At 50.9% G+C, this 57,671-nt stretch carries 58 protein-coding genes and 2 pseudogenes (1 of these 60 running past the window's edge); 5 read left to right on the top strand and 55 right to left on the bottom strand.

The features are described from left to right. The 8 genes and pseudogenes from WMO29_RS05695 to WMO29_RS05730 form a co-directional block, all read right to left on the bottom strand. Positions 1-3,262: InlB B-repeat-containing protein (locus WMO29_RS05695; RefSeq protein ID WP_349164141.1), on the bottom strand; the 3,262-nt coding region annotated here is incomplete at its 3' end. Continuing rightward, positions 3,259-3,612 carry a glycosyltransferase gene (locus WMO29_RS05700; protein ID WP_349164142.1) on the bottom strand — a complete coding sequence of 118 codons (354 nt, stop codon included), beginning with the start codon at positions 3,610-3,612 and terminating at the stop codon, positions 3,259-3,261. The genes WMO29_RS05695 and WMO29_RS05700, both read right to left, overlap by 4 nt. Positions 3,613-3,770: 158 nt before the next feature. Beyond that, entirely contained in the window at positions 3,771-4,400 is a 630-nt protein-coding gene (locus WMO29_RS05705; protein ID WP_238298036.1) for a PrsW family glutamic-type intramembrane protease, read from the bottom strand. After that, complete coding sequence (locus WMO29_RS05710; RefSeq protein WP_227572938.1) at positions 4,397-5,023, bottom strand: histidine kinase; 627 nt, start codon at positions 5,021-5,023, stop codon at positions 4,397-4,399. Before WMO29_RS05710 ends, WMO29_RS05705 begins: the two co-directional genes overlap by 4 nt. Next, entirely contained in the window at positions 5,010-5,372 is a 363-nt protein-coding gene (locus WMO29_RS05715; protein ID WP_117781704.1) for a DUF4179 domain-containing protein, read from the bottom strand. Before WMO29_RS05715 ends, WMO29_RS05710 begins: the two co-directional genes overlap by 14 nt. Then, a complete protein-coding gene (locus tag WMO29_RS05720) occupies positions 5,359-5,907 on the bottom strand; it encodes an RNA polymerase sigma factor (RefSeq protein ID WP_227572937.1) in 549 nt (182 codons plus the stop codon). The genes WMO29_RS05715 and WMO29_RS05720 overlap by 14 nt, the downstream gene beginning before the upstream one ends. A gap of 48 nt (positions 5,908-5,955) precedes the next feature. After that, entirely contained in the window at positions 5,956-6,180 is a 225-nt protein-coding gene (locus WMO29_RS05725) for a helix-turn-helix domain-containing protein (RefSeq protein WP_349164143.1), read from the bottom strand. A 96-nt stretch (positions 6,181-6,276) separates the two neighbouring features. Further along, a pseudogene (locus WMO29_RS05730) lies at positions 6,277-6,585 on the bottom strand (DUF6674 family protein); the annotation flags it as partial. A gap of 440 nt (positions 6,586-7,025) precedes the next feature. Here WMO29_RS05730 and WMO29_RS05735 point away from each other — a divergent pair. From WMO29_RS05735 to WMO29_RS05745, 3 genes are read left to right on the top strand one after another with little or no spacing between them, the layout of a single operon-like run. Continuing rightward, on the top strand, positions 7,026-7,595 hold the full coding sequence (locus WMO29_RS05735) for a DUF1177 family protein (protein WP_349164144.1): 570 nt from the start codon (positions 7,026-7,028) through the stop codon (positions 7,593-7,595). A gap of 18 nt (positions 7,596-7,613) precedes the next feature. Next, entirely contained in the window at positions 7,614-9,014 is a 1,401-nt protein-coding gene (locus WMO29_RS05740; RefSeq protein ID WP_349164145.1) for a YfcC family protein, read from the top strand. Between the two features lie 15 nt (positions 9,015-9,029). Further along, positions 9,030-10,190 (top strand): M20 family metallopeptidase, encoded by a 1,161-nt coding sequence (locus WMO29_RS05745; protein WP_158362354.1) that lies wholly within the window; start codon positions 9,030-9,032, stop codon positions 10,188-10,190. Between the two features lie 212 nt (positions 10,191-10,402). Here the strand turns inward: WMO29_RS05745 and WMO29_RS05750 are convergent, their stop codons facing one another. From WMO29_RS05750 to mtaB, 10 genes are all read right to left on the bottom strand, one after another. Beyond that, complete coding sequence (locus tag WMO29_RS05750) at positions 10,403-10,651, bottom strand: hypothetical protein (RefSeq protein ID WP_262670637.1); 249 nt, start codon at positions 10,649-10,651, stop codon at positions 10,403-10,405. Positions 10,652-10,780: 129 nt separating this feature from the next. After that, positions 10,781-12,016, bottom strand: coding sequence for a peptidase U32 family protein (locus tag WMO29_RS05755; protein WP_349164146.1), 1,236 nt, complete (start codon positions 12,014-12,016; stop codon positions 10,781-10,783). Between the two features lie 38 nt (positions 12,017-12,054). Further along, positions 12,055-12,711 (bottom strand): O-methyltransferase, encoded by a 657-nt coding sequence (locus WMO29_RS05760; protein WP_435391113.1) that lies wholly within the window; start codon positions 12,709-12,711, stop codon positions 12,055-12,057. Further along, the gene (locus tag WMO29_RS05765; RefSeq protein ID WP_178040217.1) at positions 12,712-13,110 is read right to left on the bottom strand and encodes an endolytic transglycosylase MltG; all 399 of its coding nucleotides are present in this window, start codon (positions 13,108-13,110) and stop codon (positions 12,712-12,714) included. It lies immediately after the preceding gene. Between the two features lie 27 nt (positions 13,111-13,137). Further along, a complete protein-coding gene (locus WMO29_RS05770) occupies positions 13,138-14,802 on the bottom strand; it encodes a ribonuclease J (protein WP_349164147.1) in 1,665 nt (554 codons plus the stop codon). Between the two features lie 27 nt (positions 14,803-14,829). After that, on the bottom strand, positions 14,830-15,285 hold the full coding sequence (locus tag WMO29_RS05775) for a transcriptional repressor (RefSeq protein WP_178040215.1): 456 nt from the start codon (positions 15,283-15,285) through the stop codon (positions 14,830-14,832). 27 nt (positions 15,286-15,312) lie between these two features. Then, positions 15,313-15,573, bottom strand: coding sequence for a DUF1292 domain-containing protein (locus WMO29_RS05780; RefSeq protein ID WP_178040214.1), 261 nt, complete (start codon positions 15,571-15,573; stop codon positions 15,313-15,315). 5 nt (positions 15,574-15,578) lie between these two features. Then, positions 15,579-16,043 (bottom strand): Holliday junction resolvase RuvX, encoded by a 465-nt coding sequence (gene ruvX / locus WMO29_RS05785; RefSeq protein WP_349164148.1) that lies wholly within the window; start codon positions 16,041-16,043, stop codon positions 15,579-15,581. A 13-nt stretch (positions 16,044-16,056) separates the two neighbouring features. Further along, positions 16,057-16,314: an IreB family regulatory phosphoprotein gene (locus WMO29_RS05790; protein ID WP_158362340.1), complete on the bottom strand. Its 258-nt coding sequence runs from the start codon at positions 16,312-16,314 to the stop codon at positions 16,057-16,059. Positions 16,315-16,377: 63 nt separating this feature from the next. Beyond that, positions 16,378-17,691, bottom strand: coding sequence for a tRNA (N(6)-L-threonylcarbamoyladenosine(37)-C(2))-methylthiotransferase MtaB (gene mtaB, locus WMO29_RS05795; RefSeq protein WP_349164150.1), 1,314 nt, complete (start codon positions 17,689-17,691; stop codon positions 16,378-16,380). A gap of 101 nt (positions 17,692-17,792) precedes the next feature. On the opposite strand from mtaB, the gene WMO29_RS05800 reads away from it, so the two are divergent. Beyond that, positions 17,793-18,029 (top strand): HPr family phosphocarrier protein, encoded by a 237-nt coding sequence (locus tag WMO29_RS05800; RefSeq protein ID WP_158362331.1) that lies wholly within the window; start codon positions 17,793-17,795, stop codon positions 18,027-18,029. Between the two features lie 116 nt (positions 18,030-18,145). On the opposite strand, the gene WMO29_RS05805 is transcribed toward WMO29_RS05800, so the two are convergent. From WMO29_RS05805 to WMO29_RS05940, 28 genes and pseudogenes are all read right to left on the bottom strand, one after another. Further along, positions 18,146-18,505, bottom strand: coding sequence for a helix-turn-helix transcriptional regulator (locus WMO29_RS05805; protein ID WP_349164151.1), 360 nt, complete (start codon positions 18,503-18,505; stop codon positions 18,146-18,148). A 69-nt stretch (positions 18,506-18,574) separates the two neighbouring features. Beyond that, positions 18,575-18,982 (bottom strand): HI0074 family nucleotidyltransferase substrate-binding subunit, encoded by a 408-nt coding sequence (locus tag WMO29_RS05810; RefSeq protein WP_349164152.1) that lies wholly within the window; start codon positions 18,980-18,982, stop codon positions 18,575-18,577. After that, positions 18,966-19,235: a nucleotidyltransferase family protein gene (locus tag WMO29_RS05815; RefSeq protein WP_349164153.1), complete on the bottom strand. Its 270-nt coding sequence runs from the start codon at positions 19,233-19,235 to the stop codon at positions 18,966-18,968. Before WMO29_RS05815 ends, WMO29_RS05810 begins: the two co-directional genes overlap by 17 nt. A 37-nt stretch (positions 19,236-19,272) precedes the next feature. Next, a complete protein-coding gene (gene thiI, locus WMO29_RS05820) occupies positions 19,273-20,457 on the bottom strand; it encodes a tRNA uracil 4-sulfurtransferase ThiI (RefSeq protein WP_349164154.1) in 1,185 nt (394 codons plus the stop codon). A 50-nt stretch (positions 20,458-20,507) separates the two neighbouring features. Next, on the bottom strand, positions 20,508-21,662 hold the full coding sequence (locus tag WMO29_RS05825; RefSeq protein ID WP_349164155.1) for a cysteine desulfurase family protein: 1,155 nt from the start codon (positions 21,660-21,662) through the stop codon (positions 20,508-20,510). A gap of 3 nt (positions 21,663-21,665) precedes the next feature. After that, the gene (locus WMO29_RS05830) at positions 21,666-22,403 is read right to left on the bottom strand and encodes a 16S rRNA (uracil(1498)-N(3))-methyltransferase (protein ID WP_349164156.1); all 738 of its coding nucleotides are present in this window, start codon (positions 22,401-22,403) and stop codon (positions 21,666-21,668) included. A 192-nt stretch (positions 22,404-22,595) separates the two neighbouring features. Continuing rightward, on the bottom strand, positions 22,596-23,759 hold the full coding sequence (locus tag WMO29_RS05835; protein ID WP_349164157.1) for an RNA-guided endonuclease InsQ/TnpB family protein: 1,164 nt from the start codon (positions 23,757-23,759) through the stop codon (positions 22,596-22,598). Positions 23,760-23,830: 71 nt separating this feature from the next. Beyond that, positions 23,831-23,950: pseudogene (locus WMO29_RS16750) on the bottom strand (MerR family DNA-binding transcriptional regulator); the annotation flags it as partial. Between the two features lie 71 nt (positions 23,951-24,021). Further along, positions 24,022-24,993 (bottom strand): 50S ribosomal protein L11 methyltransferase, encoded by a 972-nt coding sequence (gene prmA, locus WMO29_RS05845; RefSeq protein ID WP_349164158.1) that lies wholly within the window; start codon positions 24,991-24,993, stop codon positions 24,022-24,024. Positions 24,994-25,213: 220 nt separating this feature from the next. Beyond that, on the bottom strand, positions 25,214-26,053 hold the full coding sequence (locus WMO29_RS05850; protein ID WP_349164159.1) for a PRD domain-containing protein: 840 nt from the start codon (positions 26,051-26,053) through the stop codon (positions 25,214-25,216). Between the two features lie 28 nt (positions 26,054-26,081). Then, positions 26,082-27,494 (bottom strand): glycoside hydrolase family 1 protein, encoded by a 1,413-nt coding sequence (locus tag WMO29_RS05855; protein WP_349164160.1) that lies wholly within the window; start codon positions 27,492-27,494, stop codon positions 26,082-26,084. Positions 27,495-27,509: 15 nt separating this feature from the next. Further along, entirely contained in the window at positions 27,510-29,366 is a 1,857-nt protein-coding gene (locus tag WMO29_RS05860) for a beta-glucoside-specific PTS transporter subunit IIABC (protein ID WP_349164161.1), read from the bottom strand. A 241-nt stretch (positions 29,367-29,607) separates the two neighbouring features. After that, complete coding sequence (locus WMO29_RS05865) at positions 29,608-30,537, bottom strand: AEC family transporter (protein ID WP_349164162.1); 930 nt, start codon at positions 30,535-30,537, stop codon at positions 29,608-29,610. A 38-nt stretch (positions 30,538-30,575) separates the two neighbouring features. Next, positions 30,576-31,529 carry an NAD(P)H-hydrate dehydratase gene (locus tag WMO29_RS05870; protein WP_349164163.1) on the bottom strand — a complete coding sequence of 318 codons (954 nt, stop codon included), beginning with the start codon at positions 31,527-31,529 and terminating at the stop codon, positions 30,576-30,578. A gap of 249 nt (positions 31,530-31,778) precedes the next feature. Further along, positions 31,779-34,976, bottom strand: coding sequence for a carbamoyl-phosphate synthase large subunit (carB, locus tag WMO29_RS05875; protein ID WP_349164164.1), 3,198 nt, complete (start codon positions 34,974-34,976; stop codon positions 31,779-31,781). Beyond that, entirely contained in the window at positions 34,969-36,048 is a 1,080-nt protein-coding gene (locus WMO29_RS05880; RefSeq protein ID WP_178038717.1) for a carbamoyl phosphate synthase small subunit, read from the bottom strand. The genes carB and WMO29_RS05880 overlap by 8 nt, the downstream gene beginning before the upstream one ends. A gap of 237 nt (positions 36,049-36,285) precedes the next feature. Next, positions 36,286-37,944: an ASKHA domain-containing protein gene (locus WMO29_RS05885; protein WP_178038716.1), complete on the bottom strand. Its 1,659-nt coding sequence runs from the start codon at positions 37,942-37,944 to the stop codon at positions 36,286-36,288. 7 nt (positions 37,945-37,951) lie between these two features. Then, positions 37,952-39,007, bottom strand: coding sequence for a ketol-acid reductoisomerase (gene ilvC / locus WMO29_RS05890; protein ID WP_349164300.1), 1,056 nt, complete (start codon positions 39,005-39,007; stop codon positions 37,952-37,954). A 74-nt stretch (positions 39,008-39,081) separates the two neighbouring features. Further along, positions 39,082-39,615: an acetolactate synthase small subunit gene (gene ilvN / locus WMO29_RS05895; protein ID WP_178038714.1), complete on the bottom strand. Its 534-nt coding sequence runs from the start codon at positions 39,613-39,615 to the stop codon at positions 39,082-39,084. A 137-nt stretch (positions 39,616-39,752) separates the two neighbouring features. Continuing rightward, entirely contained in the window at positions 39,753-40,550 is a 798-nt protein-coding gene (locus WMO29_RS05900; protein WP_349164165.1) for an ABC transporter ATP-binding protein, read from the bottom strand. Beyond that, on the bottom strand, positions 40,543-41,472 hold the full coding sequence (locus WMO29_RS05905; protein ID WP_349164166.1) for an ABC transporter permease: 930 nt from the start codon (positions 41,470-41,472) through the stop codon (positions 40,543-40,545). The genes WMO29_RS05900 and WMO29_RS05905 overlap by 8 nt, the downstream gene beginning before the upstream one ends. Before the next feature lie 129 nt (positions 41,473-41,601). After that, positions 41,602-42,630, bottom strand: a complete 1,029-nt coding sequence (locus WMO29_RS05910) for an ABC transporter substrate-binding protein (RefSeq protein WP_178038711.1) — start codon at positions 42,628-42,630, stop codon at positions 41,602-41,604. Positions 42,631-42,923: 293 nt separating this feature from the next. Beyond that, complete coding sequence (locus WMO29_RS05915; protein ID WP_349164167.1) at positions 42,924-43,466, bottom strand: hypothetical protein; 543 nt, start codon at positions 43,464-43,466, stop codon at positions 42,924-42,926. Further along, complete coding sequence (locus tag WMO29_RS05920; RefSeq protein ID WP_349164168.1) at positions 43,456-44,517, bottom strand: hypothetical protein; 1,062 nt, start codon at positions 44,515-44,517, stop codon at positions 43,456-43,458. The genes WMO29_RS05915 and WMO29_RS05920 overlap by 11 nt, the downstream gene beginning before the upstream one ends. A gap of 15 nt (positions 44,518-44,532) precedes the next feature. Further along, complete coding sequence (locus tag WMO29_RS05925) at positions 44,533-45,543, bottom strand: NAD(P)H-dependent glycerol-3-phosphate dehydrogenase (RefSeq protein WP_349164170.1); 1,011 nt, start codon at positions 45,541-45,543, stop codon at positions 44,533-44,535. A 12-nt stretch (positions 45,544-45,555) separates the two neighbouring features. Continuing rightward, positions 45,556-46,200 (bottom strand): glycerol-3-phosphate 1-O-acyltransferase PlsY, encoded by a 645-nt coding sequence (gene plsY, locus WMO29_RS05930; protein ID WP_349164171.1) that lies wholly within the window; start codon positions 46,198-46,200, stop codon positions 45,556-45,558. Then, positions 46,200-47,525, bottom strand: coding sequence for a ribosome biogenesis GTPase Der (gene der, locus WMO29_RS05935; RefSeq protein ID WP_178038705.1), 1,326 nt, complete (start codon positions 47,523-47,525; stop codon positions 46,200-46,202). Before der ends, plsY begins: the two co-directional genes overlap by 1 nt. Positions 47,526-47,560: 35 nt before the next feature. Continuing rightward, entirely contained in the window at positions 47,561-48,886 is a 1,326-nt protein-coding gene (locus WMO29_RS05940; RefSeq protein ID WP_178038704.1) for a DUF512 domain-containing protein, read from the bottom strand. Between the two features lie 160 nt (positions 48,887-49,046). On the opposite strand from WMO29_RS05940, the gene WMO29_RS05945 reads away from it, so the two are divergent. Further along, positions 49,047-50,231 carry a ribose-phosphate pyrophosphokinase gene (locus WMO29_RS05945; RefSeq protein ID WP_349164172.1) on the top strand — a complete coding sequence of 395 codons (1,185 nt, stop codon included), beginning with the start codon at positions 49,047-49,049 and terminating at the stop codon, positions 50,229-50,231. Between the two features lie 90 nt (positions 50,232-50,321). Here the strand turns inward: WMO29_RS05945 and pgeF are convergent, their stop codons facing one another. The 9 genes from pgeF to WMO29_RS05990 all read right to left on the bottom strand — a co-directional run. Beyond that, positions 50,322-51,221, bottom strand: coding sequence for a peptidoglycan editing factor PgeF (pgeF, locus tag WMO29_RS05950; RefSeq protein WP_349164173.1), 900 nt, complete (start codon positions 51,219-51,221; stop codon positions 50,322-50,324). A 93-nt stretch (positions 51,222-51,314) separates the two neighbouring features. After that, positions 51,315-51,674 (bottom strand): YraN family protein, encoded by a 360-nt coding sequence (locus tag WMO29_RS05955; protein WP_349164174.1) that lies wholly within the window; start codon positions 51,672-51,674, stop codon positions 51,315-51,317. A gap of 9 nt (positions 51,675-51,683) precedes the next feature. Next, positions 51,684-52,352: a ribonuclease HII gene (gene rnhB / locus WMO29_RS05960; protein ID WP_349164175.1), complete on the bottom strand. Its 669-nt coding sequence runs from the start codon at positions 52,350-52,352 to the stop codon at positions 51,684-51,686. Positions 52,353-52,362: 10 nt separating this feature from the next. After that, entirely contained in the window at positions 52,363-52,941 is a 579-nt protein-coding gene (lepB, locus tag WMO29_RS05965; protein ID WP_178038700.1) for a signal peptidase I, read from the bottom strand. Positions 52,942-52,943: 2 nt separating this feature from the next. Then, positions 52,944-53,801 carry a ribosome biogenesis GTPase YlqF gene (gene ylqF, locus WMO29_RS05970; RefSeq protein ID WP_178038699.1) on the bottom strand — a complete coding sequence of 286 codons (858 nt, stop codon included), beginning with the start codon at positions 53,799-53,801 and terminating at the stop codon, positions 52,944-52,946. Between the two features lie 21 nt (positions 53,802-53,822). After that, a complete protein-coding gene (gene lepB, locus WMO29_RS05975; RefSeq protein ID WP_349164176.1) occupies positions 53,823-54,401 on the bottom strand; it encodes a signal peptidase I in 579 nt (192 codons plus the stop codon). Between the two features lie 143 nt (positions 54,402-54,544). Then, positions 54,545-54,892, bottom strand: a complete 348-nt coding sequence (gene rplS, locus WMO29_RS05980) for a 50S ribosomal protein L19 (protein ID WP_178038697.1) — start codon at positions 54,890-54,892, stop codon at positions 54,545-54,547. A 253-nt stretch (positions 54,893-55,145) separates the two neighbouring features. Further along, positions 55,146-56,546 carry an MATE family efflux transporter gene (locus WMO29_RS05985; protein ID WP_349164177.1) on the bottom strand — a complete coding sequence of 467 codons (1,401 nt, stop codon included), beginning with the start codon at positions 56,544-56,546 and terminating at the stop codon, positions 55,146-55,148. A gap of 76 nt (positions 56,547-56,622) precedes the next feature. Next, positions 56,623-57,671, bottom strand: the 3' portion of a protein-coding gene (locus WMO29_RS05990; protein WP_178038695.1) for a solute carrier family 23 protein. Its footprint extends 334 nt past the window's final position; only the last 1,049 of its 1,383 coding nucleotides appear in the window; its start codon lies beyond the right edge, outside the window; it ends in the stop codon at positions 56,623-56,625.

Here is a 57,671-nt window from a genome sequence, read left to right on the forward strand (position 1 = left end):
TCTTCCACTCGCTGCCGTAGCTGTGAGTATGCTCACCGCCGCCGGTTGCCGGGATGGTTTCGGTTGCCATCGTATAACCGCAGACGGTGCATTCCTTATGCTTTGAGCCGCTTGTGGTAGCTGTTGCCGGAGTGTCGATAATCCATTCACCGGCGGTATGCGCCGCCTTGCTGCCCTCGATGATCACGCCGCAGCCGACAACGGTGCACTCTTTCCAGTGATCGGTATTATCGGACTTCCAGTCGGAAGCGCTATGACCTGTTGCCGCAAGGATTACGCTTGTCTTGTCGGTAATTTCGGATGCACCGGTTGCATCCTCAAACCACTTGTCACAGCCGTCGCAGGTGTAATATGCCGTGTTGCCTTTCTCCGTGCAAGTAGGAGCCTTTGCGGGAACGAGGGTCAGATTGTGCGTATGCGGTACGGTCTTGTCATATCCGCAGGTGTCGCAGATGTTATCGCTACCGTAATCGTGAGCCGCCTCGTCCTTCTTTTCGTGGCAGCGAGAGCATTCTTTCCAATGATTGTCTGTGTCCTTGCTCCAATCGCTTGCCCATGCGTGCCCGAGCTGTGTACCTGCTGCTGTAAAGGTTTCTGTTGTGCTGATCTCTCCGCAGGAGCAGCTCTTGAAATATACTGCATCGTTGGTGCAGTCGGCAGCCGACTTGAGGGTTTCCGGCTTCTGAATTTCCTGATCGTAGGTATGGGTATGGGGAATTGTGTAGGTCGCTTTCACGCTGACTTCACTGTCAGGCATTATGAAAGTAGTGGTTTCACTGTTCGCATCTTCAAGAGTAGTGTTGCCGCTTTCTACTACCCACTTATCAAACACCTTACCGTCAGGAGCCGCATTTGCGGTCAGAGTAATGGTTGTGCCTTGCGCCGCTTTACTGATTTCGCTTCCTGCACCGATTGTCGCTTTGCCGTCCGTTACGATGATGGAATACTCTTTACTCTCCCAGATTGCATAGAAGATAGTATCCGAGCTTACTTCATAGGTCGTGCCGGAAATAACCGAACCGTCGGCACTGGTTGACCAGCCCTTGAATTGCTTGCCTTCCGGTTCAGTAAAACCGCAGGCGGGCAGGGTGTAGCTGCCGGAAACGCCGGTGACATCTGCCATTGTGCCGCCGCCACCGTTGGCATTGAATTTGACGGTATGCTCGGTAGGGGCGGTAGGCGCGTCCTCCTCGAAGATAGCTTTGACCTCCACATTGCTGTCCGGCATGGTGAACTTGTTGTTGGTGATTACAAGCCCTGCCGGAGATACGACCTGCCACTCCTTGAAGCGGTAGCCGTCTTTGGGCGTTGCGGTCAGGGTGATTTCCGTACCAGCCACGGCCTTGTCAGGAGATGCGGAAGCCGTTCCGTTGCCGTCCGGGCTGATGACCTTCACGTGGTGCCACCTGTATGTTCTGACTGTCGCCGTAGTTTCGTTTCCCGCGTTGTCAGTCGCGATCACGGTATATTCCGCTCCCGCGTCATTGTTGCCGCCATCCGGCGCGGGGAGACGATAGGTGGGGCCGTCTTGTGGCTCGCCGTTGATGGTCACCGACTTGATGCCGGAGGACGTCTCTCCCGATGCAGCCGGGTCGCTCACGGTGAAGGTGTACGCGCCGGGATTTCCATCGATGGTATCCTCGACGGTGTAGCTCTCACCGTCATTCAAACCCTCCAGCACCGGCGCCTTCGTGTCCGTTCCCATCACATGGCCGCACACAGTGCAGAGCTGCTTCTGATTGCCCCAGTCGCCGGGAATGTGTTTGGCGTTTTGTTTGGACATTTCCGCAGCGGGGTCTCGCGCGCCGCATTTCACACAGGCCCAGATGTGGCAGCCGTCCCGGTCCGTCCAACCCAGTTCATGGCTGCATGTGCTTTCCTCGCAGCGCAGCTCCAGCTTGCTGATCACTCTGCCGTAATTGTAGGCATATGGCAGGCTCAGCCGCTGCAGGTCCACGCGCCCATTTTCGTTGGGGATAAGAAGCTCCGTTGTGGTGCCCCAGTACTTCTTATACGGTTCCTGGTTGTGGCGCCACTGCCACCCTGTCGCGCTCAGCCACACGGACTTCCCATCCGAGGCTCCGATTTTGATGTTCTCTTCTATAATCATTGCAAATTCCTGATCTTGCATCACTGCCATGTAGTACGCCCGGTTCGAGCCTCTTCCGACCGCGGATGCAGACAGCTCTGTATAACCGTAGTCCTGATAAAGCGGAAAGGCCAGCGCAGTCAGCGTTGTGTCCTTGATCAGAATGTTCCCGCTGTTGCCGTTCATGCCGCCGCCGATGCCCGCGCCCAAGTAGCCCTGCGCCCTCACCACGCCGCCAGTGATGGAAATGTCATAGCCCGAACCGCCTCTTCCGCCACCGATTCCTGCGCCGGCATAGTTACTCCAAGCTTCGACCGTTCCACCGGAAATCTCGATATGATGCGCATCTTCCGACTTGTTCTGTCCGTCTTGATCGCCGCTGCCTATTCCTGCTCCGCCTGACTCGCTGCCGGCATTCACCGTGCCGCCCTTGATATAAATAAAGCGTCCGGGGCCGCCCTGACCGCCACCGATCCCTGCGCCTTCCGAAACGGACCGCACCGTCAGCTTGCCGGAATACACATAAATCTGCTCGCCGACGCCGCCCTGACCGCCGCCGATACCCGCACCGTATACGCCGCTGGTCGCAAGAATCTCACCGCCATAGATACCCGTCGCCAGAGAGCCGAAATGAAGGTTCATGCCGTGTCCCTGCGAGAAGTTCTTGATTCCGACCTTTGAGCCTCCGATGCCAGCGCCATACCTGCCGCCTTCACACGTGAGCTTTGTCCCCGTCTGCACTAGAACCCGGAGATAACCATCGGTTTTGTTTTTCTGCAGCGCAGCGAAGTTCTCCGCGCCGATCAGCTCGCTGTCCCCGCCGATAAAGTACAGGCAGGCGGAGGCGCCGCCGTAAAGCTCGATGGCAGGGCCGTCCTCGGGTGCCTGAAGGCGGACGCCGTCCAGAAAGATGTGCGGTGTATTGTTCTTGCCATCAATTTTGATCCGGTACTGAAAATACCAGTTCGGATCTGTGGAGCCCTTGATCAGATAGGTCTTGCTGTCCTTGATTTTCAATTCTTTGTTCTGCTCCGTAAGGTCCACTATCTTGTCAAACGCCGTTGGGACGGAAAGTTTGACATCCGGTAGCTCACCCGCAGCAAAGACCGCTGTCGGCAGCAGCGTCAGCACCATGCAGCATAGAAGTATGATACTGAGTATTCGTTTCTTCATTGGCTTTTCTCCTCCTTTTCGTGTTGGTTCGGCTTATCCGTCCCGTCTTTTCTCCGGTTTTCCTTGCTTCTGAGCCGGAAGCACAGCGCGGTGATGACCACCGCCGCTGCAAAGGAGACGACGGCCACCAGCACATAGCCGCCCGCGTCCTGCCGCAGCAGCATCGAGCCGAACACGCCCCATGCTTCCGGTTGCCCCGGCCCGACGACCATGCCCGCTGTCTGCATCAGCGCCGCGCACAGCAGCATACACGCTGCGGAGAGACTTATTACCTCGCGCCGCTGCCTCCGGCGGTTGTTTTCCCGCACCCGCTGCTTGACGAATGCGACCCGTCTTGCGGTATCGTACATATCGTTTGAACCCCCTTTCCGGTTTGTCTGGAACTGTGATAAAAACCCTTTCACTTATATAGGTACAAAAAATCGAAAAAACTCTCACCCAAAACGCAAAATTTTTCAAAAAAATTTGAGAGCCGCCAAAAGGCAGCTCTCAGGGAGTAAATGTTCGGTTATTTCCTCTGCGATAAGCGGAAAGCGGACCATCTTCCCGCCGCTACCAGCAGCACCGGCAGGACATAGGCCACATACTGCGCCGCGCCGCCGTAAGCAATGAGCAGATTATAGATGGCGTGGAGGGTGATGGCCGCGCCCAGCAGCCCGCACGTACCGGCTATTTTAAGCCACGTCCGCCGCCACGCATAGGCAAGCCCGCCGCCCACGATCAGGCCGCAGAGGACGTGCATGGCTCCCGTGCCGAAGCCCCGGAAGAAGATGAAGGAGAAGCGGTCCGCGCCGTTCTGGATGAGATAGCACACGTTTTCAAAGGTGGCGAAGCTCAGGGCGAGCGTGATGGCGGCGGGCTTAATTCTCTCGCTCTCCGGCTCAAACACCAGAAGATAGAACACCAGCGGCAGCAGCTTCATCATTTCCTCCACCACCGGCGCAATCTCCGCCGTGGCGGCAAGGGCGTCCGCCTGACACACCGCCGCGAGGAAGGTGTTGATATAGGCCGAAAGCAGGCACATCCCCATCCCGGCAATGCAGAACAGGAAGAAGCGGAGCTGCCGCCTGCCCATGCACAAAGCGGCCACCAGCAGGGGAGATACCATGCAGAGGAAGATGTTTTCGATGTAGGTCATGCGTCCACCGCCTTTCTCGTGGCGGGCAGCAGGCCGAGAATGGCGAGCGTCAGCAGCATATCGCACCAGAAGGTGGGGCTTGCCAGAGAGGTATCCGGCCAAAAGCAGCCCACCGTCCAAAGCAGATACTCCGCAAACGCAAAGCACAGCACGCCGATGTGGTAGTACCGCATATTCCGCGCCGTGCCTGTCTGCCCATTGGCGTAGACCAGTCCACGGATGGCGCAGAAGGAGAGCCAAATCATCATGCCGCACCAGATCAGGTTGGAGAGAATATCCCCGAAGGTGCAGTAGAACGCCAGCAGCGGTACGCCGATCAGCGGCGAAAGCCATGCAGAGCGGCTGCGGAAGCTGCGCTCGTCCTGAGTGGTGAGCGTGGCCTGCAAAATGCGCAGGAAAATTACGCTGGCCACCCAGCCGAACTCCGAGACATAGAAAACGCGCGGTGTGGTATCGAACAGCAGCAGATACAGCGTCCAGTAGAGCGCGCCGAGGGCAAAGCAGCCGTAGAAGCACAGCAGCAGGAAATACGTCTGCCGCCCACTTTTTCGGTAGGCGATACCCGAAAGCAGTGCGCCGACGAACGTGGTCAGCAGTTGCAGCAGGTTCTCAATCAGCTCCATGCGCATCCTCGCTTTCCCTGTCCTGCCCGTCCTCTCGGCTCATCTGACGCAGCCGGAAACACAGAACGGTCACGCACACGCCGAGTAAAAAAGCCAGCAGCCCGATGACGATGTATCCCAAGGCAGCGCCGCCGTGAAAGATGCTTGCCGCCGTTTCAAAGCCGGAGTAGTCGCCTGTCTGGATGCTCGCGGCAATGCCGGGCATGGCGAGGGACGCGCCGATGAGCAACGCAAGGCACGCCGCCACGGCGGAAGCCATGGTGACCGTATTGCGTCGCCGCCGTTTCTCCCGCTCAATTTTGGCGATGCGCCGCTTTGTCTCCGCGACGCGCTCCTCATGACTCCGCATCTGTGATCCCCTCCCGTTCTAAGAGCCTTCGCAGGCTCTTTTTTCCGCGATACACCATGTTGGTGATCTGTTTTACTGTTTTTCCCGTGACCTCCGCCGCCTGCGCGTAGCTCATATCCTCAAAATAGGTGAGATAGAGGACTTCCCGATAGTCTGGGTTTATTTCGCTCATGCAGCAATGCAGGACGCGGTTGCGCTCCTCCGTCCGGATGACCTCCTCCGCCAGCAGCCGTCCGTCCGGCTCGCCGGTCAGCGTATCGAGGCTGAACAGGGGCTTCCGTTTGCTCTTATGGCGCAGCGCCATGTGCCGCGCCGCCTTATAGAGATACGCCTTGAAGCCGCCGTCCCGTATCTTCGGCTTTTTGGTGAACAGATAGGCGAAAACGTCCAGCATCAGCTCCTCCGCCTCGTGAACGTCGTGCAGATAGCCGTCGATATACAGGGTCAGTGGGTCGCCGTATTTTTTCATCAGGGCATTGAGCCCTTCGTCGTCGCCGTTCAGATATTGGCGGTACAAGCTCTCGTCGCAGGCCATAGCGTTCACCTCCTTTTTGCGGATGCTTCCCATGCAGAGGGGGATCCGTCAGGTGCTTGTCCTGCCGGAATCGCGGTGCTGTCCTTGAAAGCGCGGGTCGGACGGTTTCTCCGCATTTTCCGGGATCGCCCATGAACGCCCGAACCGGGACGCGCCGGGGATCCGCCCTTCGGCGCAGTATTGGTTGACCTGCCGCTCTGACACGCCCCAACGGTAAGACGCCTCCTGAATGGAGATATAGCCCTTGATCCCGTTCATATCGCACCTCCGCATGGATAATACTCAACACGATACATTATATACGAATATCCGAATAAAAACAAGCCCACACGGACATTGGGACGCAGAATCTCTCCCACGTCCTCATATCTATCTGGCTTTATCTTCTCTTACCTTTGATACTTCCTTATGTGACGCTTCCTGCTTCACCTCATCCGCACCTCTAGCCTCAAATGCATCTGCATTATACTGATACTCCTGTGGTTCAGCGACCATCGGCGAATTTACAATCTCTGCTTCTACTCGCTCAGCTTCTGCCCTCTCCGGCTCTGTCTGTTTCAGATTCTTCGTATTCTCTATACGCTTTTCCTTATCTATCTGCACATTCATCGCCAGATTATCCAGCTTATCAATCGAAGCGTCCAGATGCAGCTCCATTAACACAAGCATCTTTTTCACTATTATCCCTGTATTCGCTCATTGTTTTATTCTGTTTTTACAAAGGAAAAGCAGCCACAATGGGGTCATCCAAATCAACCCCTGGTGGCTTATTGAGAACAACCAAAAAGTCATTACATTATTCTTTCTATCCTGTACACTGAAGGTGTAACCAATACCTCAGAGAAAGGACCAAGAATGAAAGATTTAACTTGTAATGACTCTGTGAAGTCGCAGCAGGGAGATAACTTTTTAAATAAATTTGTGCAAAAAGCACAAAAGTAACGATGCTATTCGGATTTTTCGAATATTGACTTAAATGAAAGAAATATCTAAAATTTAAGTAACAAAAAAACAGGGAGGAAAATGATGGTGAAAAAGTGAAGGCATATCTGCTGTCTGTTAATCCGCAGGCAGATGTAACAGTGTATCCTTTACATGCTCCGAAAGGAAAAACTGATATGATACGGATTAAGATTCCGGGAACAAGAGGAAAGAGTAAAGGAATGGATGCGCCGGTGGAAATGGCACAAGTGAATGCAGAAGAAGTGTCTGACGAGTTGGATGCGATTGTATCGGTGGATACTACAAAAGGAAATCGGATTATCAATCATCGCGGTGTCGCAGTTTCAAATACTGTAAAAGAAGGGTATATTTTAAGATGTAGTGAAGATTTGCTGGATATTATGGAAAGAGTAACCGGCAGATTGCCGCAGGTATTCTCTTTGAGCACACAGGATATTACGCCTTATGCAAATAATTTGTACCATCTGAACAGTATTCTGCAGCCATGTACGGCAACTGCAGCACCTACGGTGGGACTGGCAATTGTGACAGAAAGCGCTGTTGCAGGGTGTGCAACAGGAGCCACACAGTTTGCTGATATGGAGGCTGCCGCAAGATTTCTTGTGGAAACGGCAAAAGACTTCGGAAGAGGTGTGTGCAGTTTTTATGACAAGGAAGAATATGCAGAACTTTTGCGCCGTTATGGCAGCTTAGCACATTTGCAGACAACAAGATGCGAAAATTAATTTAGGAAGGAACAAGAAATGAAAGAGAAGCAAAAGAAACCTTTTAAAATCCCGCATACTTATGTTATTCTGGGTATTATTATTGTAATTATGGCAGTCCTGACCTGGATTGTTCCTGCAGGTGAATTTGACAGAGTTGTAGATGAGGCATCAGGCAGAACACTGGTTGTACCGGGATCCTATCACGAAGTGGAGGGAAATCCGGTGGGACTGTTCAGACTTCTGACCCTTGTACAGGAGGCAATGATTGACTCCTCCGGTATTATTTTCTTTATTTTCTTCGCATATGCTTTTGTGTATATGCAGATGAAATGCGGAGCGTTTGATGCTGCTGTCGGTGCGATGCTGAGAAAACTGCACGAACATAAAATGTTTATTATTCCGCTGTTTATGTTGATTTTCGGGCTTTGCGGCTCCACTTTCGGTATGACCGAAGAAACTTTCGGATTTATCCCGGTATTTATGGGAATTGCCGTGGCATTACGATATGATGCTCTGGTTGGCGGGGCTATGGTATATGTCGGTGTTATTACAGGTTTTGCAGCTGCGACAGTTAATCCATTTACAATAGGCGTAGCTCATACCATTGCGGAACTTCCGATGTTTTCAGGACTTTGGTTCAGATGTATCGTATTTGCAGTATTTATGTGTGTATCCATGTGGTATGTGATGCGTTATGCGAAAAAGGTGCAGAAAGAGCCGAGACTGAGTATTGTAAAAGATGTGGAACTCAGTGCAGAAGGTTTATCCGAAGAAGAACTGATGAAAACCAAGTTCACAGTTAAACACAAAATCAGCATGCTGCTGTTTATGATCACTGTAATTTTAATTATGTTCGGTGCAATCAAGCTGGGCTGGTACATCAATGAAATTGCCGGTCTTTTCATCGGTATGATGATACTGGTCGGACTGATTCAGGGATATAATTTCAGTGAAATTGCGCAGATTTTTATTGAAGCCTGCCGTGATATCATGTTCGGTGCGCTGGTATGCGGTGTTGCGAAGACCATTCTTCTGGTAATGCAGGACGGTATGATTATGGATACCTTTACCAATGCTATTGTAGGCATTGCGGATACCAACAACAAGTATCTGTCTGCCTTTATGATGCTGATTACGCAGAATCTGCTGAACTTCTTCATTCCGTCCGGAAGCGGACAGGCTGTAACCAGTATGCCTATTATGGTTCCGATTGCAGATATGGTAGAGCTTCCGAGACAGGTTGCAGTTCTTGCTTATCAGTTCGGAGACGGCTTCTCCAATATGATTTGGCCGACTTCTGTTGCAACATGGTGCGGTATGATGAAACTGCCGATGGACAAATGGTATAAATTTGTACTGCCGCTGGGAGGAATCCTTTTTGCGTTGGAGACTGTATTTATTATGATTGCTACAGCAATCAACTACGGTCCGTTCTAAACAAGGAGAAAAGTTATGAATTGTGTTGATGACAAATTAAAAGAAGAGCTTTTGGAGCTGAGCCGATATATTTATGACAACCCGGAGCTTGGATATGAGGAGTACAAGGCTTCTGCGGCGCATGCGGCACTTTTGGAAAAGCATGGATTTCAGGTGCAGCGCGGTTATTTGGGTATTGAAACAGGCTTTCGCGCAGAATATGTAAAGGGCGAGGGTGCTACAGTTGCGTATCTGTCGGAGTATGATGCGCTTCCGCAGGTAGGACACGGCTGCGGTCATAACATTATGGGAACTCTTTCCACAGGAGCGGCAATTCATCTGAAGGAGCATATGGGAGATTCCCATGGCCGGATTGTTGTAATCGGCACACCTGCGGAAGAAACTGACGGTGCAAAAGTGAAATATTCTAAAGACGGTGCTTTCGATGATGTGGACGTAGCACTGATTTCTCATCCTTTCTGTGCAAATGTAAAGAGCGGCATCTCTTTTGCACTGAAAGCACTCCGTTTTGAGTTTTTCGGAAGGGCTGCTCATGCGGCGGCTGCACCGGAAAAGGGAATCAATGCTTTGGATGCGTGTATCTCAACCTTTGTGAATATAGGTCTTCTGAGGCAGCAGATTGTGCCGACTGCAAGAATTCACGGAATTATAAAGGACGGAGGCACTGCCGCAAATACGATTCCGGAATACGCATGTGCAGAATTCTATGTGCGCGCGACAAGTAAATCTTATCTGGAAAATCTGGCGGAGAGAGTCTGCGCCTGCGCAAGGTCCGGTGCCGAAGCTTCCGGAGCAGAGCTTAAAATTACTGAGTTTGAAACAGGAAATGACAATCTGCTGACAAACCGGGCGCTGCAGGAGTGTCTGTGCAGAAATCTTGCAAAAGTAGGCATTACAGATATCGAAGAGGCGGGAGAAGCCAATGGTTCTACCGATGTAGGAAATGTGAGCCATGTCTGCCCGACTATTCATCCTTCCTGGAACATTATGGCGCCGGGTGAAGTGTATTCTACTCATACGGTGGAATTCAGAGAAGCGACACTGCGGCAGCCGGCAAAGGACGCACTGATGGTAAATGTCTGTGCGATGGCTATGGCAGGAAAAGAAATCCTGGATGATCCGGAACTTCTTGCAGAAATCAAAAGAGAATTTGCAGAAGCAGTTGCAAACGACTGATACAGAAGAGATTTTGTATTAAAATCCATATAAACCTAAAAGAGGGTATCGCAAAACCACCAGATTAGATGATTTTGAGCGATATCCTCTCTTCTATTTTCTTTTCTGAGTCGGGTTTGTCAAGTAAAATGTGTAAGTTTTAGAAAAATATTTTGGGGGAGGTAAACCTCCCCGTTCCTATACTAGAATACTTTTTAGCGTTAATTCATTATCTAGAAGCTATCACATGCCAAAAGCTCATCCTCAATAGACGAAAATACTTTCTTTCCTGCTTTATGATTATTGGATACAAATTCTGGTCTATATATATTGTTTGAAACAACGGAACCGTCGATGTATGCTGTTTCAAATCCTAATCGTACTTCATCAATTTTCCCCATATCTCTTTCTCCATTATTTTTCTTCAATCCCCTGCTACTAGTATATTCTTTTCTCCACTCACTTTCAAAGGTTTTTATCATAACAACCCTTTTTGATTCGGTATCTTCTTCGGAAAAAGTAAGGGAACAGGCCAGCTAGACTTGTTCCCTTACTTTTTATGCAACATTCAGTTTTAAAATCAGGGCAATAGATACCTTGCTGCCGCTTTTCTACTCTTCTTTCCGTCTCAGAATATCGCAGGCGTCCGCTTTGCCGCTTAATCTCACGCGCAGCTTCTGCTGGGGATGTGGCGCGCTCTCCATGGCTTCGCCTTCTTCATTCAGGATAGCTTCTACCCTGACAGCCAGATTTTCTCCGTCCGGCTTCATGATCTCAATCATTTCTCCCACAGAAAACTTATTCCGCTGCTCCAGGTGGATATAGTTTTCCGCGTCCACGTCTCCAACAATTCCCAGATAAGTGTAGCCCTTCTGATAGGTATTATTATCGTAAATCTGAGAACTCTCATCCGGCTTTCCATAGAAAAATCCGGTGGTGAACTCCCGGTAGGTGCAGGCCGCAATCTGCTCTTTGTACCAGGGCAGGTTTTTCTCGTAGAGCTCCCGGGACTGCAGGCAGTCGTCAATGGCCTTTCGATAGGTTCTCGCTACCGTCGCCACGTAAAGGGCCGTCTTCATCCGCCCCTCAATCTTGAAGCTGTCAATACCGGATTCCAGAAGCTCCGGAATATGCTCGATCATGCAGAGATCCTTGGAATTGAAAATATAGGTTCCCCGCTCATTTTCATAGACCGGCAGATACTCGCCCGGGCGGCTCTCCTCCATCACTGCGTATTTCCAGCGGCAAGGATGGGTGCAGGCGCCCTGATTAGCGTCCCGACCGGTGAAATAATTACTTAAGAGGCAGCGGCCGGAATAAGAGATACACATGGCCCCGTGTACAAAGGTCTCTATCTCCAGATCATCCGGAATATGCGCCCGCAGCTCCCGCAGTTCTTCCATGGAAAGCTCTCTGGCGGACACCACTCGTTTCGCGCCCTGCTGATACCAGAACTGATAGGTCAGGTAATTGGTATTGTTGGCCTGGGTGCTGATGTGTCGCTCGATCTCCGGGCAAATCTCCTTTGCCAGCATAAAGACGCCCGGATCCGCGATAATCAATGCATCCGGTTTGATCTCTTTCAGCTCTTCAAAATAAGCCCTTACTCCTTCCAGATCCCGGTTATGGGCCAGAATATTTGCTGTCACATAGACCTTCACCCCATGGGCATGGGCGAAGGCAATTCCCTCTTTCATGTCTTCCATGGAGAAATTTTTAGCCTTGGCGCGCAGACCAAAGGCCTCCCCGCCAATATACACCGCATCTGCGCCAAATACTACAGCAGTCTTCAGTACCTCCAAGCTGCTGGCCGGAATCAAAAGCTCCGGTTTTCTCTCTGTACTCATACTTGCTCCTTTTTTATAACCATTCCTTATCAAAACAGTTACACTGAATCATTTCCTTGCTTCACGCTTACAGTTACACCATCCCCCAACGGTAACACCGATGTGGTCAACTCCGGATGGTGAGTCAGAGTATACAGATATTCCCGCATTCGGCTGTGAATGGTCCGATCCCGGCGCTCCACCGCGAAGCGGGACTCGATGATATCGCCGTCCTGCAATACATTGTCAGAAAGTAAAATGCCGCCCGGTGCCAAAAGCCGGAACACATCTGGCAGAAAATGAATATACTGACCCTTGGCCGCATCCATGAAAATAAAATCATAGCTTCCGGTAAGCCCTTTCAGGATCTCCGCAGCGTCACCCTCCAGAAGGGTGATCTGATCCTCCCGTCCGGCCCGCCGGAAATTCTCTTTGGCAATGGGAATCCGCTTTTCATACTTTTCAATGGTAGTAATGCGCGTGTCCGACGGACTGTATTCTGCCATTAGAAGCGCAGAAAAGCCTATGGCCGTTCCTACCTCCAGGATGACTTTCGGCTTCTGTACTGCAAGCAGCGTCTTCAGAAAGCTCTGCGTCTCCCGGCGTATGATCGGCACATAGGTCTCCAGTGCTTCTTTTTCTATTTGGTTTAAAAGCTCTGTATTGCCCATATCAAGGGAATTGATATAGGCCGTGGTTCTCTCTCCTGCTATCACTTACGATTCTTCCTCTTGTCCCCAGTCAAACTCCACATCCTCCCCGGATAGTACCGCCATCAGCTGACGGGGCTTCATGGCCGTCGAAAGGGTGTAGGTACCGGGCTTCATGGTCTTAGAATATTTGGAACAGAGAACCTGAATATAGAACAGCTTCCAGTCCTCTACCAATCCCTTTTTCTCCAGCAATCTGGCTATGTCCATCTTGGACACGCCATCAGGTACTGTCACGGAAATGGTTCTTCCGGGCATGGGATCCACAGCCTCTTCCTGAAATACGGAATGTCCATAAGAAAACGCCATGCTGCCAAGCCGGAAAATCCCCAGCGCAACCACTGCGATAATCACAATCTTCAAGGTAATCGATAGTACTGTCAAAGCTGCTTTTTTTGTATTCATTCCAGGTCCTCTTATACGTATCAGTTACTATACTTCCATAATAATCGGCAGAATCATCGGACTTCTCTTCGTCTTCTTCCAAATGAAGTCGTTCAGGGCATCCTTGATGACATTCTTCAGCTTGCCCCAGTCAGAAATACCTCTGCCGAGACAATCATTCACGGCATCATTTACCACATTTCTGGCTTCTTCCATCAGATCCTCAGACTCACGCACATAGACGAAACCACGGGATACGATGTCCGGTCCGGCAAGCAGCTGATTGCTGTATTTCTCCAGAGTCATAACGACAATCATGATACCATCTTCTGCCAGATGCTGGCGGTCACGCAGTACGATATTGCCTACGTCGCCAATACCGAGACCGTCTACCAGAATCGCTCCTGTATGCACATGATCTACAATCTTTGCGCTCTCATCACACAGCTCCAGCACATCGCCGGAGGTCATTACAAAAATATTTTCCTTCGGAATCCCCAGGCTCTGTGCAACATCAGCCTGAGCCTTCAGATGGCGGTATTCACCGTGTACCGGAATCGCATATTTCGGACGCACCAGAGAGTAAATCAGCTTAATCTCCTCCTGGCATGCATGACCGGACACATGGGCATCCTGGAAAATGACATCGGCCCCCTTCATGGACAGTTCATTGATAACGCGGGAAACCGCCTTTTCATTACCCGGAATCGCTTTGGAACTGAATACGACGGTATCCCCCGGCTTAATCTGGACTTTTTTATGGATATTTGCCGCCATACGGGACAGAGCCGCCATGGACTCGCCCTGACTTCCTGTGGTAATCAGGACTACCTGATTATCCGGATAATTCTTCATCTGTTCAATGTCAATCAGCGTCTTATCCGGAATACTCAGGTAACCCAGCTCCGATGCTGTAGAAATGACATTGACCATACTACGCCCCTCGATAACTACCTTACGTCCATACTTGTAAGCAGAGTTGATGATCTGCTGTACGCGGTCTACATTGGACGCAAAGGTTGCAATGATAATACGGGAATCCTGATGATCGGACATAATACCATCGAACACCTTGCCGACCGTACGCTCGGACATGGTGAAGCCCGGACGCTCCGCATTGGTACTGTCGCACATCAGGGCCAAAACGCCCTTCTTTCCAATCTCGCCGAAACGCTGCAGGTCGATAGCATCGCCAAATACCGGCGTGTAGTCTACCTTGAAGTCTCCGGTATGCACGACGATGCCTGCCGGAGAGTAAATCGCCAGCGCAGACGCGTCCACGATACTGTGGTTTGTCTTGATAAACTCAATCCGGAACGCGCCCAGATTGATAGACTGACCATGCTGAATGACTTTGCGTTTCACATGATTCAACATATTATGCTCTTTCAGCTTGTGATCAATCAGACCAATAGTCAGCTTAGTTGCGTAGATCGGTACATTGATCTCCTTCAGGACATAGGGAATGGCTCCGATATGATCCTCGTGTCCATGGGTGATCACAAAGCCCTTCACCTTCTGAATATTCTCCTTCAGATAGCTGATATCCGGAATAACCAGATCGATGCCCAGCATATCATCCTCCGGAAATGCCATTCCGCAGTCCACAACAATAATACTGTCTTCGAATTCAAAGGCAGTAATGTTCATTCCGATCTGCTCCAGTCCGCCGAGGGGAATGATCCGCAATTTTGAATTGTTAATATTTCTCAAACTCTTTCCTCCTGTAAATAATAGCTGTTACTTATGTTCCTTTTCCAAACAGTCTTTACAGTATCCGTAGAGTTTTACCTCATGATCGATCACCTGAAATCCAAGCGCTTCTCTGACCCCCGACTCAAGCGCTTCCAGCATATCATCCTGAAATGCGGACACCTTTCCGCATCTCATACATATTAAATGATGGTATCTGTGATGTTCCTTCTCCTCGATGCTTCCAATCTCATAACGGATAAAGCCGTCATCCAGATTGATCCGATCAATCAGTTCCAGCTCTAACAATAACTGAACTGTTCTATAAACAGTAGCCAATCCGATATCCGGATTTTCTACTTTTACTCGCTCATAAATTTCTTCTGCTGTCAGATGCTGCTCCGGGTTCTCCGCCAGCACCTCCAGCACAACCAGACGCTGTCTGGTCATTTTAAATCCTTTTTCTTTTAATAAATCTTTAAATCTGTCTCTGTCTACTGCCATAGAAATCACCTTCCTTTTTCCTTATTTTTACAAGGTGAGATCCACATCCTCCAAAAGCTGCTCAAAAATGCCCATGACACTTTCCAGCTCCTGATCATCTTCTACGATTTCATAAAGAGCTTCACTGTCTCCATCAGAAGATAAATCCTTTAAAATCAGTGCTTCCCCGTCGTCCTCCTGGGAATCTGTCACCAAAATATAGTCCACCCCGTTCAGGCGTGTCTCCTCCAGGACATAAAAATCCACGGTTTCTCCGGTCTCTTTATGAGTAAACGAAATCTTTTCCATGTAAGTTACTCCTCATCTTCCGCCTGTGCGGTATCAGAATTGTTTGCCGAATTCTTCAAACTATCCAGATAGCCCTGTAAAATCAACGCTGCCGCCATAGAATCCACGAATTCTCCCCGGTTTTCCCGGCGCACACCGCCTTCCATCATAGCCCGGTTGGCTGCTACAGTCGTGAGACGTTCATCCCACATCACAACAGGCAGACCCGTTCTCTTTTCCAGCATTTCTTTAAATGCGAGAGACTTCTCGGCCCGCTCACCCATGGTATTATTCATATTTTTCGGAAGTCCCAGCACGAAGCTCTCGGCCCGGTACTCCTTCGCCAGCTCTTCTATTCTGGCAAGCGTCTGGCGAAGCTTGCTCTCGGATTTTCTCCGGACAATCTCCACTGGCTGGGCCGTAATACCCAGCGGATCGCTGACTGCGACGCCTACTGTCTTGGAACCAAAGTCCAGTCCCAGAATTCTCATATACAACTCCTTGCTACAGCTTTGCCTCGATATAAACTTTCAGAAGTTCTTCCACCAGCTCGTCGCGCTCCACCTTCATAATCAGGCTGCGAGCGTTGTTATGACTGGTAATATAGGTCGGATCTCCGGACATAATATAACCCACGATCTGATTCACCGGATTATATCCCTTTTCTGTCATCGCCTGATATACCTGGTTCAGGATATCCCCTACCCGGTTCTCAGATTCCGGCAATACTTTGAAATTCTGTGTGCTATCCATTTTGCTCATTTTCATCACGCTCCTGACACCACTACAAACTATTGTACTCTATCTTTTGCAAAAATACAAGTCCTAGATCCGATTTAACGGCTTTGCAGCGCACAAACGTTCTTCTATAGTATCTCCAATTACAGCCGTAATAATCTGATTCGTCAGATCTTCATCAGAAATAACCGCTGCGCGAATGTATTCTTTTGTATGGCCCACCTGATATTCTACACCATCTATCACCATATTTTCCTCAATCAGAATCTCCACCTGCTGACCACGGAGTTCCTCCATATACTGTCTGGAATGCGCTGCATCCAGGGCCAGCAGCACATGGCTGCGCTCGGTCTTTATCTGCTCGGGAACCTGATGCTCCATAACAGCCGCACGTGTTCCCTTTCTTCTGGAATATTTAAAAATATGGGTCTCAAATAAATGAATCCGCTTCAGGAATTCCACCGTCTCCGCAAATTCCTCTTCTGTCTCGCCAGGGAATCCCACGATGACGTCCGTGGTCAGGGCCGGATGGGCGAATTTTTCCCGGAGAAGTTCGCAGCTCTTTGCGTATTCTTCCGCGGTATAGCGACGGTTCATCCGCTTCAGGGTGGCGTCGCAGCCGCTCTGAAGGGACAGGTGGAAATGAGGACAGAACTTCGGCATCTTTGCCAGCATTTCCGCGAATTCTTCTGTGATAATCCGGGGCTCCAGGGAGCCCAAACGGATGCGATCAATGCCGTCTATCTCATTTACCGCCTGAATCAAAGTCAGAAGATTCTCTCCTTCCAGATCCACGCCGTAGGAGCTTAAGTGAATGCCGGTCAGAACCACCTCCCGGTAGCCTGCAGCCGCCAGCTCCCGGATTTCCGCGCAGACATCGCTGCTCTCCCGGCTGCGGACTCGTCCTCTGGCATAGGGAATTACACAGTAGCTGCAGAACTGATTACAGCCATCCTGTACCTTCACATAAGCTCTGGTATGCTCTGCGGTTTTCGTGACCGTCATATTTTCATATTCCTTTGTGTGGTTGATGTCGATGATGGTTTCCTCATCTACGCCTTCCTCGTAGGACTGCAGAATCTTCAGCAGATCTTTTTTCCGATTATTTCCAATCAGCAAATCTACTGCCGCGTCCTCCCGGAGCTCCGCCTCCGCCGTCTGTACATAGCAGCCCACCGCTACCACCAGCGCTTCCGGGTTCTGCTTTTTTGCCCGGTGCAGCATCTGCCGGGATTTTCGATCCGCGATATTCGTTACCGAGCAGGTATTGACAATATAGATATCTGCTTTCTCCTCAAAGGGTACAATCTCATAGCCTGCCTGTTCCAGCATCTGCTGCATGCCCTCTGTCTCATATGCGTTTACCTTGCAGCCCAGGTTATGAAGCGCTACTTTTTTCATTTTCCAACCTCTTTCCAAAAATATGTGATTTCCCATTGACTTTTCCTGCACCCGGTATTAAGATCGTAGCTATAGTAAGCGATTATCAGGAGGGTATTGTCATGAAAACAGTCAAAATTTGTCTGAATTCTATCGAGAAAGTGAAATCCTTTGTAAATGATATTACAAAGTTTGATGTAGATTTCGATCTGGTATCCGGACGCTACGTCATCGACGCAAAGTCCATTATGGGTATCTTCAGCCTGGATCTGTCCAAGCCGATTGACTTAAGCATCCACGCGGACGAGGAACTGGATTCCATTCTGAACATTCTGAAGCCGTATCTCATCGAAGAATAATTCACAAAGATTTTCACTCTACATAAAAATCAGCTCGGCGTCGCCGGGCTGATTCTTTTTACTTCCCTTTTCGCAACTTCTTTCAGTATACAGAGTTGCGGAGGATTTTTCAAGGTCTATTCTTCTTTCCTTACTTTCCGCAGTATTTCCTCCGCCGACACCCCGTAAAGCTTCGCAATGGCGATAAGATTCGCGGTGCTGGGATCGGACGCGCCGCTCTCCCATTTGGAGACGGCCTGGCGGCTGACGCCCAGGGCCTCGGCTACGAATTCCTGCGTCATTTTGCACGCAGCCCGATGGGCTTTCAGGATCTCGCCCAGAGTACGGGCAGTCTCTGCCTTTTCTTTGCGGACGGGATCTGCTTTCAGGTATTTTCGCAGGGCTTTTACCAGCAGGACAAAAAGGTAAATCAGTCCACCGACGATCAGCGCGAAAATGAGCAGATTGATGAAAGTGACAATCGTTCCGATTAGCATAAGATGGAATCCTCCTGTTCTGTCTTTGATACCGGAATCATAGCAGATACGGGCAGTTGCCTCCACCAACTATCGCGCAACCGACAGTTTTTTTACGACTGCTTCAAACTCGTAAAATAAATCAATATAAGTTTCCACAATCGTGCCGCAGTGTTCCTTCACAATTTCGCAGTCATAATCATGCATCAGCTCATTTCTCACCTTCAGCATTTCCATCCAGGCGTCATCGGAAATCAAATTTGCCTTGAAAGCCTCCCGAAACACCTCCCGCGGCGAGCCTGCCACAAAACCGGTAATGGCATAATATTGCACCAGGATGTCCTTCATGACTTTCCATGCCAGGTCAAAGGTAATACTGAATTTGGCGCTGGTTCCGCTTAAAACAAAGGAATCGGACAGATCTCTCTGCTTTGCCTCCGCCAGCGCATCCAGGGAATTGCAGAATGATGTAAAACGTTTGTTAAATTTCTCGTCCATATTGCCTGATATCCTCCAATAGCAGCTGATTTTTACAGGTATCCAGATTCAACAGGTCCACACTGTAAAGAGTTGGAAGCTCCTCTATTTTTTCTGCCAACAGTTCAAATTTTTCCACTCCTGTCACGGCAATGTCAATGTCGCTTCTCTCCCGTGCCGTATGCTTTGCCCTGGATCCATATAAAATCACTCTTTGGGCATGAAAGCTTCTGCAAAGCTTTGCTGCTTCCTGTATTACTTCTTCTGCGGTCATCTGCGACACCTTCTTTCTATGAATCCTGCTTATTTCATTACCCTACCACAATCAGTTCTGCCGTCTCGATGGCCTTGTCTACCATCTCGTCGATCTGCTCCATCAGCTTCTGCTCGGAGCGCTTGATCACGTTGATGTTCGGCTTGGTTACTGGGTGCTTTGCCACGAAGATGGTGCAACAGTCCTCAAAGGGCTGAATCGACGTCTCATAAGTATCGATCTGCTTGGAAATCGTTACGATATCTTCCTTATCATACGCAATCAGCGGCCGGAATACGGGCATGGTGCAAACCTCATTGGTGGCTGCCAGACTCTGTACGGTCTGGCTGGCTACCTGGCCGATGCTCTCGCCGGTGATCAGGCCCAGGGAGCCGGTCTTCTCCGCAATCCGCTCCGCGATCCGCATCATATAACGGCGCATGATAATCGTCAGCTCATCGTGGGGACATTTCTCATAGATATATAACTGAATCTCCGTAAAATTCACCACATACAGGTAAATGGGGCCGGTGTAACGGGCCACCTTCGCCGCCAGATCTACCACCTTCTGCTTCGCGCGCTCGCTGGTGTAGGGCGGCGCATGGAAGTATACCGCGTCAATCTTGACGCCGCGCTTGGCTACCATGTAGCCTGCCACCGGGCTGTCAATACCGCCGGATAAAAGCAGCATGGATTTTCCGTTGGTGCCGATGGGCATACCGCCCGGACCCGGGATAATGTCAGAGTACAGATAAATGTGCTCCCGCACTTCCACATGAATCATCAGCTCCGGCTCATGCACATCTACGCGCATACCCGGAAACGCGTCCAGAATCCGTCCGCCCAGCTCCGCGTTCATTTCCATGGAAGCCTTCGGATAGGTCTTGCGGGCACGGCGGGCCTGCACCTTAAAGGTTTTCTCACAATTCTCGCCATAACGGGCCTTTAAGTAAGCCACCACATCATCGCCCAGCTTCTCAAAGCCTTCATCTTCCAGAATCACCACCGGGCAGATACCCACGATACCGAATACCCGGCGCATGGCTGCCACCGCGTCATCGTAATCGTACTCGCCCTCAGTGTGGACATAGATACGTCCCTGATCCTTAGTTACTTTAAAGGTGCCCTCCACATGCTTCAGGGCATGGCGGATCTGCGCCACCAGCGCGTCCTCAAAGAGATACCGGTTCTTTCCCTTGATGCCGATTTCTCCGTATTTAATCAAAAATGCATGAAAAAACATGTTGTTCCCCTTTCTATGTTCAAGCAGGCAGACCTCCGTCTCCCGCCATGTTACCGTCTGGTAAAACGGCGCAGCATCGGCAGTAAGGTCCGAAGCGCCTCCAGTGTGTAATCCAGTTCCTCTTTCGTCGTAAATTCACTGAAGCTGAAACGAATGGTGGAGTCCAGAAGCTCCTTCTTTACGTGAATGGCCTTCAGCGTCTCGCTGACTGCCGGATGGTTGGATGCACAGGCGGAGCCGGAGGACACGTAAATACCCTTATCCTCCAGAGAATGGAGCAGCACCTCGCTTCGCACTCCCGCAAAGCTGACGCTGACGATATGGGGCGCGCCTTCTCTGCTCCGGGGACCGTTCACAGAGGTTCCCTCTATCCTGCCAATCTCTTCGATGAAGTATTCCCGAAGCCCGTACAGACGGTCAATCTTCTCATTGAAATCCGTATAAATCTCCTTCACGGCCTCACCCAGTCCAGCGATGCCCGGTACATTTTCCGTGCCGGAACGCAGGTCCCGCTGCTGTCCGCCGCCGAAGAGAATCGGATGAATTTTCACATACTCGTCCACGTACAGGATGCCCATGCCCTTGGGGCCGTGAATCTTGTGGCCGCTGACGCTCAGCATGTCGATACCCATTTTTTTCGGCAGAATCCGGAACTTTCCGTAGCCCTGTACAGCGTCCACATGGAACAGAATGGGCTTCTCCCTGTTTTTCAGAAGCTTTCCAATCTCCTCGATGGGCTGTACCGCGCCAATCTCATTATTTACATACATAACAGACACCAGAATGGTTTCATCGGTCAGAGCCGCTTCCAGATCCGCGATGCGCACCACGCCCTGTTCATCCACCGGCAGATACGTCACCTGAAAGCCCTGCTTTTCCAGCTCCTTCATGGTATTCAGGATGGCCGGATGCTCAATCCGGGTGGTAATCAGGTGCTTTCCCGCCCGCTGATTGGCATGGGCCGCGCCCATGAGCGCCAGGTTATCACTCTCTGTTCCACCGGAGGTAAAATAGATCTCCTTGGGCTCCACCTTCAGATTCTTCGCAATGATTTCTTTCGCCTCACGGACGTATTTCTCCGCGTCTACCCCCTTCTGATGTAAGGAGGACGGGTTGCCGTAGTCCTCGGTCATGACCTGATACATCAGCCTGGCTGCTTCCGGGAAGCAGCGGGTGGTGGCTGAATTATCTAAATAAACTTCCATTTTTTACTCCTCCAGCAGATATCCCAGCATAGCCATCACCGCCAGCCCTGCCGTCTCAGTCCGCAGAATCCTCTTTCCCAGCGTAATGGCCTGTGCCCCTGCTGCCACAGCTTCCTCCACTTCGCTCTCCTCAAAGCCTCCCTCGGGCCCGATAAAGATACCCACAGACTGTCCGGGCTGAATGCTTCCCATGACCCGCCTGGTTTCGGCCATATTTTCGGCCCGCTCGTAGGGAATCAGAAGCACGTCCAGCTTTTTCGCCTCTTCCAGAGCTTTCCCAAAGGTCATCACTCCGCTCACCTCCGGAATCACGCCACGGCCTGACTGCTTGGCCGCGCTCTCTGAGATGGTATTCCAGCGCTTCAGCCGTGTCTGCTCCTTTTTCGCGTCCAGCTTCACCACAGCACGCTTCGTGGATACCGGAACAATCCGAGCCACTCCCAGCTCCACGCATTTCTGGACGATGAGATCCATCTTATCGCTTTTCGGAAGCCCCTGAAACAGGGTAACGGCTGAGGCAAGCTCCGCATTGCCGTCAAGCTTCCAGAGAATCTGGGCGCGCACCTCATTTTCACCAAGATCGGTAAGCTTACAACGGTACTCCGCGCCCCGGCCGTCGGCGATCAGCACTTCCTCGTCTGCCCGCATACGGAGAACATTCCGGATGTGATTCACATCCGCGCCGGTGATTATGATTTCCTTTTCCCCGATATTACCGGGTTCTGCAAAAAAACGATGCATCCTACTGCTGCCACTCAAAATGTGTGTAAATATACTCACATCGAGATAATGTAAACTCTCACAAGTTTTACTTACTGTTTCGTCGTGTATGCTTTGGATTGACCAAAATCATATCTACTCACAAGTTCTTGTACACTCCACAGTCGTTAATTCCCGTGTAAGCCCACGGTACATACCTACGTTTGCCTTTATTTATGCAACTTCGTAAGTCGTAGCATCTCTCAGATTAAGTGCAGCATTGAAATCTCTGTCTTCGATATAACCACAGTCACATCGGAAGATTCTGTCTGAAAGTTTTAAGTCTTTCCTGATAGCTCCGCAACAATGACAAGTTTTAGATGATGGATACCATCTGTCTACTACACGAAGTTCAATTCCTCTTTCTTTGCATTTAGCTTGAAGTTTTGTTCTAAATGCATAAAACTTCTGCGAAGCAACTGCCTTTGATAGATGTTTGTTCTTCACCATTCCTGATACGTTTAAATCTTCAATCGTTATATAAGATGGTTTGGTTTTCACTATCTCTGCGATTGTTTTGTTGATATAGTCCGTACGGATATTGTCTATTTTATGATGAAGTTTCTGTACCTTGAGTTTTTGTTTCTGTATATTCGCTCTTTGAGTGGACTCTCCTTTCTTTAAATTTTCATACTTTCGAGAAAGACTTCTTTGTTCTCGAATCAGCTGTTTTTCAAGTTTCTTTAATTTTGCAGATTTGTTAATATTCTTATAGGTTTTACCATTAGAAACAATGGCAAATTCCTTTAATCCAAGGTCAATGCCAATTCCTTCCTTTGAATGATTGGCTATTTTGTTATTTGGAATTTCTATAAGAACTGAAACATAGTATCTGTCAGCTTTTATTGAAACATGACCGCTTTTAATCACATACCCGTCTTTGGTAGTAGGAACGTATCCTTTTTCTTTCATACGAACCCAGCCAAGTGATGGAATATTAATTCTGTGTCTTTCACATCGGCAATCCTTTGGATTATTCTTTACGAAATACATCTTCACATCAGAGCTTCCTTTCTTTTTAAAATTAGGAAAACCACTTTGATGTTTGAAAAATCTGGTAAATGCGACAGAACCATTTTCGATTGAACGCTTTACAGATTTTGAACTGACTTCCTTAATCCATAACTTATCTGGATTTTGGGGAAGATACTCATTGTTCAGCCAGACACTAAAACTTTTACCACTCATAAACTTTTCTCCATTGTCATGAAGTTCTTTATTATGGGCGAGATAGAAGTTGTAAATATATCTACAAGTTCCTATTGTCTTACGAATCTTAACTTTCTGTTCCTCTGTCGGATTTATTTCCGTCTTGAAGCTCTTTAGCAATGTCCTCATCCTTTTCTATTTGGTTTTTATACTTACGAAGCCCGTACAACCTACAAGAAAACACATGGAGTATTGAAGCAATAACGCCTATCAGTTGGAGTTCGATTTGCTTTTAGAGTTCCTTCCCTATCCCAGCGTTGCAATGTCTTAACAGACACGCCTAACAATTCAGCAAACTCTTTTGGCTTGTAATTTGTGATATTTGGTGTGTTCATAACAGCTTACTCCTTTGGGCGCATTTAAACACATTTGATCACATTTGTCAATTATTTTAATTTTTTAACATTTCCTCCTTACGAGCTGTTACGCTGACCCACTCGCCCTGATGGGTAACCTCCAATACGGTCAGGCCGCATTTCTTCACGGTCTCCACCACCAGGTCTTCCTTGTCGTCTATAATACCGGAGGTAATGTAGACGCCGCCCGGCTTTAACTGGGACAGAATCACCGGCGTCAGCGGCACCAGCACCTCCGCCAGAATGTTCGCTACTACGATATCATAGCACTCATAGCCAACCCGATCCTGAATTTCTTTTTCTGTGATGATATTGCCAATCATCATTTCAAAGGAAGCCGGATCGATTCCATTGACTTCCATATTTTCCCTTACAGCCTCTACCGCGCAGGGATCCAGATCGGTTCCTACCGCGTGCTTCGCTCCCAGCTTCAGACTGATGATGGACAGGATACCACTGCCGGTTCCCACGTCCAGAAGCTCCGTCTCCGGCGTCAGAAACTTGCGAAGCTGGCGGATACACAGCTGTGTCGTCTCATGCATACCGGTTCCGAAAGCGGTTCCCGGATCGATCTGAATCAGAAGCTTCTCCCGATCCTCCGGCTTTACCTCTTCCCAGGAGGGCTTGATCAGGATATCGTCCACGTAAAACTGATGGAAGAACTCCTTCCAGTTGTTGATCCAGTCCTTATCCTCGGTCTCGGAGGCCTGAATCGTAGCTTCTCCGATCTCCACGCCCCAGCCTGCGATTTCTTTTAAGCCCTCGCGCACCCGCTCCAGCATTTCCTCCTGATCCGCATCCGGCTCCAGATAAAAGCTGATATAGGCCACGCCGTCGTCCGCCGGACCCTCCGGCAGAATATCCACGAACATCTGCTCCTTTTCTCTCTGGGACAGGGGAACCTTGTCCTCGATCTCAATTCCCTCGATTCCCACGTCCTGCATCATACTGCTGATGAGATCCTCGGCCTCTGTCCGGGTCTTCAATGTGTATTTATTCCATTTCATATAAAAGCACCTCTCATTTTCGTGTTTCCTGCATCACTTTTCTGCATCTTTCCCCGCAAATGCTCCGGGCTGACCCAAACAGTGACTATATCACAACAAAAGGGGCACCTTTCCAAGCGCCCACACTCTATATTAACATAACATAAAAGGAACGCCCCGACAAGTACTGTCGGAACGTTTCTTTTAATTTACTTTTACTTTTAATTTTCCATGAATTTCTTTATGGATTTATCCGTGCCAGATGTACAATCAGATAGGTCTGCTCTTCCCGGGTGATTTCTTTTTTTAACAGGTTGAAGATATATTTCTGAATCTGCGCCACACAGTCCACTGCCTGCTTCTGCTCCCGGGCAACAGAATCATAAAGGGACAGGACTCCATCCTCCAGCATGTGATCCTCCAATACGCGTTGTAAAAAGAACTGCATGTGCACCACAAACCGGGAATAATTGATACTACTTTCATCTAGCTGCTTTCTATAATACAGCTGCACAATCTGAAAGATATCCTTCAGCATTTTAACCATCAACATGCCATTTTCCGCGCCTGCATCCTTATCGCTCTGTTCCATCTGCGCATTCACCAGATGAAACGCTATATTGCCTGCTTCCTCTTCCGGCAGTTCCTTCTTCAAGCGTTTGTTCAGGAAATCCAGCACCTGGCTTCCCACCTGATACTCCTTTGGATAAAATTTCCGAATCTCCCACAGCATACGGTTCTGAAGCATGATCCCCTTTTCCTGCCGCTCCAGCGCATAGATCAGGTGGTCGAACAGTGTCACAAAGATCTGCTCATTGAGTTTCCCTTCCATCCTTTCCTGTGCCAGTCCGATGGCATCCTGAATAGCCTCTGCATATTCAGCCGGTGCATCCTCCACCAGGCGGATATAATCCCTGCTGTTTTTTTCTTCTTTGAGCATGTAGACTTTTTCCACATCCTCTTTTCTTACCTGGTCCCCCACTTTATAGGAAAATCGAAGTCCCCGCCCCATGGCAATCTGCTCCTGGCCCTTTTCCTCCACCAGAAGCAGGTTGTTATTGAGAACCTTTTTGATTACCATCTCCCGTTTCCTCCCCCTCTTCGGATTATCAGAGACTTTTCCCATTCTCCCGAATGACATTCTGATACCAGTAAAAGCTGTCCTTCCGATATCTCTTCAACTCTTTCAATTCAAACTCATCCCGATCCACATAGATAAAACCGTAGCGCTTCCGATAACCCTGATGGGTACTGACCACGTCAATAGCTGCCCAGGGACAATACCCCAGCATATCCACACCGTCTGTAATAGCCAGCTTCATCTGATGCAGATGCTCCCGGATAAAATCAATCCGGTATGCGTCATGAATGCTTCCGTCCTCTTCCAGCGTATCCGGTGCGCCGATTCCATTTTCTGTAATCAGGATCGGAAGCCGGTATCGCTCGTAGGTCTTTCTTAAAGTATAACGGAATCCTACCGGATCCACAACCCATCCATACTGGGTTTTTCCCACATATTCATTTTCTGCCGGTCGGTATACCCCCTGTTCTCCTAGCATAATCTGCTGATCACCGGCCCGGGCCGCCACATCGGAGGCATCTCCTCTGCTGGCTGCAATGGTTGCTGTGGAGTAATAATTCATGGCAATAAAATCCGGCTTTGCATTCTTCAGGATTTCCCTGTCTCCATTCGTCACCTCCGGTGCTATCTTCCGATCTTTCATATACTCCCATGCCAACGGGTGATACCAGCCGTACACCGGAACATCGGCGAAATTCCAACAGCGCAGAACCTCCCAGTTATGGGCGGCGATGGCATCCTCCGGTCTGCAGGTGGCCGGATACATGGCTGTCAGATTCAGCGCCGGTCCAATCATACCTCCCGGAACCATCTGATGAAACAATTTCATGACCTCCGCCTGGGCCAGCATCATATGATGATTCTGCTGATACATCACCTTCTTTGAAGGAAGCTCTCCGCCATTCGGCAGTCCAATGGCTCCCGGATGGAGAATCATGGTATTCTGCTCATTGATGGTCAGCCAATATTTCACTTCTCCACCAAAATGTTTAAATAAAACCTTCGCGTAATTGACAAATGCATCGATGGTATCGCGATTTAGCCAGCCTCCTTTTTCTTCCAGGCAATAGGGTAAATCAAAATGATACATGGTCACGACCGGTTCAATTTCGTACTTTCTGCATTCCCTGATGAGATTTCCATAAAACTCCAGCCCCTTCGCATTCACTTCCCCGGTTCCTCCCGGAAGAATCCGGGTCCAGGCGATAGAGAACCGATATGCCTTCAATCCCATCTCCGCAAACATTGCAATATCTTCCCGGTATCTGTGGTAGTGGTCGCTGGCCACAGAAAAATCCGCCACATCTTTCGGATGTTCATACATGTCAATGATAGACGGACTTTTTCCATCCTCCGCCACCGCTCCCTCCACCTGATAGGCTGAAGTGGACGCGCCCCAGAGAAACTTCTCCGGAAACTGCTTCAATTCTTTATACTGCATATTCACTCATTCCTTTTACGCCAACTGCAAAAATGCGTCCCCTACTTTTCCGGTTCCTGATTTTGCAAGTTCAATTTTCTCAAATCCATCCGTATTTGTGACAATCACCGGAATCACCGTGTCGTAGCCTGCAGCCTTTACTGCATCCAGATCGAAGGTCAGCAATAAATCTCCTTTTTTCACCTTATCTCCTGCCTTTACCTCGGGAGTAAAATATTTTCCCTGGAGATTGACTGTATCGATCCCTACATGAATCAGAAGCTCCGCACCCTCTGCCGTCTGCATACCAATCGCATGACCGGTCTCAAAAAACAGAGTAACTTCTCCGTCTGCCGGCGCGTATACCTTACCGTCTGTCGGCATTACCGCGGCGCCCTTGCCGAGTACGCCTTTGGAAAACACATCGTCATTTACTTCAAAAAGCGCAACTGCTTTACCATCCACCGGCAGTACAATTTCTGCATTCTTTTTTTCCGCTGCGACTTCCGATTCTTTTTTGCCTGTCGCAGTCATATTATCCTCTTCATCCTTAAAGCCCAGAATCCAGGACGCCACAAAACCTGCAACAAAGGAAATGATAATCGTAATAATCGCATGCACCACATTCATGGGGTTTTCACCGATAAATGCAGGAATTGCTGTCAGTCCCGGAGATACAAACGCATAACGGACCAGCCCCATAACGCCTGCATAAATGCCTCCAATTGCACCGCCAATCATGGATGCCACAAAGGGGCGCTTCAATTTCAGTAAGACTCCATAGAGACAGGGCTCTGTAATACCCATCACTGCCGTAAATCCGGAAGAAGATGCCAGCTGTTTTAATTCTTTATTTTTTGTTTTCATGGCTACCGCAAGGGTCGCTCCACCCTGCGCGATATTGGATGCCAACATACCCGGCCCATTTACGACCTCATAGCCCAGCGTGGAAATCTGACTGGTAGCAATCGGAGTCATGGCCCACGCAGTACCGGTCAGTGTCAGGAACGGCTGGAACGCACCCATCAGCATGGGAATCAGCCAGCTGACACGGGCGTTCAGAAAGTTCGCGCCGCTCTGGACGATATCATTTAACAGGTTACCCAGCGGGCCAACTGCCAGAAGCGCAATCGGAATCGCTACAAACATCACAATCATCGGCTTCAGGAAGAATTTGATGACAGACGGGGAATACTTCTCCGCAAATCGCTCCACATAGGACATAATCCATACACTCAGGATAATCGGCACTACAGAGTAGGAATAATCTACAAGCACGGCCGGAATTCCAAAAAATGTAATAGCCTCGCCTGCGCCTACCATACCACTCCAGGTGGGATGCAGAAGTGCGCATGCCATAGTCATTGCCATAATCGGGCTACACTTAAACTTCTGAGCCGCGCCATATGCCAGCAGCACCGGCATAAAATAGAAAGGAGCGTCTGAAATAAAGCTCAGCACTTCATACGTTGTATCTGCCTCGCCAACCAGACCAATCAGTACCAGAATCGACAGTACCGCTTTGATCATACCACCACCGATCAGGGCCGGAATCACCGGAGTAAAGGTAGTGGAAATGACGCTGATAATACGATTTACAATACTGATTTTTTCCTGAGGTACCTGAGCATCTCCAGTTTTTTCATTTTCTCCCAGTTCCTCCTTCATAGCACGAAATGCGGTCTGCACTTCATTTCCGATAATAATCTGGAACTGTCCGCCTTTTTCTACCACACCGATGACACCCGGCTGATGTTCAATCTCATCTTTTTCTACCTTACTCATATCGTAAAATTCCATCCGCAGACGCGTAGCGCAATGTGTAAGCTGACGAATATTTTCACTTCCACCAACCAGCTTCAGCAGAGTTTTTCCCAATCCTCTATAATCCATATTTTTCTCCTTTTCCGGCTATCTTGTTTCAATTCCGCCCGATCGGTTTGCGGAATTTTTTTGCTGCAGTGCGATAAAAAAAGACCAAGATAAAAAATAAACTACATGTATATCTTTTACACTTGGTCTTGCCTGCATCACCAGTAACAGCCACTCGCTATTTACTTTACATGTGGAATGATAACACACTTTGTTGGTAAATGCAAGTATTTTTCGTTTTCATTCATTATTTTCTTCGCTTTTACGCAAACACAATACCTACCAGCATTCCGTAAACCGGGATCGTCACCATGGATACCAGCGTGGTAAAGACCACCAGGCCGCTGGCAAAGCCATAGTCGCAGTCGTGCTGGGAGGCCAGAAGCGCCGTAGTGTTGGCCACCGGCATGGAGACCAGGACGGTGATGACTTCGGCCACCAGCGGCTCCAGATGAAGCAGATAACAGACGCCCAGTACGATCAATGGCTGAACCCCCAGACGCAGCACTGTGATCACGCCCAGATCTTTACAGAAAATCCGTCTCATATCCGTCTCACCCATGATAAAGCCAATGGTCAACATAGTCATAGGTGTCAGACACTGGTTGAAGCCGTAGATAGTATCATACAGAAATTCCGGCAGCTTCACCTGAGGAAAAAACATCCACAGGATACCCACAACCGTCGCCAGCACACAGGGGTGGGTCGCCGTCCGCTTCAACGTTTTCGCAAAGCTGCCCGCGCCCTCCTGAAAGCAGTCTAACCCTACGCTCCACATGAAAATCCGGACCGGAAGCAGAAAAACGGAGGCATAGACCAGTCCCGGCGCGCCGTACAGGCCCTCGACGACCGGATTGCCCAGGTAACCGCAGTTGGCGAACTGGAAGGCGTAGCGCATGATACCGCGGCGGCTGTCGTCCATTCCCTTCCACAGAAATTTACTTAAGATATACCAGGTCAGCTGAATCAGAGCTGACATGAGAATCACCACTGCCATAGAACCAAGAGCTGAGGTATCGGATTTGGAAAAGGCGTAGAGAATGTTGCAGGGAAGAATCAGGTTGACCAAAAGATTGGTCAGGCTTTTCCGCCCCTCCGCCGTCACAATTCCTTTTTTTCTGATAAAGACGCCCACCAGGAGCATTGCAAACATCATACCCTGCATGGTCAGCAGGCTTTTCATATCCATCATTGTGTTTTCCTCTTTTGCTGTCTGATTTTATGATTGCTTTAAAAATGATGTGGCTGATCCTTCTGCACTTCCAGAATCGCCGCCGGAATCCGCGCGGTCAGATCCGAGGGCAGCATACCGTATGCTCCTAATTCCTTGCAGGCAATATCCCCGGCCAGACCGTGAAGATAGACAGCCAGGGCGGTGATCCCTCCCGCTTCTGATATTCCTGCTTTGGAAAACCGCGCTTTATCTGTATCTGCTTCGGCACTCCGCTTAGCCGCTGCCATCTGTCCCAGCAAGCCCAGTATCATACCGCCCAACACATCGCCGCTTCCGCCCTTGGCCATCCCGTTATTTCCGGTAGGATTCACATAGCAGCTTCCGTCCGGCAGCGCAGTCACAGTCCCCGGTCCCTTCAGCACCAGGATACAGCCGTATTCCTGCGCAAAATTCAACGCCGCCGTTTCCCGGCCAGCCGCCGGTTCACCGCCCAGATAGTGAAATTCTCCCTCATGGGGCGTCAGAATCGTAAGCAATCCCCTCTCCGCCCGCTTTTGCAGGATCTCCTTTCGGTCTTTGATGGCGTACAGCCCGTCCGCATCCAGAATCAGCGGCGTCTCTGTTTCTTCCAGAATTTTACTTATCAACTTTGGCAGCTCCTGGGAGCGTCCCAGTCCCGGCCCCAGAAGCCCGGCATCGCAGCTGTTCAACCGCTCCAGAATCGGGAAAAAGGCGTCCTTGGAAATCTTTCCGCGGGCTGCAGGCAGCGGCGACGGCATCACTTCCAGACAGTGCCCCGCCACGATTCCATACACCGGCTCCGGCACGCCTAAGAACACCAGCCCGCTTCCGCTCCGGGCCGCCCCATAAGCCGCCAGCACCGGGGCCCCCGTAAAACCCACGCTGCCGCCCGTGATGCTGACCCGTCCAAAGTCGCCCTTATGCCCGTCCGGTCGCCGCCCCGGCAGCGCCTCCGCCGCCAGTTCGCCGGTAAATACCTGCTTTTCCATACCGCACCGCCTTTTCCCGAAAAAATCTGTATCCATTGTAGCACAAAATTTCCGGACTGTGAACCTCTGTGTGCTTTTACTTATGTTTAATCGCCTCAATCGCATACGATTAAGCTCCCTTCGTGTCCTGCTTCCTAAGCCCCTCGAATTCGAGGGGCTTAAATTGAGATTATGGACTTTTCCCACAGCTGCAAAAAGGACTCTCCTTCCCGGAAAGTCCTCTCTGCTGTTCTATCATTCTATTCTCACTTAAATCGTCGCAATATCAATCAGACTAAGCGTCTTCACATCCGTATTTTCCAGACTGGTCACTAACGCCTTCGCCGTATCAATAGCAGTCAGCACATTGACGCCTGTCTCAATGGCATTTCTACGGATAACAAAGCCGTCATGGCTGTGATCCACACCCTGGGAGGGCGTGTCGATAATCAGGTCGATCTTGTGGCCCAGAATCAGGTCCAGGATGTTTGGGGACTCCTGCTCCAGCTTTCTGGTCAGGCGCACGGAGACGTCTGCCTCCATGAGCGCTCTTGCGGTACCCTTGGTGGCGTAGATACAGTAGCCCAGCGCCTCAAAGCGCTTCGCAATCTCCACTGCTTCTTCCTTATCCTCGTCCCGGACGGTCATGATCATATTTTTATACTTGGGCAGACGAATGCCTGCGCCCAGGAACGCCTTGTAAAGGGCCTCGTTGAAGGTTTTGGCAATACCCAGACACTCACCGGTGGATTTCATCTCCGGTCCCAGGCTGATGTCCGCGCCGCGGATCTTCTCGAAGGAGAATACCGGCATCTTCACCGCGTAGTAATCTGCCTCCGGCTGAAGGCCCGGCTGATAGCCCAGATCCTTAATCTTATAACCCAGAATCACCTTGGTAGCCAGCGGTACAATCGGAATACCGGTTACCTTACTGATATAGGGAACCGTACGGCTGGAACGGGGATTTACCTCAATGACGTACACCTCGTCGCCCACCGCGATAAACTGAATATTGATCAGACCGATGACATGTAAGGAGCGGGCCAGGCGCTTCGTGTATTCCTCGATGGTAGCCTTTACCTTATTGCTGATGCTCTTGGCCGGATATACGGAAATACTGTCTCCGGAATGGATACCCGCGCGCTCGATATGCTCCATGATACCCGGAATCAGGATATCCTCTCCATCGCAGACCGCGTCTACCTCAATCTCCTTACCCTGCAGATACTTGTCCACCAGAATCGGATGCTCCTGGGCGATCCGGTTGATGATGCCGATGAACTCTTCCACATCCTTATCGTTGATGGCAATCTGCATGCCCTGGCCGCCCAGTACGTAGGACGGGCGAACCAGAACCGGATAGCCCAGCTCGTTTGCTGCCTTCTTTGCCTCCTCGGCGGTAAATACCGTATGTCCCTTGGGTCTCGGAATCTGACACTGCTCCAGGATCTCGTCAAAAAGTTCTCTGTCCTCTGCCGCGTCCACATTTTCCGCAGAAGTTCCAAGAATGGGCACGCCCATCTTCATCAGGGCCTCGGTCAGCTTAATGGCAGTCTGTCCACCGAACTGCACCACAGCTCCGTCCGGCTTCTCCAGACGCACAATGCTTTCCACGTCCTCCGGAGTCAGCGGCTCGAAATACAGCTTATCTGCAATATCAAAGTCGGTACTTACCGTCTCCGGGTTATTGTTGATGATAATGGTCTCATAGCCTTCTTTCGCAAAAGCCCAGGTACAGTGTACAGAACAGAAGTCGAACTCGATACCCTGTCCGATGCGGATGGGGCCGCTGCCCAGAACCAGTACCTTCTTACGGTCTTTTGTTTCTACGACTTCATTTTCACTGCCAAATACAGAGTAGTAATAGGGTGTGCTTGCCTCGAACTCTGCCGCGCAGGTATCTACCATCTTGTATACAGCGGTGATGCCGTTGGCGTAACGGAGCTCTTTAATCTCCTCCTCCGTCTTGCCGGTCAGGCGGGCAATGACATTGTCCGGGAACTCGATCCGTTTCGCTTCTTTTAAGAGCTCCGGCGTCAGGGGCTCGCTCTTCAGGGCCTGCTCCATTTCCACCAGAATCGCAATTTTATCAATGAACCAGATATCAATCTGGGTAATGGCATGAATCTCCTCATAGGAAATGCCCTTGCGGATGGCTTCCGCAATCAGCCAGATACGGCGGTCGTCCACCACATGAAGCTGATCCATGATTTCCTCTCTGGAAAGATTTGTAAAATCATAGGACATCAGGCTGTCCACGTGCTGTTCCAGGGAACGGATGGCTTTCATCAGAGCGCCCTCGAAGTTGTTGCAGATGGCCATAACCTCGCCGGTGGCCTTCATCTGGGTGGTCAGAGTACGCTTTGCGCTGATAAATTTATCGAAGGGCAGACGGGGCATCTTCACAACACAGTAGTCCAGCATGGGCTCAAAGCTGGCCTTGGTCTGTCCGGTAATGGCATTGGGAATCTCATCCAGGGTATAACCCAGAGCGATCTTCGCTGCCACCTTGGCAATGGGGTAGCCTGTAGCCTTGGAAGCCAGTGCGGAGGAACGGCTGACACGGGGATTTACCTCGATCACGCAATATTCAAAGCTTTCCGGATGCAGGGCATACTGGACGTTGCAGCCGCCGGTAATGTTCAGCTCGCTGATGATATTCAGGGCAGAGGTACGCAGCATCTGGTACTCCTTATCGCCCAGGGTCTGGGAGGGAGCTACGACGATACTGTCGCCGGTGTGTACGCCGACCGGGTCGATATTTTCCATGTTACATACGGTGATGCAGTTGCCGGCGCTGTCGCGCATAACCTCATACTCGATCTCTTTCCAGCCTGCAATGCAGCGCTCTACCAGAACCTCGCCCACACGGGAAAGTCTGAGACCGTTGGCCAGAATCTCCTCCAGCTCCACCTGGTTGTGGGCAATTCCGCCGCCGCTGCCGCCCAGGGTGTATGCCGGACGGAGTACCACCGGGTAACCGATTTTATTGGCAAAGGCAATACCTGCCTCTACGTCCTTTACTACCTCGGAAGCCGCCACGGGCTCGCCGATTTTCTCCATGGTGCTCTTGAACTCCAGACGATCCTCGGCCTTCTTGATGGTCTCGGAAGTAGTTCCGATGAGACGTACGTTATGCTCCTTTAAGAAGCCGCGCTCCTCCAGCTCCATGGCCAGATTCAGGCCCGCCTGGCCGCCCAGGGTCGGCAGTACGCTGTCGGGCTGCTCCTTCAGAATCAGCTGCTCTACCACCTCGACAGTCAGCGGTTCGATGTATACACGATCCGCGATATCCTTATCGGTCATGATAGTGGCCGGATTGGAATTTAAAAGAACTACCTCGATGCCCTCCTCCTTCAGGGAACGGCAGGCCTGGGTGCCCGCATAGTCGAACTCGGCTGCCTGGCCGATGATGATCGGGCCGGAGCCGATGACAAGTACTTTTTTGATAGACGGATTCTTAGGCATTTTTCTTCACCTCCATCATGCGAATAAACCGGTCAAACAGGTAGCCGGAATCCTGGGGACCCGGGCATGCCTCCGGATGGAACTGTACGGTAAAAATGTTCTTACCGGTGTATTTCAGACCCTCGTTGGTTTTGTCATTGACATTTTCAAAGGCTGCCGTAGCTACGGCCGGGTTCAGGCTGTTCACATCTACGGCATAGCCGTGGTTCTGGGAGGAAATGTATACTCTTCCGGTCTCCAGATCCTTCACCGGATGGTTGCCGCCTCTGTGGCCGTATTTCAGCTTGTAGGTGTCCGCGCCTGTGGCCAGGGCCATCAGCTGATGTCCCAGACAGATGGCAAAAATCGGGATATCGCTCTCATAGAGCTTCCGCACCTCGTCGATGATGGGACCGCAGTCCTTGGGGTCTCCGGGGCCGTTGGACAGCATGATACCGTCCGGATTAGACGCGATAATCTCCTCTGCCTTTGTATCTGCCGGATAAATCGTAACCTCACAGCCTCTTTCATAGAGAGAACGGGCAATATTGCGCTTTGCGCCGAAGTCGAGAAGAGCTACCTTATAACCGTCCCGCTTCATCACGGATTTTTCTCTGCAGGTTACCTTTTCTACCACCTTACCTGTACGGTATGCCTTTAAACGGGGCAGTACCTCGTCCAGATTATCATATTCTTTTGTGGTAATCATACCGTTCATGGTGCCGCTCTCACGCAAAATCTTGGTCAGGGCACGGGTATCAATACCTGCGATTCCGGGAATATCATATTTTTTCAGGAAATTCTGAATTGTATCTGTACTTCTGAAATTGCTGGGAAGACGAGAAAGCTCCCGAACAATATATCCATCCGGCCAGGGACGTCCGGACTCCATATCCTCATAACATATACCATAATTACCAATCAGCGGATAAGTCATTACCACTGCCTGTCCCGCGTAAGAGGGATCAGTCAGCACTTCCAGATACCCGGTCATTGACGTATTGAACACGATCTCACTTATCACTTCGCGTTCCGAGCCAATGCTGGTGCCTGTAAACACATGTCCGTCTTCCAATATCAGAAAAGCTTTCATTCGTCCACCTGTTCCTTTCAAAAATATAGTCTCTTTGTATATACTTTCTCAAAAAAAAAAGACATACCATGCCCACTCGCATTTCCAGTCTTTTTCCCTCAAATTGAAGTTATTATACTATAACTTTTTTTGATGTTCAAGAGTTTTTTTCGGTACAATCCGATTTTTTCGCAACATTTTTTTCATACCATTTTTCATAGCTTTTGCGGGCGGCTTATCTTAGCCGCCCGCTGTTCCCTATTTTTCTGCTTTCGCCGCCTGCCGTTCCAAAAGCCGCCGCTCCACGGTTGGGAACCGCTGCAAATCTGTATGCGGAATCGCCTGGGCCGCGCGCATGAGCTCGATGAACTCCTCCACCGCGCCAAACTGGACGTATTGCATCCGTTCGATGATCTCCTCTGCCTTTTCGGTAAGGCTTCGATCCAGTAACAGCTTTTTCGCCCCCTGCAGGGATGTATTTCCCGGGGAAATGATTTTGTCCCGGTCGATATCCGGGTACATGCCGATGGTCACCGCCGACTCCTTGTCGATGTGGGTGCCGAAGGCTCCGGCCACATAAAAGCGGCCCACGTCTTCCATGCCAAGACCAATCAGGTTCATCATGTATTCCACCATAGTCATGGCCGCCGCCTTGGTGCGGATGAACTCGTCGATATCGCTCTGGTAAAAATAGAGACCCTGGGCGTATTCGATGGCGTATTCCATATCTTTTTCGGAAGCTGCGTCGCGCATGGGGAGCTTTTTAAGTCCGGGAATCCGAAGCTTCTCTTTTTCATCCTCGTCTCGGCTCTCTTCCGTCCGAATTTCCGCTTCTTGAAATCTCCCCCGCAGATCAATCCAGCCATTCAGATAAAGCTCTGCCAGCAGATCCACGATACCGGAGCCGCAGATGCCCTTCGCCTCTGTCTCACCGATTACATGTGCCTTCAGCCGTCCGTTTTCCGTGGTTACGCTATCCACCGCGCCGTTCTCCGCCCGCATACCGGTACGGACCGAACCGCCCTCCAGGGCCGGGCCTGCCGCGCCTGCGCCTGCCAGCAGGAATTCCTGATTGCCCACCACCAGCTCGCCGTTGGTTCCCACATCCAGGAAGACACTGATCTCCTCCCGGTCGGGAAGCCCCGTAGCCAGCATACCGCTGATGATATCGCCGCCCAGGTAATTCTCCATGGCCGGACAAAGGTATACAAAGCCCTGTACCGGAATTCCAAGCTCCGCTCCCCGGCATACCTCCGGCTCCAGAGTCTGTACCGCGTAGGGCGACTGAAAAACCCCGAAAGCATCCAGACCCAGTAGAAAATGCATCATGGTCGTATTGCCCGCCACGGTCAGGATGTTGCACTTCCTGGTATCCACGCCCGTTTCTTTCGAAAGCTGAACCATAAGCTTCCGGAATCCCTTTGCCGTAGCCTCCTGAAGCTCACGGCGCCGCTCCGGATGATCCTTAGTATAGAAGATCCGAGTCAGAATATCGTCCCCGTAAGCGATCTGCGGATTGAATACACTTTCCGAGGCAAGCGTCTCTCCGGTATTTAAATCCACCAGCTCCATTATAATCGTAGTACTGCCCAAATCCGCGCAGAGGCCATAATGCTGTGCTGCAGTATCGCCCGGCTCCAGCGCAAGCAGTTCCCAGACACGTCCGTCGAATCCCAGGGACGCCGTCACCTGCCAATCTGCCTGCTCGCAGATCGCCAGACAATCATTCAGTACCGCCGGGCGGATCCTGATATCTGCCTCATCCCGAACAACGTGAGAAAACACGCTCTGCGAGTCTCCCGTATAAAAAGAACCACAGTCCCGCAGAGCAGCCAAAAGCCGCTTCTGCATGGATCTGTGGTCCTCCTCACAGGGTCGGGGCAGCTCTACATATACTTTTCTGCTCCATTCCTTCATATTCTAACTAGTTATCCAGCAGCTTGTCCTGGCCATTCCAGCTGTACAGCTTACGGATTTCCTTTCCAATCTTCTCTGACGGATGCTCAGCAGCCAGCTTTCTCATAGCCTTGAAGTGAGCCTGTCCGCCCGCCGGAGACATATCAAGCAGGAAGTCCTTTGCGAAGGTACCATCCTGGATATCCTTCAGGATCTTCTTCATGGTCTTCTTGGTCTCTTCTGTGATAAGCTTCGGTCCGGTAATGTAATCACCATACTCTGCAGTATTGGAGATAGAATAACGCATTCCTTCAAAGCCGGACTGGTAAATCAGGTCTACGATCAGCTTCATCTCATGGATACACTCGAAGTAAGCATTTCTCGGGTCGTAACCAGCCTCTACCAGAGTCTCGAAACCAGCCTGCATCAGAGCGCAAACGCCGCCGCACAGAACTGCCTGCTCACCGAACAGGTCTGTCTCGGTCTCGGTTCTGAATGTGGTCTCCAGGATACCGGCTCTTGCTCCGCCGATAGCTAGGCCGTATGCCAAAGCATACTCCAGAGCTTTGCCGGTCGCATCCTGCTCTACCGCTACCAGGCAGGGAGTTCCCTTACCAGCCTGATACTCGCTTCTTACGGTGTGGCCCGGTGCCTTCGGAGCGATCATGGTAACGTCTACGTTCTTCGGCGGTACGATCTGATTGAAATGGATGTTGAAACCGTGGGAAAACATCAGCATGTTGCCCTCTTCCAGGTTCGGCTCGATATCCTTCTTGTACATAGCTGCCTGCAGCTCATCGTTGATCAGAATCATGATAATATCTGCGCGCTTTGCAGCCTCTGCCGCTGTATAAACCTCAAATCCCTGCTCCTCTGCTCTCTTCCAGGATTTGCTTCCCTCATAAAGACCGATAATGACATGGCATCCGGACTCCTTCGCGTTCAGTGCCTGTGCATGTCCCTGGCTGCCGTATCCGATTACTGCGATGGTCTTTCCATCCAGCAGAGACAGATTGCAGTCTTCCTGATAATAGATCTTTGCCATTTTTTCATTCCTCCATTTTACTTTGTGTAAATAATTTATGCTTGAGGCGGCGGCATCCGGCCCGCAGCCGGTAATGTAGTCACCTGAAGTATCGTAACATAAGTACTGTCGGATTAGCTGAAATCGTAATCCATCAGTTTGCCGTCCTCGTCGTACATCTTCACATCGAAGGTACCTCTGGACAGGCCAGTAATACCGGTTCTCGCCAGTTCCAGAATCTCATATCCGCTTAAGAGATCAATAAATGCCTCAATCTTGGACTGATTACCGGTCAGCTCGATGACCAGAGATTCTTTCGCCACATCCACAATCTTCGCACGGAAAATATTCGCTACGGCGATCAGGGACTGACGGTTCTCTTCACTGACCTTCAGCTTAATCATAATCAGCTCGCGGCAGATAGAAGTCTCGGGCTCCAGGCGCTTGATATCAATCACGTCTACCAGCTTATTCAGCTGATTCTCAATCTGCTGCATAATAATCTCGTCGCCCTTGGCTACTACGGTAGCTCGGGAATAACGGGGATCGGCGGTTACACCAACCGTCAAACTGTCGATATTGTAACCACGGCGGCTAAACAGGCCTGCGATACGGCTTAACACGCCGGAAGTATTGTCGACCAGAATAGAAAATACAACTCGTTTCATAGTTTTCCCTTCCCTTTTAAGTGTTCACTGCGCGGACAGTTGTCCTGTCCGCGCAGTCAAAGCTTTCTATTGATTCTACCAAGTTCGACACCCGTTGTCAACCTTTTAGACAGGGAATCTTACTCCGATTTCATCCCCTAATTAGTCAGCATCATCCGGTCGTTGGCGAACTCGCCGCCGCTGACCTCCTCGAATTTGGCCAGCAGGTCGGATACTTTCAGGTTTTTCTTCTCCTCGCCCGCCACATCGTATATGATATGGCCCTCGTACATCATGATCAGACGGTTGCCGTGTACGATGGCATCCTTCATATTGTGGGTGATCATCAGGGTGGTCAGCTGATCCTCGCCAACGATGCGGTCGGTGGCGTCCAGTACCTTGGCAGCGGTCTTCGGATCCAGGGCTGCTGTATGCTCATCGAGAAGCAGCAGACGCGGTTTCTTCAAGGTAGCCATCAGAAGGGTCAGCGCCTGTCTCTGTCCGCCGGACAGAAGGCCCACTTTACTGGTCAGTCGATCCTCGAGACCCAGACCCAGACTTGCCAGACGCTCTTTATAATACTCCCGCTCCTTCTGAGTAATACCGGGCTTTAAGAAACGCTTCGATCCTCTTCTGGCAGCCAGCGCCAGATTTTCCTCGATTTGCATGCCTGCTGCGGTTCCGGTCATGGGATCCTGAAATACACGTCCCAGATAAGCCGCGCGCTTATGCTCCGGCAGCTTTGTCACATCTACGCTGTCGATAAAAATCTTTCCTTCATCTACCGGCCATACGCCTGCCACTGCGTTCAGCATGGTGGACTTTCCGGCTCCGTTGCCACCGATAACGGTAACGAAATCACCCTCGTTCAGATGCAGGTTCAGGCCTGCCAGCGCGGTTTTCTCATTTACGGTGCCTGCGTTAAAGGTCTTCCATACATTTTCTACTCTAAGCATTTGCCGTACCTCCCTTTTTTACCGGTTTTGCAAAATATTTGCCCTTCAGGTACGGAATAGCCAGGAAAATAGCTACGACCAGAGCGGAAATCAGTTTCATGTCGTTGGCGTTTAAGCCCGCCATAATAACCAGCTGGTATACAATCCAGTAAATGATAGCGCCAAGCACTACCGTAAACAGCTTAAAGCCAAAGTTACGGCTGATTTTTCCGAAGAGAACATTTCCAATGATAACGGCTGCCAGTCCGATAACGATGGCGCCACGACCCGCATTGACATCCGCAAAACCATTGTACTGAGCGTACAGTCCGCTGGACAGTGCCACGATGCCGTTGGAAATCATCAGACCGAGCATTTTGCTGGTGTTGGTGTTGATACCCTGGGCTCTGGACATGTTTTCATTGTTACCGGTCGCACGGATGGAGCAGCCAAGCTCGGTTCCGAAGAACCAGTAGAGAATCGCAATGATAACCAGTACAAATATGCCCGCTACGAAATTGGTGTTCTGATAGAAGGGAACACCCTTAACCCAGCGCAGGGATACAAGCTGGTCGTATTTACCGAACGCCAGCGCCTGATTTGCCTTTTCTCCCATGATACGAAGATTCACGGAGTAGAGGCCAAGCTGTGTCAGAATTCCGGCCAGAATCGCCGGGATTCCCATAGCCGTATGGAACAGTCCGGTTACCAGCCCTGCCACCATGCCTGCCAGGAATGCCACAAACAGAGACGTCCATACAGAGTGACCGCTCTGCATCATCATAATGCAAACCGCGCCGCCGGTAGCCATGGTTCCGTCCACAGTCAGATCTGCCAGATCCAGCACCTTATAGGTGATGTACACGCCGATTGCCATAATACCCCAGATCAGTCCCTGGGCACAGGGTCCCGGCAGAGCATTCAAAAACTTTAAAATATCCACTTTTTACTTCCTCCTGCCTTGTAATTACGTAAAATTGCGTAAAGCTTTCAATATTATATCAAAAAGCGGGCAAAAAGGGAAGTCCTTTTTACCCGCTTTTTAAATTCATACAAAATGCGCTGTTACAGCTTACTCTGCTGTCTCAATTGCTACATAGTCATCCGGGATGGTTACGCCCATAGCCTCTGCCAGCTCCGGATTGTATTTCTTTGTGAACTCCGGTGCGTACTCGATCGGCATCTCGGATACATTTGCCTCGCCGGTCAGAATCTTCACTGCCATCTTACCGGTAGCTACACCCAGGTCATAGTAGCTGATGGAAAGAGTTGCCACACCACATCCTGCACAGATACCTTCCTCACCTGCGATTACCGGAACCTTCTCCGGCTCACAGATGTTGCGGACGATCTCGGTGTTGGATGCTACTGCATTGTCAGTCGGCACGTAGATGACATCACTCTCGCTTGCTGCTGTAGTTGCTACAGAAGAAAGGTCATTGGAATCTGAGAAGGAATACTGCTTGCAGGTATAGCCCAGATCTTCCAGAGCTGCCTGTACGGTGTCTACCTGGTACTGAGAGTTTGCCTCAGCAGAGCAGTACAGAAGTCCTACGTTCTTCGCATCCGGGAACAGCTCGTTCAGCATAGCTGCCTGCTGGTCAAGCGGAGCCAGGTCAGAAGTTCCGGATACGTTGGTTCCTACCAGGCCGTCGAAGTTGTCGATATCAAGTGCTACGCCATACTCGGTAACAGCGGTTCCCAGTACCGGGATGGTATCGGTTCCCTGTGCTGCTGCCTGGAGAGCTGGTGTGGCATTTGCAAGAATCAGGTCTACATTGTCAGATACAAGCTGATTGATGATGGTCGCGCAGGTAGCGGAATCTCCGGATGCATTCTGCTCCTCGAAGGTTACATTGTCTTCGCCAAGTGCTTCTACGATAGCGTCCTTGAAGCCCTGTGTTGCTGCGTCCAGTGCCTCATGCTGTACCAGCTGGCAGATACCTACGGTGTAGGTCTGTCCGTCTGTGGAAGCCGCGTCTGCGGTATCAGTGGTCTCTGTGGTTTCTGCTGCGGTTGTGGTATCAGCCTTGCTTCCTCCGCAGGCTGCCAGTGACAGGGTCATGGTTCCTGCCAGTGCTAATGCGAGTAACTTTTTCATAGTATATCCTCCTGTATATCCTCCATTTTGCGGCGCTGACGCTTTGACGCCACGATGCTTTGACGTGTTAAAGTGCCGCATCACTTTTTACATTGTATACCGCGAGGTGCTTTTTGTCAATGCTTAATTTTGGAAAATGAGGTTGGTAGAACGGAAGGTTGTAGACTCCGGGGAAAAACAGAAAGCCCTCGGGGGACACGCTGATTTTCCTGCTCGTCCCTACGGAAAATCGGCTAACGTCCCCCGAGGGCTTTCTGTTTCTCCCCGGAGATTTACGTTTGATTCTATGTCCGTTATTCGATTGTCATGTCAAAACTTATTTTCTCGTCACTTACATTCCCCGGATAATAATCCACCGTAAAGCTCTTCACGCCGTCCAGGATCTGCACAACCTGCTGATAGGTACCGATGCGGCCTGCGGGGAGGTAGGTGTAGTCGTAGTCTTCGAACAGGAATCGGGGGCGGGACTCCTCTTCTTCGGTGCCCCACCAGTCCAGTACATCGTTATACCTGCCGTTATCCTCGTTAAAATAGATACCGTAGTAGTTGTCCATGTAGCGGGTCTCATCCCCCTCGTTGGTGACCTGGAAATCCAGCCGGTAGAAGGCGTAGCCGTCCTCTGCCTGTGCGCCCTCGTAGGTGTCGCCCAGGCGTTCGCTGCCGATAGGTTCCAGAGTACAGTAGGAGCCACCGGTATCCGCGGTCATCATGCCGGGAATACTCCCTCTGAGCCAAAGCTTAAGGGTGACTGCCAGGAAAATAATTCCCAAGACCAGAAAGATACTGCCGACAATCCGAAATATCAGTGTATTTTTCTCCGTTGTCCTAGATTCCATCCCCAGCACCTCCATCCTGCGCTTCAAAGTCTTCCGGACTGGGTACCGCAACGGACAGATTGCCATTCTCATCGACAGAAATTTTCTCTGATGACTGGCCTTCTACTTCCGTCTCGTCAATGAAGATTTCTTCCGGCAGCAGACCTTCCGCCTCTGCCTCATCTGCGGCCTGCTCCAATTCTGCGGCCTCATCATCGGTCAGGCTCTTGATGGGCAGCTCGATCCTATGGCTGCGGAGCAGGTTGCCTCCGTCCCAGTCCGTGCAGTCGTACTCGTCCAACCACAGTACTGCTGTGTCCGCGTCAGCATCCACCAGGAAACCGTACCAGCCGTCGCAGTATGTCTCCCCTTTGAAGGAGCTGTCATCCAGCGCCGGATACACGCCCAGAATCTGCGCGTAGGGCTCAAAATAATAGCTGGAAATGGGTTCCCGATAATGGCCTTCTGTCTCCAGATAGATGCCATAAAGCCCGTTGTAATCCTCGTACTGGCCGTCGCTTTCGCCCTGTACATGAACCGCCACCAGCTTTTTTCCCTCTTCCATGGTTGGGAAGATACTCGAATCTGCCACCTCCCGGCACTCCAGTACCTGCAGCGTCATTTTCTCCTGGAAGATAAAAGAAGCACCCGCCTCATGTTTCACGATTTCCAGACCGCTTCCATTCTCCGGATCAGTCACAAATACGCTTACCATGGGATTGACTGTCGTATAGATTATGGTTCCAATCAGCAGGAACACGCTGAGCACAAAGAACAGGATGCAGAATACAAAGAAGCCCGCACCCTTTTTCTTTGCCGTCTCTCCTTCAAAGGCCGTATAGGTATAGCCGTCCTCCTGATAAGTAAAGCTTCTATCCCGTTCTTCGCCTGGATGGGCGCTGAAGGTTCTGTGGCTTCTATGACAGTCCTCATCGGAGCTGTCGCCAAAGCGGTCGTGCACGGCCTCATGCTGTTCCTCAGCAGTCTCCTGCCGGTTAAAGCAGCCGCATTTGGGACAGATGCCGTAATATTTCTCGTAGTCAAATTTCTTATTGCAGTTGTAGCAGCGCACAGGCGGCCCTCCCTCCTACTCCCAGGGGAGCTGTGAATTTTCGATTTTTTTATCGCGAAGCATCAGCTCGGTCACGGCCTCCTTTGGGGACTTGTCCTCAAATAGTACCTTGTTGACCTGCTCGATAATCGGAATTTCGATGTTATATTTCCGTGCAAGAGCCACGGCTGCCTTGGCGGAATAAACGCCTTCGACCACCATTTTCACCTCGTTCATAGCCTCCCGCATGGTGCGGCCCTGCCCCATCAGGTAACCGGCCCTGCGGTTCCGACTGTGTACCGAGGCACAGGTTACAATCAGATCGCCAATACCGGACAGGCCGTTGAAGGTCTCCTGACGTCCGCCCATGGCGATGCCGATGCGGCTCATTTCCGCGATTCCCCGGGTAATGAGGGCTGCCTTTGTGTTGTCGCCGTAGCCCAGGCCGTCCGCGATACCTGCCGCCAGCGCAATCACATTTTTCAGGGCACCTCCCAGCTCGATGCCCAGCATATCCGGGCTTGTGTATACACGGAATACCTGATTCATAAAGAGATTCTGGATGTACTCTGCTGTCTCCCGGTCATGGGCGCCTGCCACCACCGTAGTCGGTAAGCCCCGGCTAACTTCTTCTGCATGGCTGGGTCCCGACAATACCGCCGCACGGCAGTTTGGAATCTCATCTTCGATGACCTCGGTCATAATCTTCAATGTGCTTTCCTCAATGCCCTTGGATACGCATACGATTAACTGACCGTCCGCCACGCAGGGAGCCATATTGTGGGCCGTGCTGCGGATACAGGCGGACGGAACCGCCAGCACCAGCATGTCCATGTTCCTCACGGCCTGCTGCAAATCATTGGTAATCTGAATCGCTTCGGGAATCTTTACGCCCGGAAGCTTATCCTTAAGCTCCCGGTTCTTTAAAAGCCTCTCCACCGAAGCCGCCGAGTGAGACCAGAGGGTCACTTCGTGCCCGTTATTGTGAAGCACCAGCGCAAGAGCCGTTCCCCAGCTGCCTGCTCCAATCACACCTGTTTTCGCCATAGTATTTCTCCTTTATTTCGCTTTCTGTCCAAGCTTGCTCTCCGTACCGTTTAAGAGTCTTCCGATATTCTTTCTGTGGCGGAAGATAGCCATCAGGCACAGGAAAATCGTAATCGCGTAGAGCTCATAGAGATGTCCCTGGGACAGTCCCCACTTTCCCTGCTGTCCAAACAGAATCGTTCCCACCGGCAGCCAGATGCTGACCAGAATAGACCCCAGGGATACGTAACGGGTCGCGCCCACGGCGCCTCCAAATAATACAACGGCCACCAGGGTCATAACCGGATCCAGGGACAGGTACAGACCTGCGGTAGCCGCAATGCCTTTTCCGCCCTTAAACTTCAGATAAAAAGGAAAATTATGCCCCAGAATCACACCCAGGGCTGCGTACATTCCCAGAAGCACGCCCATATTTTCATCCGGATAACGGCCCGCAAACAGGGCGCGTACCAGAAGCACCGCGAAGACACACTTAAAGCAGTCTCCCAGCAGGGTAATAAGGCCTGCCTTCCAGCCAAGCGTCCGGAGCGCGTTGGTGGCTCCCGCGTTGCCGCTTCCATGCTGGCGGATATCCGTACCTTTTAATTCTCCATAGATATAACCTGTCTGAAACAGTCCAAACACATAGCCGATCGCCACACATACCAGACGTATCATTACTGATCTCCCTTTCTTTCCCGAATCAGGAACCGCAGAGCGGTTCCCTTGAAGCCGAACGCATCCCGGATTTTATTTTCCAGATATCTGGTGTAGGAGAAATGCATCAGCTCCTTGTCATTTACAAAAATGACGAAGGTGGGCGGCTTTACCGCCACCTGTGTAATATAGAAAAGCTTCAGACGCTTTCCTTTATCTGAGGGCGGCTGCTGCAGGGCAACGGCCTCAGTCATAATCTCGTTCAGCACGCCGGTGGCCACGCGCAGATTCTGGTTCTGGATCACCATGTCGATGAGCTCAAAGAGCTTCGGCAGACGCTGACCGGTCACAGCGGAAATGAACGTAATCTCCGCGTAAGGCATATAGGATAAGATATTGCGGATCTTATTGGTATATTCGTAGACGGTCTTGTCATTTTTCTCGATGGCATCCCACTTATTGACTGCAATGATGATGCCCTTGCCGCGCTCATGGGCGATACCGGCGATCTTCGCGTCCTGCTCGGTGACGCCCTCTTTCGCGTCAATGACCAGAATGACCACGTCGGCCCGCTCCACCGCTGTCACGGTTCGGATGATACTGTAGCGCTCCAGCTCCTCTTTGATCTTGTTCTTCCGGCGCAGTCCTGCCGTATCAATGAAAATGTAATCCTTGCCGTTCCGGCGCACCTCAGTGTCGATGGCGTCACGGGTGGTTCCCGCGATATTGGATACGATGACGCGGTTCTCGCCGATCAGCTTGTTGATAATGGAAGATTTTCCCACATTCGGTTTTCCGACGATAGCAATACGGGGACGGTCATCCTCCTCAACCTCACCGGTCTGCTCCGGGAAATGCTTCACGACCTCGTCCAGCAGATCGCCGATACCCAGTCGGGAAGCCGCGGAAATCGGCACCGGATCGCCGATACCCAGATTATAAAATTCATAGGTATCCGCCATAAACTTCTGGAAACTGTCCACTTTATTGATAGCCAGCACTACCGGCTTTCTGGAACGGCGCAGCATATCCGCCACCTTGGAATCCGCGTCCACCAGCCCCTGACGCACATCCGCCAGGAAGATAATCACATCCGCAGTATCAATGGCGATCTGGGCCTGCTCCCGCATCTGGGACAGGATGATGTCGCTGCTGTCCGGCTCGATTCCACCGGTATCAATCAGGGTAAATGCGTGATCCAGCCATGTTACATCCGCGTAAATACGGTCTCTTGTTACGCCGGGCGTGTCCTTTACGATGGAAATATTCTCCCCCGCAAGCGCGTTGAACAGGGTGGATTTTCCCACGTTCGGGCGTCCGACAATCGCTACTATCGGTTTACTCATTCTCTAATTTCTCCTATTCTTCTTGATACTCTATCTTAATTCTCAGATCGGCCGAGTACGGCATCCAGAAAAGATTTTCCGTCTGATTTTACAATAGTTATGGGCACTTGTAAAGCCCCGGACAGTTCTTCCACGGTCACATCGTCCAGGAATACCTGCTCGCCGCTCTTCATCATATGCTCGGTCAGCAGAAGCTCCTCGCCCAGGTTCAGGTCGGCTAACTGCTTTTTCAGATCCTGTCCGGTCAGAAGGCCGGCCACGGTAATCTTACCGCCAAAAAACTCATTTTTCACGGCTTTTACCTGCAAATCCAGTTTTGGATATTTGGCTTTAATCTCCTGACCAAGCTCTTCAAGAATCGGCGCTGCCAGTTCGCCGGTGGCTATGGTCACACGGCGCTCGCAATCGTCTCCAGCCAGGGCTGCCAGTTCTTCACGCACCTCTTCTTGCAGAAGCCTTATCATACCGACGCCATTTTCCAATTGCATGTATCCGTCGTAGCTGTCTTCTGTCGGAATCTCCTCCTCTGCCAGCAGATACCACTCGTCGCCTGCGTGGATGAAATGGCTGCCATATTCTTTATAGAGACGATCCTGCCAGCTGTGAATCAGGGCCAGCACTGCGCACGCGTCCTCTTTTGTAAAAGGTTCCAGAGGATACAGGCCGTCCCGGTAACGGGTCAGTCCCACCGGCACCACCGAAACACTCTGCAGATAAGGCAGATATTTTACCAGCTGCTCAATGCTGTATTCCAGCTCTTTACCGTCGTTGACACCTTTGCAGAGCACAATCTGACCGTTCATAACAATGCCCGCCTCATAGAAACGATCCACCTTTTTGAGGGCGTCCCCGGCGAAGCGGTTATGAAGCATCTGACAGCGAAGCTCCGGGTGCATGGCCTGGAAGGAAATATTAATAGGCTCCATGCGGTAGGTGATGATGCGCTGTACATCCTCGTCACTCATATTGGTAAGGGTCACATAATTGCCCTGCAAAAAAGAAAGCCGGGAATCATCGTCCTTGAAATACAGGGTATCCCGCATGCCCTTCGGCAATTGATCAATAAAACAGAAGATACATTTATTGCTGCAGGAACGATAATCGTCCATCATGCCATTTTCAAACTCGATGCCTAAATCGTCCTCGTATTCCTTCTCGATTTCCAGCTCCCACTCCTCGCCGTCTGCCTTGCGGACCAGAATCTCCAGATATTCCTCATTGATCAGATAGTGATAGTCAAAGACGTCTTTCACCGGCTGGCCGTTCACAGCCACCAGCACGTCTCCCGGCTCCAGCTCCAGCTCTTCGGCAATGCTGCCCGATTCTATGGTTTTGATTACGTGTTCTTTCGTTTTTTTCATATTTTCGCAAAAACTCCTTCTTTTCCATTTACCATCATACATTATTTGAAAATAAAAAGCAATCTGTCTTGACGATCTGTATCGGAAAATGGTATAAATGATATGTAGTATGTTTTCACTAACATATCGAAATTTACGTCATATTATTCGGAGGACAGTCATGTCAGAAACAAATCAGTTTGACAATATTTTACCCATCGCGCCGCTGAAAATCGCCGCTCTGGAAGGCAGCATGTATTTTGCCAGGAAGGTGGACAACTATCTGGTGGATTTTCGTAAGACCGCCAATATGCAGCACCGCGATAACGTATATTTTCAGGAGTATGCTCAGGATTCCTACCTGGTAGACTGCTCTTGTCCCCGTTTCGGAACCGGTGAAGCGAAAGGCCGTCTCGGTGAATCCGTCCGCGGAAGCGACCTGTTTGTCATCGTGGACGTCTGCAACTACAGCATCACTTACAATGTCTGTGGCCATGAGAATCACATGTCTCCGGACGATCATTATCAGGATCTGAAGCGTATCATTTCCGCTGCCACCGGTAAGGCACACCGCATCAATGTGGTAATTCCGTTCCTTTATGAGGGCCGCCAGCACCGCCGTACCAGCCGTGAGTCTCTGGACTGCGCGCTGGCCCTGCAAGAGCTTCAGAATATGGGTGTTACCAATATCATCACCTTCGACGCCCATGACCCGCGTGTACAGAACGCCACCCCTCTGAACGGCTTTGATAATTTCCAGCCGCCCTATCAGTTTATGAAGGCGCTGCTGCGCACCGAACCGGATCTGCAGGTGGATAACGATCACTTAATGATCATCGCCCCCGACGAAGGCGCCATGGAGCGTGCGGTATACTTCTCCAACGTCCTGGGTATCGACCTGGGTATGTTCTATAAAAGAAGAGACTACTCCACCATCGTAAATGGCAAGAACCCCATCGTAGCCCATGAGTTCCTGGGAACCTCCCTGACCGGCAAGGACGTCATCATCATCGACGATATGATCTCCTCCGGCGGAAGTATGCTGGATGTGGCTAAGCAGATGAAGGAGCGGGGTGCGCGCAACGTCTATGTCTGCTGCACCTTCGGCCTTTTCACCGATGGCTTTGAAAAGTTCGACGAGTATTACGAGAAGGGCTACATCAAGCGTATCGTCACCACGAACCTGAACTACCGCTCTCCGGAGCTTCTTGAGAAGCCCTACTACACCGAAGCGGATATGACCAAGTTCCTGGCTACGATTATTGATACCATGAATCATGACACTCCGATTGGAAAGATCAACAACCCGACCGAGAAGATCCGGAAGCTCCTGGAAAAGAGGCAGAACGGAGATCTTGGGAAATAAATCAGAACTCCGATAAAACAGGGGCCGATGCAAAATTATCGAAACAGATAGAATTGCATCGGCCTTATTATTTATCCCAAAATAACCACTCTATTTCAGCATCAGGAACGCCCCCAGATTTCCGCGCTTTCCATGGGACGCCCGGTGGCTGAATAAAAGAGAGGAATTACAGCAGGTGCAGAGATCTGTGACTGCTGTGTGCTCCGGCAGAATTCCTGCTTCCCGGAAAATCAGCTCGTTGACTCTCCAGAGATTCAGCTGGTACTTGCCATTTTCTTTGGCATAGTATAATTCCGGCCAGTATTCCTTTGAAAACGCCTTCCGGAACTCTTCGATCACATCGGCGCTCACCTCATAGCAGTCCTGACAGATAGAGGGACCGATAACTGCCCGGATGTCCGATGGGTTACTTCCATATTCTTCCTGCATTCGTTCTACTGTCTTTTTCCCGATCTTTCCCACCGTACCCCGCCAGCCGGAATGGGACAGGCCGATGGCCTTCTTTACCGGATCCACAAAATACAGCGGTACGCAGTCCGCGTAAAAGGTGGCCAGCACGAGCCCCGGCACATTGGTAATCAGGCCATCTATGTCGGTGTAGTCCTTTGGGCGCGCAAAACCCTTGCCCCGATCGGCTTCGGTGACAGCCCGGATGTTCGTGGTATGGGTCTGATCAGAGCAGACCAGATCGGCGCAGTCGAAGCCCACAGCTTCGCCCAGCCTCCGATAGTTTTCCCGTACCGCTTCTTCCCTGTCGCCACGGGTGAAGCTTACGTTCATGGTACTGCAGACGCCCTCGCTAACGCCGCCCAGACGGGTGGAAAAGGCGTGGGTAACGATGCCGGTTTCCTCCAGAAGGGAAAATTGTAAAAACGGAACGCCTGCACGCTCCACCAGGTGTGTCGTTATTCTGTCTTTTACTTTTTTCCATTCATAGACATTCTCTCTGTCTAGCTTCGTCATCCCAACCGCTGCTTGTTTCTGTTCCATTCGATTTTCTCCTTTGCATTGCCACCGATGTCTTTCCTTCTTCACTGTATTTATTTTACTTTTAAACTTTTCTTGATTGAATATTATATTTATTCAATAAAAACAATAAGGAAAGGCATCCCGAATCAGCCGGATGTTCCTCCCCTGAATCGCCACCACATCAAATCGACAGGCCTGCCCATCCGAAACGCGGTGCTTCATCCGGTAATAATCAGCCACCTTACATATCTTCTGCTGCTTCCGTAGATTTACGGCCTCTGTCGGAGTCCCGTAAGCCGCGTTCCTCCGATATTTTACCTCTATAAATACAAGTGCGCTGCCGTCCCGGGCGATAATGTCAATCTCACCCAGACGGCAGCGAAAATTCTGTTCCAGTATCTCATAGCCCTGCGCCTTCAGAAACACAGCGGCCAAAGCTTCCTCTTCCGTGCCGATTTGACGGCGGTTTTGCATAGAAGCCTCCTAAATAAAGTTTTTAATAAAGGTTCTGCGATGAATCGGCGTCGGCCCCAACTCCTTCAAGGCCGCGATATGCTGCGCCGATCCGTAGCCCTTATTGGACGCGAAGCCGTATCCCGGGTAAATCTCCTCGTATTCCACCATCATATGATCCCTGGTGACTTTGGCAATGATGCTGGCCGCCGCAATGGACACACTCTTGGCGTCGCCCTTGATAATGGGAACCTGGGGAATCTCCACCAGCGGAATCGTCACTGCGTCATTTAACAGGACGGACGGCTGCACCTTCAGATTGGAAATCGCCATCCGCATGGCCTCATAGGTGGCCTGCAGAATGTTGATCTCGTCGATACGGGCCGGGCTGATAACGCCGATGCCCGTCGCCACCGCCTTTTCCATAATCTCATCGTACAAAAGCTCACGCTTTTTTTCCGACAGCTTCTTAGAATCGTTAAGATAGAGAATCTCACAGTCTGGTGACAGAATCACAGCTCCGGCCACCACCGGGCCTGCCAACGGTCCTCTGCCCACCTCGTCGATGCCGCAGACGGCTCCATAGCCCCCGTACTGATGCTCAAAGGAACGCATGCCCTCCAGACGCTCCCGCTCCTTCGCTAATTTTTCCTGTTTCCGCTGCTCCCGCTCCACGCGCAGCTGCTCTGTCTTTGTCATAATTCCGCCTCTACTGATGCTTTAAAATGCCGAAAGAATCCAGGGGCCAGATACGCAGCCATGCCCGTCCGATGATCTCTTTCCGGTGAATCAGCGCCACGCTGGGATCACGGCTGTCTGAGCTGTAGTTCCGGTTATCGCCCAACACGAAATACTCATCATCACCCAGGGTAATGGGCTCCGCAGCCAGTCCTGCGTCCTGCATGACCTCGCGGCCATAGGATTCCTCAAGCACCTCTCCGTTGATATAAATCTCACCATCTGCAATCTGCACGGTCTCACCCGGCAGTCCGATGATACGTTTGATATAATACGTATTATCCTTGTAGCGGAACGGAAACACAATAATGTCAAACCGCTCCGGATCGTGGAACCGATATGTAAGCTTATCCACGATCAACTGATCGCCGTCGTCCAGGGTATTTTCCATAGACTCGCCGCTCACATGGGTCCGCTGCCCTACAAAGGTAATAATCAGAAATGTGATAGCCAGAACAATGCCCACATATACCAGCATGCCGAGAAGCTCCCGCATAACATTCGGCTTCTCTTCTGTCTCGATATCCTCTCTGTTATCTCTCTGTTCCATTGTCAGTCCTCCTGCGCCTGTTCCGGCAGCTCCAGTGTGATTTTGCCCAGCTTTCCACTCCGGAAATCTTCCAGCAGGATAGCTGCAGCCTTGGTCAGATCCGGTTCTCCGCCCTTCATCAGGCAGCCCCTTCGCTTCGCGATCTCTCCCAAAAGCTCCACCTCGCCAAGCGCCTCATCTGCGTCATATCGCTCGTTGATGGTGCCGCTGTACCTGCTTTTCAGAAGCTTCAAAAGTTCCAGAGACAACTCCTCTGTATTCAAAATTTCTTCTTTAATGGAACCAATCATAGCCAGCTTGATACCCACCTCCTGGTCCTCAAACTTTGGCCAGAGGATACCCGGGGTGTCTAAGAGTTCCACCTGCTTATTCAGGCGCACCCACTGGGCGCCCTTGGTGACGCCGGGCTTATTGCCGGTCTTGGTGCAGGCCTTGCCCGCAAAGCTGTTGATAAAGGTAGACTTGCCCACGTTGGGGATACCCGCCACCATGGCGCGGACCGGACGGTTCAGGATACCTCTTCTTCGATCGCGCTCAATTTTCTCCTTGCAGGCTTCCTGGACAGCTGCGTTCACACTCTTAAAGCCTGCACCGCTGCGGGAATTGAGCTTCACCACCTGGAAGCCCTTTGCCCGAAAATAAGCGCTCCAGGCCTCGTTGGCCGCCTCGTCCGCCAGATCGGACTTATTTAACAGGAGCAGTCTCGCCTTATTGCGGCCCAGATCGTCGATGTCAGGATTCCGGCTGCTCAGGGGCACGCGGGCGTCCACCAGCTCGATGACCAGATCCACCAGCTTGATATTCTCCTGCATCATTCTCCGGGCCTTGGTCATATGTCCCGGATACCACTGTATATTCATCGTTCATTCTCCATCTTCTATCTATTTCAACCACCCGAAGCGCTCCCCGGGTGTCACTACAAACCAGGCCTTGCCCAGTATATCTTCCTTTTTTACATTGCCGATGTTGGCGCTTCGGCTGTCCTCACTGTTGTTGCGGCTATCGCCCAGCACGAAATATTCGTCCGTTCCCAGCTTTACGCCTTCCTCAGCCAGTCCTGCGTCCTGCATGCTTTCGGTCTGTACGGTCTCGTTCAGCAGCTCGCCGTTGACAAAGACGCGGCCACTCTTGATGGTGACGGTGTCGCCTGGCTTTCCTACCACCCGCTTGATGTGGTAATGGGCGTTCTGGTTGCCGTTGGGCTTAAACACAATCAAATCTCCGTAGGACGGTGACTTCACTTCATAAATCAGACGGTTAATTAACACCTTATCGCCGCTTTTCAGGGTTGGCTCCATGGACTCGCCCACATTGCTTAAGGAATAACCGAAAAACCAGACCACCATACAGCCTACCACAAAGGCCAGAATAATCTCTCCTATCCAGACTGTCGCTCCCTGCAGAGCGGACAGATTGATTGTTCTTTTTCTCCGTCGGAAGTTTAATCCTCTTCTACGCATCGTTACGCCTCCACAACCTTTCCAAACAAGATTCTGCCCCTGCAAAATCCCCGCCTGCCCGGAGGGCCTTTCCTGTGTCCCAAAGCTACATGAAAGAAAAAGGGAGAATTTTCATTCTCCCTCTTATCTTTACAACTTCGTGATTATTTTACAAGCTCTTTCACCTTTGCGCGCTTTCCTACACGTCCTCTTAAGTAGTTCAGTTTCGCACGTCTTACCTTACCATGACGAACAACCTCAACCTTCTCTACGTTCGGGGAATGCAGCGGCCATGTCTTCTCAACGCCTACGCCGTTGGAATTCTTTCTTACAGTAAAGGTAGCGCGGGCTCCGCCGCCCTGCTTCTTCAGTACGATACCCTCGAATACCTGAATACGCTCACGGTTACCCTCTTTGATCTTACCGTAAACCTTTACGGTATCTCCTACCTTAAACTCCGGTACTTCAGCCTTCAGCTGCTCAGCCTCAATGTTCTTAATAATCTCGTTCATTTCGTTGTCTCCTCCTTATTTTCTGGATGTTCTTACCGCCAGTACAAAGGACCCGAAACCGCACCGGAGGCCGGCGCGTATCTGTCTCGCTTCTCTCTCGATCTTATCAAATAGAATTCTGCCAAAAGATGCCCTTTCCGACTGCTGCAGCAGCGGACCATCTGCTTTTTTATCACAACGTGGTTAATTTTATCATAGGAATCCTGAAAATGCAAGGATTTCTTTCTATCATTTTCATATAATTTTCTTAATTTTATTTTAAAGCGCCCACCTGAATCCAGCGTCCCCGCAGAAGCCGGATCAGGAAAAAGATACCGCGGCAGATAAGTTCCACCGCCATAGTTGCCCAGACGCCCAAGACCCCGAACTGTCTGGTAAATAAGAGCACCGTCACCACACGGATGCCCCACATACTGCACAGATTGATGAGAAACGGGCCCTTGCCGTCTCCCGCGCCCCGGAGCGCTCCGATAACCACGATACTGACCGCAAACAGCGGCTCGGAAAAGGCCACAATGCGAAGCGCCCGGGTACTTAGAGCAATCACCTCTGCTTCTCCTGTCAGCAGTCTGGTAAGTATCGGAGCAGAACAGAACAAGAGCATGCCGGTACAGCTTACCAGCAGGAAGCCCACCAGCGTCGTACCGTAGGCAAAGCGCTTCGCCATATCCTTTCGAGCAGCGCCAATGCTCTGTCCCACCAGCGCCGTCGCAGCCGCCGCCACGCCGTAAGCCGGAAGGTAACAGATTCCTTCCGTCTGCACCGCCACATAGTTGGCTGCCACCGCCACCGGCCCCATGCCGGTTACAACGCCGGTCATGACAATCTGCGCCAGACACAGAGTGCTGCGTTCCAGTGCCGCCGGGAGAGCCAGAAACCAGGTATTTTTCATGCAGACCTTTGTAAAACGCCATGTTTCACCGCCCTGAAGCTTCAATGGACCTTTTCGAATCAGCAGAAATGCCAGCAGCGTCAGGCCTACACAGGCCTGGGCAAGACCGGTCCCGATGGCCGCGCCCCGGACGCCGAGTCCCGCGCCCCAGATAGTCCTATTTCCTATTTGTCTGACAGGGTTAATCAGAAAGAAATTGAAAATCACATCCAGCACGCACATGCCCACATTCATGATGCTCGGAAGCACCACATTGCCGCTGCACCGGAAAATGCTGGAATAGATGGCCGACGCCATACTGAAAGGCACAAAAAATGCCACCGTACAGAAATATGCCCGCGCATAGGGCGCAATCTCCGCCTCCGCGCCGAGAATGGTAGGCAGAAACTGACCGATACCGATGACCACTGCCCCGAAGGCCGTACCGAAAATCACATTAAAAAGAATAGCCTGACAGAGCACATCCCGGCTGTCACTCTCCCGTCCCGCGCCCAGATACTGGGCTACCTGCACGGAAAAGCCGATGGCCGCAGCATTGACAAAGGCATTCATGAACCAGATACTGCTGGCCACAACACCGATGGCTGCTGTAGCCTGATAACCCAGGCCCCCCACCATGGCTGTATCGATATAACTCATAAGAGTCATTACGAGCTGCTCCAGGATCGCCGGAACAGACAGGGAAACCACCAGCTTCATCTGTTCTTTTACCGGAATTGCCTCGCCTGCGCGCAGGCGGGCGCTCACCTCAAGCATGTTCATAATGACTCTCCTGTTACACCGTAATGCGCAGAAATCACGCCAACAGCGTGATTTCCGGCTTACTTATATAAATGATTTACGCATGAATACCCCGGTTCTCGTCGCCGGTTTCATTTACACCGAACTCATAATCATTGCCCGGCAGAATCATGTTCAGCAGGATGCCTGCAATAGCTGCGATAGCCAGCGCAGTCAGGGTAATCGGGGTGCCGCCTACCGTGAAGGTGATGCCGCTGCTGAAGCCCAGTCCGCATACAAAGATAACGCCTGCGATAATCAGGTTTCTGGACTTAGTCAAATCTACCTTGTTCTCTACCACGTTACGCACGCCGATGGCAGAAATCATACCGTACAGCATGAAGCTGACGCCGCCGATGATAGCGGAAGGCATGGTACTGATAATAGCAGATACCTTCGGGATAAAGCTCACGATGATGGCGAATACGGCTGCGATCCGGATGACGCGCGGGTCATGGACACGGCTTAGCTCCAATACGCCGGTGTTCTCGCCGTAAGTGGTGTTCGCAGGTCCGCCCAGGAAACCAGCCATGGAGGTAGCCAGACCGTCGCCCAGCAGGGTTCTGTGAAGACCCGGATTTGCGATGAAGTTCTCACCAACCGTAGCGGAGATGGCGGACATATCGCCCACGTGCTCCATCATGGTAGCGATGGCGATGGGCGCCATAACCAGAATGGCGGTTACGTCAAATTTGCAGATCTGAAGAGGCGGAACTCCTACCCAGCCGGAAGTAGCAATGGCTGAGAAGTTCAGGATAGCAGAGCCGTCCGGATTGGTCATGCCTGCCATGGTCATCAGAAGAGCGACCACATAGGAAATCATAACGCCCATCAGGATGGGGATAATCTTGAACATTCCCTTGCCCCAGATATTGAATACAATGATGACAGCCAGAGCAACCAGTGCCAGGAACCAGTTGGTGGAAGCATTGTTGATGGCAGATCCTGCCAGGCTCAGTCCGATACAGATGATAACCGGTCCGGTCACAACCGGCGGGAGGAAACGCATCACGCGCTTTACGCCTACCAGGCGGATAATCAGGGCCAGTACCAGATACAGAAGACCTGCCACTACGACACCGCCGCAGGCATAAGCCGCTTTGTCAT

Source organism: Laedolimicola intestinihominis (genome assembly GCF_040096155.1).
Lineage (GTDB): Bacteria > Bacillota > Clostridia > Lachnospirales > Lachnospiraceae > Laedolimicola > Laedolimicola intestinihominis.

Bases quoted from the DNA above. Each gene is read 5' to 3' on its own strand.
- WMO29_RS05940 (WP_178038704.1), bottom strand. From the start codon at position 48,886: ATGAAAAAAACGAAAGAACACGTAATCAAAACCATAGAATCGGGCAGC.
- WMO29_RS05725 (WP_349164143.1), bottom strand. From the start codon at position 6,180: ATGCGGAGGTGCGATATGAACGGGATCAAGGGCTATATCTCCATTCAG.
- ilvN (WP_178038714.1), bottom strand. From the start codon at position 39,615: ATGAAACGAGTTGTATTTTCTATTCTGGTCGACAATACTTCCGGCGTG.
- WMO29_RS05705 (WP_238298036.1), bottom strand. From the start codon at position 4,400: ATGACCTACATCGAAAACATCTTCCTCTGCATGGTATCTCCCCTGCTG.
- WMO29_RS05825 (WP_349164155.1), bottom strand. From the start codon at position 21,662: ATGGAAGTTTATTTAGATAATTCAGCCACCACCCGCTGCTTCCCGGAA.
- WMO29_RS05835 (WP_349164157.1), bottom strand. From the start codon at position 23,759: ATGAGGACATTGCTAAAGAGCTTCAAGACGGAAATAAATCCGACAGAG.
- thiI (WP_349164154.1), bottom strand. From the start codon at position 20,457: ATGTTTTTTCATGCATTTTTGATTAAATACGGAGAAATCGGCATCAAG.
- plsY (WP_349164171.1), bottom strand. From the start codon at position 46,200: ATGATACGTCTGGTATGTGTGGCGATCGGCTATGTGTTTGGACTGTTT.
- WMO29_RS05830 (WP_349164156.1), bottom strand. From the start codon at position 22,403: ATGCATCGTTTTTTTGCAGAACCCGGTAATATCGGGGAAAAGGAAATC.
- WMO29_RS05860 (WP_349164161.1), bottom strand. From the start codon at position 29,366: ATGGATTATAGAGGATTGGGAAAAACTCTGCTGAAGCTGGTTGGTGGA.
- WMO29_RS05700 (WP_349164142.1), bottom strand. From the start codon at position 3,612: ATGTACGATACCGCAAGACGGGTCGCATTCGTCAAGCAGCGGGTGCGG.
- WMO29_RS05925 (WP_349164170.1), bottom strand. From the start codon at position 45,543: ATGGCGAAAACAGGTGTGATTGGAGCAGGCAGCTGGGGAACGGCTCTT.
- WMO29_RS05805 (WP_349164151.1), bottom strand. From the start codon at position 18,505: ATGCTAATCGGAACGATTGTCACTTTCATCAATCTGCTCATTTTCGCG.
- WMO29_RS05985 (WP_349164177.1), bottom strand. From the start codon at position 56,546: ATGAACATGCTTGAGGTGAGCGCCCGCCTGCGCGCAGGCGAGGCAATT.
- ylqF (WP_178038699.1), bottom strand. From the start codon at position 53,801: ATGAATATACAGTGGTATCCGGGACATATGACCAAGGCCCGGAGAATG.
- WMO29_RS05800 (WP_158362331.1), top strand. From the start codon at position 17,793: ATGAAAACAGTCAAAATTTGTCTGAATTCTATCGAGAAAGTGAAATCC.
- WMO29_RS05740 (WP_349164145.1), top strand. From the start codon at position 7,614: ATGAAAGAGAAGCAAAAGAAACCTTTTAAAATCCCGCATACTTATGTT.
- rnhB (WP_349164175.1), bottom strand. From the start codon at position 52,352: ATGACAAAGACAGAGCAGCTGCGCGTGGAGCGGGAGCAGCGGAAACAG.
- WMO29_RS05915 (WP_349164167.1), bottom strand. From the start codon at position 43,466: ATGGAATCTAGGACAACGGAGAAAAATACACTGATATTTCGGATTGTC.
- WMO29_RS05745 (WP_158362354.1), top strand. From the start codon at position 9,030: ATGAATTGTGTTGATGACAAATTAAAAGAAGAGCTTTTGGAGCTGAGC.
- WMO29_RS05855 (WP_349164160.1), bottom strand. From the start codon at position 27,494: ATGCAGTATAAAGAATTGAAGCAGTTTCCGGAGAAGTTTCTCTGGGGC.
- WMO29_RS05810 (WP_349164152.1), bottom strand. From the start codon at position 18,982: ATGGACGAGAAATTTAACAAACGTTTTACATCATTCTGCAATTCCCTG.
- WMO29_RS05955 (WP_349164174.1), bottom strand. From the start codon at position 51,674: ATGCAAAACCGCCGTCAAATCGGCACGGAAGAGGAAGCTTTGGCCGCT.
- WMO29_RS05710 (WP_227572938.1), bottom strand. From the start codon at position 5,023: ATGGAGCTGATTGAGAACCTGCTGCAACTGCTGACCACGTTCGTCGGC.
- pgeF (WP_349164173.1), bottom strand. From the start codon at position 51,221: ATGGAACAGAAACAAGCAGCGGTTGGGATGACGAAGCTAGACAGAGAG.
- WMO29_RS05715 (WP_117781704.1), bottom strand. From the start codon at position 5,372: ATGCGGAGTCATGAGGAGCGCGTCGCGGAGACAAAGCGGCGCATCGCC.
- WMO29_RS05865 (WP_349164162.1), bottom strand. From the start codon at position 30,537: ATGATGGATATGAAAAGCCTGCTGACCATGCAGGGTATGATGTTTGCA.
- der (WP_178038705.1), bottom strand. From the start codon at position 47,525: ATGAGTAAACCGATAGTAGCGATTGTCGGACGCCCGAACGTGGGAAAA.
- carB (WP_349164164.1), bottom strand. From the start codon at position 34,976: ATGCCTAAGAATCCGTCTATCAAAAAAGTACTTGTCATCGGCTCCGGC.
- WMO29_RS05755 (WP_349164146.1), bottom strand. From the start codon at position 12,016: ATGAGTACAGAGAGAAAACCGGAGCTTTTGATTCCGGCCAGCAGCTTG.
- lepB (WP_349164176.1), bottom strand. From the start codon at position 54,401: ATGCGTAGAAGAGGATTAAACTTCCGACGGAGAAAAAGAACAATCAAT.
- WMO29_RS05790 (WP_158362340.1), bottom strand. From the start codon at position 16,314: ATGAGCAAAATGGATAGCACACAGAATTTCAAAGTATTGCCGGAATCT.
- ruvX (WP_349164148.1), bottom strand. From the start codon at position 16,043: ATGAGAATTCTGGGACTGGACTTTGGTTCCAAGACAGTAGGCGTCGCA.
- WMO29_RS05870 (WP_349164163.1), bottom strand. From the start codon at position 31,529: ATGGAAAAGCAGGTATTTACCGGCGAACTGGCGGCGGAGGCGCTGCCG.
- rplS (WP_178038697.1), bottom strand. From the start codon at position 54,892: ATGAACGAGATTATTAAGAACATTGAGGCTGAGCAGCTGAAGGCTGAA.
- WMO29_RS05815 (WP_349164153.1), bottom strand. From the start codon at position 19,235: ATGACCGCAGAAGAAGTAATACAGGAAGCAGCAAAGCTTTGCAGAAGC.
- WMO29_RS05780 (WP_178040214.1), bottom strand. From the start codon at position 15,573: ATGGAAAAGATTTCGTTTACTCATAAAGAGACCGGAGAAACCGTGGAT.
- mtaB (WP_349164150.1), bottom strand. From the start codon at position 17,691: ATGAAAAAAGTAGCGCTTCATAACCTGGGCTGCAAGGTAAACGCATAT.
- WMO29_RS05885 (WP_178038716.1), bottom strand. From the start codon at position 37,944: ATGAAGGAATGGAGCAGAAAAGTATATGTAGAGCTGCCCCGACCCTGT.
- lepB (WP_178038700.1), bottom strand. From the start codon at position 52,941: ATGGAACAGAGAGATAACAGAGAGGATATCGAGACAGAAGAGAAGCCG.
- WMO29_RS05880 (WP_178038717.1), bottom strand. From the start codon at position 36,048: ATGAAAGCTTTTCTGATATTGGAAGACGGACATGTGTTTACAGGCACC.
- WMO29_RS05850 (WP_349164159.1), bottom strand. From the start codon at position 26,053: ATGGTAATCAAAAAGGTTCTCAATAACAACCTGCTTCTGGTGGAGGAA.
- WMO29_RS05900 (WP_349164165.1), bottom strand. From the start codon at position 40,550: ATGCTTAGAGTAGAAAATGTATGGAAGACCTTTAACGCAGGCACCGTA.
- WMO29_RS05945 (WP_349164172.1), top strand. From the start codon at position 49,047: ATGTCAGAAACAAATCAGTTTGACAATATTTTACCCATCGCGCCGCTG.
- prmA (WP_349164158.1), bottom strand. From the start codon at position 24,993: ATGAAATGGAATAAATACACATTGAAGACCCGGACAGAGGCCGAGGAT.
- WMO29_RS05765 (WP_178040217.1), bottom strand. From the start codon at position 13,110: ATGAATACAAAAAAAGCAGCTTTGACAGTACTATCGATTACCTTGAAG.
- WMO29_RS05775 (WP_178040215.1), bottom strand. From the start codon at position 15,285: ATGGCAGTAGACAGAGACAGATTTAAAGATTTATTAAAAGAAAAAGGA.
- WMO29_RS05735 (WP_349164144.1), top strand. From the start codon at position 7,026: ATGATACGGATTAAGATTCCGGGAACAAGAGGAAAGAGTAAAGGAATG.
- WMO29_RS05910 (WP_178038711.1), bottom strand. From the start codon at position 42,630: ATGAAAAAGTTACTCGCATTAGCACTGGCAGGAACCATGACCCTGTCA.
- WMO29_RS05720 (WP_227572937.1), bottom strand. From the start codon at position 5,907: ATGGCCTGCGACGAGAGCTTGTACCGCCAATATCTGAACGGCGACGAC.
- WMO29_RS05750 (WP_262670637.1), bottom strand. From the start codon at position 10,651: ATGATAAAAACCTTTGAAAGTGAGTGGAGAAAAGAATATACTAGTAGC.